Below are 57,671 nucleotides of genomic sequence, written 5' to 3'. Positions count from 1 at the left end.
CGACCTTCGGAACCCGCCGGTCGATCATCAACCGGCGGCCGCAGGCCGTCGGCGCGTTCATGCGCGCGATGGCGGAAGCGGCCAAGATCCTCCATACCGACCGGGAATTCACCTATCGGGTGCTGGCGAGACAGCTGCGGGTCGACGACAGAAAAATTCTCGACGCCGCTTACAACGCCGAGATCCGGGCCCTCGAACCGAGAATGGAGATCAGGGTCGAAGCGCTCCAGGCGACTCTCGACGAGATCTCGCAGATCGATGCGCGGGCGAAGAACGTCAAGCCGGAGGAGCTGTTCGATCGCCGCTATCTGGACGAGATGGAAGCCAGCGGGTTTTTCGACCGGCTGTGGGGAAAAGACGGGCGCAAGGACGCGAGGGAGTTCATTGGCAAGTAGACGTGGGCCGGCCGGTCCGCCGAAGCGTCGGTCAAGCTCCCGTCCGGACGGAATCGAGAGTCGAGCGGCGGGCGAATGAGCATTCTGCGACTCGATCTGGAAGGTCTCCGACAGTTCCCGTCTCGCTGCGGCGACGGCGGCTACAGCTTGCGCGCGCTGGGCAAGAGCGCCGGCGGGTGGGATCGGGTCGTCAAGGGCTCGCATGCGACCAACTGCGGGTACCAGCGATCGTGCAATTTCAATCTCTACGTCAAGGACGGCATTGTGCTGCGGGAGGAGCAGGTCGGGAACTATCCGCCGCCGAACGACTCGCGCGTTCCGGATCCCAATCCCCGCGGCTGCGCGCAAGGAGCATGCTACGCGCAGAGGATGGCCGACCCGACCCGTGTCAAATATCCCTTGAAGCGCGCCGGCGAGCGCGGCGCAGGGCGGTGGCAGCGCCTGAGCTGGGATCAGGCGCTGACGGAGATCGCCGATACCTTGATCGACATTCTGGTCTCCGAGGGCCCGCAGGCGATCATGCACGGGGGCGGAACGCGAGTTCACGGGCAGGAGACCCAGGGCGCCGGGGCCGGCGCTTTCTTCGAGGCGCTGGGCGCGCCGCTTCCGAGCGTGAACACGGAGATCGGCGACGACCATCAGGGAGTCGCCGTTACGCTGGGGAAAGTCGTTCTTGGCGACTCGGCCGATCACTGGTTTTACGCCGACCTGATCCTGATCTGGGGCGGGAACCCCGCCTGCACCAACGTCGCCAACTTCCACTACATCGCCGAGGCGCGCTACAACGGCACCCGCGTGGTGGTCATCTCGCCCGACTACAACGCCTCGGCGCGACACGGGGACCTCTGGGTGCCCGTGAACATCGGCACGGATGCGGCCCTCGCTCTCGGCCTGGCGCAGGTCATCATCGGAGAGAAGCTCTACCGGGAGGAGTTCGTACGCGAGCAGACCGATCTGCCGTTTCTGGTGCGCATGGATAACGGCAGGCTCCTGCGGGAGAAGGACTTGAAGGTCGGCGGGCGCGAGGACGCGTTTTACGTCCGCGATCTCGGCACGGGCGAGATCGTCCAGGCGCCGCGCAAGAGCCTCGCGCTCGGCGGCCTGGTGCCGGCGCTGGACGGCGAATGCGAGCTTCGAGCGCTTTGCGGCCGGATCCGGGTCCGGCCCGTTTTCGCGCTGCTGCGGGAAAGGCTCGACGCGCGTTTTTCCCCCGAGAAGGCGTCCGCCGTTACCGGCGTCGCCGCGCCGCTGATCCGGGCGCTGGCGAGAGACATCGCGTCGGCCGGAGGGGTCGTGAACGTGGCCACCACGAACTGGGGAAAGTTCCACCACGGCGATCTCATCGAGCGCGCCATCCTTCTGGTCTTTGCGCTCTGCGGTCACATGGGACGCAGAGGCGCAAGCTTCAGCGCTCTTCCGATTCTCGCCCCCGAAACCTCGGTGGGAGCGCTGGAGCGCGGCGGAGAGCAGATCCTGGTTTCCGCGGCCGGGGCGGATCCGCGTTACGCCGGCTGGAAAGAAGACGGCTGTACGGCCGAGATGATCCTCTCCGAGTATGCGAGGGAAAGCGTGGCCTGCGGCGCGGTTCCGCTCGCGGGGCTGGATCATTTCCTTCGCGGCGGCCTGTTGGATCTGGACGGGCGGCAAGCTCCGGCCTGCCGGCCGCTTCAGAGCTACCTCGACGAGGCTCTGCTGAACGCCTGGCAGCCCGCCGCCAAGGGGCCGCCGGCGCGCCCCAGGGCGCTGTTTCAGGTTGGAGGCAACGTCTTCCGCCGCGCCCGGGCCACACGGCGGTTGCTCCGGGAGCTGCTGGGGTCGCTCCGGCTGATCGTGACCATGGACTGGCGCATGAGCACCACGGCCCTTTACTCGGACTACGTTCTGCCGGCGTGCGGCTGGTACGAGCGCGTCTCCATGTCGCTCTTCGGCTGCACGCAGTCCCCGTTCCTGCAGCTTGCTGACGAGGCGGTCGAACCGCTTTACGAGTCGGCGAGCGACTGGAGAATCTTCGTGCGGCTGGCCAGGAAGCTGGAGGAGCGGGCGGCAGAACGAGGGATATCGGCTTACCGTGACGGTGCGGGAAGGGAGAGGTGTTTCGAAGGATTGGGAGAACGCGTGACGTGCGGGCTTTACGGCGAGGAGGACGAGGAGCAGTTGGCGCGCGACGCCTTCCTGAACTCCGCGAACCGCGAGGAGCTGGCGTGGGAAGAGTTCAGGGAGCGGGGGATCGCGGCTTACACGGCTCTCGGTACGGCGCTGCGGTCAATGGGGAACGCCTGTGACCTTCGACAGGGAGAGCCGCTCGTGCCCCTGACGAAGCACACGGAAAAGAAAGAGCCTTACCCCACGCTCACGCGCCGGATCCAGTTCTACATCGATCATGACTGGTACCTGGAGCTCGACGAGCACCTGCCGACGCACAAGGACTGTCCCAAGGCGGGCGGGGATTATCCGCTCCAGCTGACGGGAGGGCACACCCGCTGGAGCATGCACAGCGACTGGATCGACGATGCGATCCTTCTCCGGTTGCAGCGGGGCGAGCCGGTGGCGTTCGTCAATCCGCGGGACGCCGCAAGACGCGGCATGGGCGACGGAGATCCGATGGAGGTGTACAACGACCTCGCGGACTTCCGCGTTCGCGCGGCGGTTTCCCCGGCGGTGCGTCCCGGCCAGATGGTCATCTATCACGGATGGGAAAACTACCAGTTCGAGGGCTGGCGCCACTTCAAGAGCGTCATGGCCTCTCCGATGAATCCCATCGAGCTGGCCGGCGGTTACGGGCATATCCGGCCCGATCCCTTTGCGTGCTCGCCCGGGATCAGCGACCGAGACACCCGGGTCGACATGAAAAGAGCGGAAGGCCGCCGCGCCGGGAAACGTTGCGCCGTCGACGGGAGGCTCGCTTGCTAGCCCGGCGTCCGTTTTCGCGAAAGCGCGCTCGGCTTTCGCGAACGAGAGGAAAAGCCGGTTGCCATCGCCGCGGGCCGCCGGGGCGGCGGGCTGATCAGGGGAAGGCCGTTCCGTTTCAAGGCACAGTCAACTTTCGGAAAGGAGAGCTCGATGGTTACCGATCCAGTCTGCAAAAAGGAAGTCGACGAGAAGGCCGCTCCCGGAGGAAAGGCGCGGTTCTGGGGCAAGGTCTTTTTCTTCTGCGACAAGAAATGTCGGGCCGAATTCCAGCGCGATCCGCAAAAGTTCGTGCCGAAAACCGAAGAGGGGGAAAAAGAGCCGGGCTACGATCCGAGGATGTTCATCGGGGACATGTAGCCGGAGGGCTGCACCGGCGTCGGGGCGCGCGGTTCGGGCGGGGAGAGCGCGAGGAGCGCGGAAGCAGGAATCGAGGACCTTTCACGCTCTTCGCGCGCCTGGTGGCGGGCTCCATTTTCTCGTCGGGCCGCTGCACGGGGGCGACAGGGCTGAAGAACCAGGGGATCGAGCGGATTCAGAAAGGAGTGCGACCGTGGCCCAATACGGATTTTTCTTTGATCAGAGCCGCTGCACGGGATGCCGCGCGTGCAGCATCGCGTGCAAAGGCTGGTACGACATCCCTCCGGGGCCGCTGAAATACATGCGGGTCTATCAATGGGAGCAAGGCGCTTTTCCCGACGTCCGCCTCGGGCTGCTCGCCGTCAACTGCTATCACTGCGAGAAGCCCGCCTGCGTCGAGGCCTGCCCGCACGAGGCGATCTTCAAGGAGGAGAAGTACGGCGCCGTGCTGATCGACGAGGAACGTTGCGAAGGGGAGCGTCGATGCTGGGATGCGTGTCCGTACGGCTCGATCGTCTATGCCAGCGATCGAGAAGGCGAGAAAGCGCACAAATGCACGATGTGCATCGATCGGCTGGAACAGGGGGAACTGCCGATTTGCGTGCACTCCTGCTCGCTGCGGGCCCTCGATTTCGGCCCCATCGAGGAGCTGAGAAAGAAATACGGCGATCTCGACACGCTCGACGGGCTTCCCGACGGGAAAATCACGCGGGCGGCGGTCGTGTTCAAGCCGCGCGACCCCAAGAAGCCGTTGCTGCCTTACGACGCCGACAGGGCGCTCGACCTCTGGCGGCAGCGCGGCCCGTACGCGCCGGCCGATCTGCCGCCCACGTTCGACGACAGGGATGCGGTGACCCGCCCCGCGTCGGGCATCCGGGGAAGGGAGCGGCTGGTGCTCAAGGCGAGAAGCGCGGAGGAGCTCATGGTTGCGACCCGTGACGACGAGTAGCGCTCGGTGCTCCCCGGGGCGGGGAACGGCGGCCCGAAGCCGCCGGGATCGCAGTAAACGTTCCCGCCGGCTTGCGCGCGGCGGAAGAGGGGAGACCTGACGGAGATTCAAGGAGGCGAGCATGGAAGTCGGCAAAGCGCGAGATACCATCGTCGGGAGGCTGAAGGCGCTGCACGCCGGGGAGGAGACGGTCTATTCCGGCTGTGTCATCAACTGCGGCGCGGGCCAGTGCGTGCTGAAGATCAGGCGCAAGGACGGCAGGATCACCGCGATCGAACCCGACGATCATTATTTCCCGGGAGTGGCGCGCGAAGACAACGTCGCCACCGAAACGGACTACATCAAGAACCGGTTGCAGCTGCGCGGCTGTCCGATGGCGTGGGTGTTTCACAAGCTCGCCTATGCCCCCGACCGGATTCTCTACCCGCTCAGGCGGGTGGAGGGCAGCAAGCGGATGGAGGGGCGCTACGAACGGATCTCGTGGGACGAGGCCCTCGACCTGGTGGCCCGAAAGATGGAAGAGATCGTCGACAAGTACGGTCCTTATTCGATCACTACCGCGTACCAGCCCAGCCCCAATCTCGAGCGGATTTTCGGCCTGTGGGGAGCGGGCGTGGAGGGATGGGGCTGGTGCTCGATGGATCCGGGCCGGCTGGCCATGCATCTGATGGGCGGGGTTCCGGGATGGTCGTACAACGAGACCTCCAACGATCTCGCCGACGTGCTCCTCAACAGCAAGTTGATCGTGCTCTGGGGCTTCGAGCCGACGATCAATCACTTCGGTCCCGGCCATCAGGTGGCCTATTTCCTCAAGCTGGCGCGGGAGCGCGGCACGCCGGTGGTCTGCATCGAGCCGCGCTACACGGTTGCCGCAGAGGTGCTCGCCGATCAGTGGATTCCGATCAAGCCGGGCACGGACGCGGCGATGATGCTGGCCGTCGCCTACATTCTCTTCACCGAGGAGTTGTACGACCAGGAATACGTGGAAAAGTACGTCGACCCGAAGGGGGTTGAGGAGTGGAGGAGGTACGTGCTGGGGGAAGCCGACGGCGCGCCGAAGACGCCCGAATGGGCGGAAAAGATCTGCGCCGTCCCGGCGGAGACGATTCGCGCCTTCACCTACCTCTATGCGCGACACAAGCCGACGTGGCTGTGGCTGGGTTGGGGGCCGCCGCGAAAAAGCCGGGGCGAGAACACCGTGCGGGCTGCGGCCGCGCTGCAGGCGATCATGGGAAACTGGGGCGTCGCGGGCGGATCGGTGCCCTTCAAGATCGGCACGAGGATGAAGCCGGCGCGAATGCTTCCTTACGGGGAAATTCCCAAAGTCCGGGTGCCCAAGATGTATCGCAGCCACAAGTGGGCGCAGATGGTCCTGCTCAAGGAAAAGGTCGACAGCGGCGAGCTGAGCGAGCAGGAATACAAGGCGATGATCGGCTGGCGCGCGCCCGAAGGGCTGCCGCTTCCGAACCCGAAGATGCTGATGGGCGGCGGGACGTGGTTGCACAACACGACGACGCTCAACAACGCGGCCGATTCGACCAACGACCACATCAAGGCGGCCGAAAAAATGGAGTTCATCGTCTGGATGCACAGCCATATGAGCCCGGCCCTGTGGATCGCCGACGTGATCCTGCCGGTCGCGGATCAATCGCTCGAGGACCGCAAGATCTGGGGCGGAGGGAGCCCGGGTTACGGCGGCTTCGTGGACATCACCTACGTGCCGGGCGTCATCGATCCTCCGGGGGAAGCGAAGCCCGCGCACTGGATCTATACCGAGCTGGCGCGTCGTCTGGGCATCGGCGAGCTGTACAACACCTACTGCGGCGAGGACGGCGACTGGTGGGAAGGCTGGGACCGCTACCTCAAGTTCGAGTACGACCGGATGGTGGAAGAGCTGCAGGCGCAGGGGTTGAAGACTCCGCAATGGGAAGAGTTCAAGCAGAACGCCCTGATCAACGTCCAGGAGCTGAACGAAAAGCCGCATCACGCCTACACCGACTTCATCGACCGCGGCAAACCGCTGCAGACCCAGACGGGCAAGATCGAGATCTACGCCTACGCCATCGCGGACGAATCGAGGCGAGGGAGGCTCCAGGTCGACGATTTCGGCCGGCTGATCGACAACCTGCCCAACGACTGGCGCGACCTGCCGCCGATCCCGGCCTATCAACCCATGTTTCGCGGCATGGACCACGCCGACGTCCGGCGCTTTCCACTGTTTCTGCTGAGCGCCTATTCCCGATACCGCAATCACACGACGTTCTGGAACGTGCCGTTGCTGCGCGGCGACTGCTACCGGCACGCGGTCTGGATGAATCCGGCGGACGCGAAGGCGCGCGGCGTCAGGGACGGAGAGCTGGTGCGGGTCTTCAACGACAAGGGCGTGGCGGTGGTGCCCGCGTACGTCACGTCGCGCGTGATGCCGGGGATGATCGTCATCCACCACGGCGGCCAGTACACGCCGGACGCCGACGGGGTCGACTGGGGCTGCACGCCCAACATCTTTTTCACCGATCCCGAGAGCCCGGTGACGGCGCCGCTGGTGAGCAATCTCGTGCAGGTGGAAAAGTTCACCGGCGCGGTCGGAGGAGCGGGGCGAACCGTGCACCGGTGAAAGGGACAGGCGCCGGTTGAAAAAGGGGCGGGCGCTGGACGATAGCAGGTTTTGGCCGCCGGCTCCGGAGCGCACCATCGAGCGTTGGAGCGCCGCTCAATCGGCTTTGAACCGTTCGAACTCTCGCTGATCCCGCCCTGAGCCATGAAACGGATTCTCCGTTTGAAGGTCAACGGTGAGGTCAAGGAGGTCGCCGCCGAGACCTCCAAGACGCTGCTCGAGGTGCTGCGCGAGGATCTCGGGCTTACCGGCACCAAGCACGGCTGCGAGCTCGGGGAGTGCGGCACCTGCGCGGTGCTGATCGACGGGACACCGGTGCTTTCGTGCCTGATCCTGGGCGTCGAGGCGGAGGGCGGCGAGATCACGACCGTCGAGGGGCTGGCCCGCAACGGCGTGCCGCACCCTCTGCAGCGGCGCTTCGCCGACCTGGGCGCGGCGCAGTGCGGCTACTGCATACCGGGGATCCTGCTCGTCGCCAAGGCGTTGCTGGACAGGAATCCTCATCCGAGCCGCGACGAGATCCGCGAGGCGCTCGCCGGCAATCTCTGCCGCTGCACCGGATATACGAAGATTCTCGATGCGGTCGAGCTGGCGGCTCGAGACGGGGAGGGCCGATGAGCGAGCGCCGTTTTTCCGTCATCGGCAAGCCGCTGCGCAAGGTCGACGCGCTCGCCAAGTGCATGGGCGAGACCCGCTACGCCGACGATCTCGATTTTCCGCGAATGATCTACGCGAAAATCCTCCATAGCCCTCACGCCCACGCGCGGATCCGGGAGGTGAGAACCGAGAGGGCGGCGGCCATGGAAGGGGTCTACGCGGTGATCACGGGCGCCGACCTGCCGGAGAAGTTCGGCATCATGCCTTCGACGCAGGATGAAGAGGCGCTGGCCACGGAGAAGGCCCGCTACGTCGGCGACCCGGTCGCCGCGGTCGCGGCCGCGAGCGAGGCGCTCGCGGAAAAGGCGCTGGGGCTGATCGAGGTCGACTACGAGGTGCTCGAGCCGATCCTGACGATCGAAGAGGCGCTCGCGTCGACCGATCCGGGCGAGAAGATTCATTCGTGGAACAGGCGGGCGAACATCCACAAGGCGGCCTCCTTCGAATTCGGTGATATCGCGGAGGGGTTCCGCCGGGCGGACCTGGTCTTCGAGGACACCTTTTTCTATCAGGGCAACACGCACCTGCCGATGGAGCAGTACTGCGCGGTGGCCACCTGTACGCCGGAGGGAAAGCTCACGGTCTGGTCGTCGACGCAGACCCCGCACTATCTCCATCGCGCGCTCTCCAAGGTGCTCGGACTGCCGATGAGCCGGATTCGCGTCATCGCCGCACCGGTGGGAGGCGGCTTCGGCGGCAAGAGCGACCCCTTCTCGCACGAAATGTGCGTCGCCAGGCTCTCGATGATGACCGGGAGGCCGGTCAAGATCACGCTCACCCGCGAGGAGTCCTTTTACGTCCACCGCGGCAGGCATCCGGTCAAGATGTGGATCAGGACCGGAGTAAAGAACGACGGCACGCTTCAGGCGATGCACTTCCGGTCCTTCCTCGACGGCGGAGGGTACAGCAGCTACGGCCTGGCGACGGTCTACTATACGGGCGCGCTGCAGACGACGACCTACCGGCTGCCCGCTTACAAGTTCGAGGGGGTGCGCGTCTTCACGAACAAGCCTCCCTGCGGCCCGAAGCGCGGCCACGGCACGCCCCAGCCCCGCTTCGCCCTCGAGATCCATCTCGACAAGATCGCCGAGAAGCTCGGTATCGATCCGATCGAGCTGCGCCTCAGGCAGCTGATCGAGCCCGGCAGCGTGACCGTGAACGGGCTCAGGATCGGCACGAGCGGCTTGAGAGAATGCATCGAGAAGGTCGCCGAGCGGGCCGAATGGAAAAGGAAGTTTCGGAAGCTTCCCTACGGGCGCGGGATCGGATTTGCGGCGAGCGGCTACATAAGCGGCGCGGGGCTGCCGATCTACTGGAACGAGATGCCGCACTCCGGCGTGCAGATCCGGCTGGACCGGGGCGGGGGCATCACGGTCTTTTGCGGCTCGACCGACATCGGCCAGGGATCGGACTCGATCCTCGCCTACGCCGTGGCCGAAGAGTTCGGCGTCGATCCCGCGCACATTCGCGTCGTGACCGCGGATACCGACCTGACCCCGGTCGATCTCGGCAGCTATTCGAGCCGCGTCACGGTGATGACCGGTAACGCGGCGATTCAGGCCTGCGGCAAGTTGAAAAAACTCCTGCTCGAAGCCGCAAGCGAAGCTCTCGAGGTGCCGGCGGACGATCTCGAGATGGTCGAGGGACAGGTGCGAAGCCGGAGCTATCCCAAGAGGTCGCTCGGCTTCGCCGAGTGCGTCGAAAAGGCGGAGGCGAGGTTCGGGACTCTGGGGGCGACCGGGAGCTACCGGCCGCCCGGACATCCCGGGGATTACAAGGGCGCCGGCGTCGGTCCGAGCCCGGCTTACAGTTACTCCGCGGCCGTCGTCGAGCTTTCCTGCGACCCCGAGACGGCGCAGATCAAGGTGGAGAAGGTCTGGATCGGTCATGACTGCGGCAGGGCGTTCAATCCCTTGCTCGTCGAGGGGCAGGCGGAGGGGAGCGTCTACATGGCGCTGGGCGAGGCGTTGATGGAGGAGCAGGTCTTTCGCAAGACCGGGCTGCACAAGTTCCCCTCGATGCTGGACTACAAGAGCCTCACGACGCTTGAGATGCCGGAGATCGAGACGATCCTGGTCGAGACCGACGACCCTGAAGGTCCGTTCGGCGCCAAGGAGGCGGGCCAGGGGTTTCTCCTCCCGGTGGTGCCGGCGGTGGCGAATGCGCTCTACGATGCGATCGCCGTCCGGATCGACGAGATCCCGATCACCCCGGACAAGGTCCTGCGCGCGCTCGAGGGGAGACTGAAACCCGTTTCCGTCCCCGCGTTCGAATTCCCGCCGCCGATCAAATGGCGGCCGGGAGAAGGCGTCGCTGTGGCGCAAAAGAGCTGAGCATGCTCAGACTGCCCGATTTCGAGTACATAAGGCCCGCGTCGCTGAAAGAGGCCGCGCGCGTCCTGTCTGATCTGGGGCCCGAGGCGATGGCGGTGGCGGGCGGCACGGATGTCTATCCGAAGATGAAGCGCGGCCAGTTCACGCCGCGTCATCTGGTCTCGCTGCGCACGCTGGGAGAGATCCGAGGCATCCGCGCCGACGGCAGAGAGGGGCTTTGGATCGGCGCCGGCGAGACGCTGGCGAACGTCGCAGAAAGCCGGACGATCGCGGAGCTTTTCCCCGCGCTTTCCTGCGCCGCCGGCTCCGTTTCGACGCCGCCGCTCCGAAACACCGGCACGATCGGCGGCAACGTCTTCGTCGATACCCGCTGCAACTACTACGACCAGACGTTTTTCTGGCGCCAGGCCGCCGGCTTTTGCATGAAAAAAGACGGCAGCGCATGCCTGGTCGCGCCCAGAAGCCCGCTCTGTCTCGCGGTCTTCTCCTCGGATACCGCCCCGGTGCTGTGCAGCCTGGGCGCCGAGGCGGTCCTGACCTCGCCCCGCGGGACGCGCTGCGTCCCGCTGAGCCGGCTCTATCGCAACGACGGCATGCGCTTTCTGACCAAAGGGCCGGACGAGCTGCTCGAGGCGATCGTGATCCCGCGCGCCGCCTTCGGCCTGAAGAACGTCTACCTCAAGCTTCGCCGCCGGGGCTCGTTCGATTTTCCGATCCTGGGCGTTGCCGCGGCGCTCGATCTCGATCGCCAGTCCGTCTGCCGGTCCGCCAGCGTGGTGCTTACCGGCGTCGCATCGGCGCCGCAGGCGGTCGAGGCCGCGCCGCGCCTGCTCGTGGGCCGGAAGCTCGAACGCGAAGCGATCGACGCGGTCGCCGAAGAGGCGGCGAAGGTTTCCCATCCGGTCGACAATGCGGACCTCGACTACTGGTATCGCAAGCGCATGACGAAGGTCTTCGTGAGGAGGGCGCTGGCGCGGCTTGGGGGGACCGAAGCGAACGCGTGAGGGTCGCTCCCGCCCGCTCTCCCGACCGTCCGCCGCGCGTCGTCAGGACAGGTGCTTGCGGAGCTCCTCGATGTGCGCCGGCGTCGTCCCGCAGCAGCCCCCGATGACGCGCGCGCCCATGTCGCGCCAGCGCCGCGCGCACTCGAGGTATCCGGCGGGCGGGTACTCGTCGGTGAACAACCATTCGGGCGGGTCGAAGCGGCCGATGTGCGCGAAGGCGCCGGTCGGCCCCGAGCGGCACGCCGTCAGCTCGCGGAGACCCGCGGTGATGTCGTCCGGCGGGGCGCAGTTGAGAAGAATCACGTCCGGCTCCAGCGGTTCCAGCGCGGCGACCGCTTGAGCGAGCGTCTCTCCGCTGAAGAGCCGTCCCTTCTCGTCGCAAACGAAGCTGACCCAGGCGGGAAGACCCGCGGCGCGCACGACCCGGAGGGCGACCTCCGCCTCGGCAACGCCGTTCAGGGTTTCCAGCAAAATCAGATCCACGCCGCTCTCGGCCATCGTCCGGATGATTTCCTCGTATTCGCCGCGCGCCTGCTCGGCGGGCGGGGCGAGATCGGGTCTGAAACACCACTCCAGCGTCGTGACGGACCCGGCGACGGCAACGGTTCGATCCGCCCCCCGCCGCCGGCGAGCCTCGACGGCGAGCGCCACCGCCGCCCGCAAGAGCTTGTCGGCGCGGCTCTCCAGGTCGCGGGCGCCGATATGGCGCATGTGCCCCGTGTCCTTGAAATGGTTCAAAAAGCTCCGGCGCGACAGCTGAAAGGTGTTCGTGGTGATGACGTCCGCCCCGGCTCCGATGTAGTCCTCGTGGATCGAGCGGATCACCTCCGGCAGGCGCGTGACCTGATGGTCCGCCCAGGAGACGTTTCGCCGCAGGATTTCCGTTCCGACACCGCCGTCCAGGATGACGACCCTTTGCCCGGCGATCTTCTGCCGGATGGCATCGTACGGGCTCATTGCAGCAATTCCTTGACGGCCTTGATGTGCGCCGGCGTCGTCCCGCAGCATCCGCCCAGAATCGCGGCTCCGGACTCGCGCCACCGTCGGGCATGCGCGGCGTATTTCTCCGGCGGCCACTCCTCGGTGTCGCAGAACTGGGGATGGAAGTCGAATTTCCAGCTCGGCGGATCGTAACGACCGATGTGGGCGTAGGCGCCGAACGGGAGTTTGCACCTCTTGCTCAGCTCCTCCAGGCCCGCCGAGATGTCCGGCGGAGGAGCGCAGTTCAGCAGAACGGCGTCGCAAGGCGCCGACTCCGCAGCGCGAACGGCGTCGGCGATCGGCTCGCCGCTGAGCAGCGTTCGGCCGCCCGGGGCGAGGGTGAAGCTCGCCCACACGGGGAGCCCGGTCGCCTTGGCGGCCCGCAGGGCGGCGGCGGCTTCGCCGGCGTTGTTCATGGTTTCGAGCAGGATGAAGTCGACGCCGGCATCGGCGAGCAGGCGCACGGTTTCGGCGTGCTCGCGCAGGGCTTCGTCGGAGGGCGGAGCCAGGTCCGGGCGAAAGCAGTGGTTGAGGGGCGCAATCGAGCCGGCGATCGCCACGGTTCTGTTTCCTCCGGCTTTTTCCCTGGCCTCGCGGGCCAAGAGCACGGCTTTCGCCGTAAGCGCCGCCGCCTGCGACTCCAGCCCCGGAGCGCCGATCCGGCGCATGTGATCGAGGTTCCTGAACAGGTTGAGGTAAGTGCGCCGGGTCAGCTGAAAGGTATCGGTGGTGACGATGTCGGCGCCCGCCTCGATGTAATCGGTGTGAACAGCCCGGACCGTGTCGGCGTCGGTGCGCAGGCCGTGCTGGCGCCAGCGCACGCCGCGGCGGACGATCTCGCTGCCGACGCCGCCGTCGAGGACAAGGAGCTCGCGTCGCCGCAGTCGCTCGTGAAGGATATCGTAGGGTTTCGCCATCGCGTCCCGCCCCGAAGAGCTCGAGCCGCCCGCACTTTCCCGGCAGGGGGCCGACCGGCAAGGACTGCAAGATAACATGCGCCCGAGCGGTGGTTCAATTGCGTCTGGAGTCGACCCTCGAGGCTCTCGGCTCCAGGCTCAGGACGCCGGAGCCGACGCCGCGCGCGGCGGGGACCCAAGCAACCCGTGCACCGCTTCTCCCGTCATGGGGAGGCGGGTGACGCGGATGCCGATGGCGTTGCTCACGGCATTGGCGATGGCCGCAGCCACCGGGTCCAAAGAGCCCTCGGCGAAGCCCTTCGCGCCGAAGGGTCCGGTGGGCTCGGGATCCTCGAGGAGCTCGGCCGGCACGTCCTCGGGCATGTCGAGGGCGGTGGGAATGAGATAGGTCGCAAAGGAATCGGTGGCGACGCCGCCGTCGACTTTCACGTCCTCCATCAGCGCGTAGCCGATGCCCATCGCGACGCCCCCGTGCACCTGGCCCGCGGCGGTCAGGGGATTGATCGTGCGGCCCGGATCGCTGAACGTCACGTAGCGGAGCACTCGAACCTGTCCGGTTCCCTGGTCGATCTCGACGAGGGCGAGATGGACGCTGAAGCTGTAGGTCCCCGCCGGGCTCCCCTGGCCCGTCTCCGGATCCAGAGGGGACGTCGCCGGCACGAACTCGGCCGCTTCGGTCAAGATGTGAAAAGTGTGCCTGGCGAAGAGCTCGGCCAGAGGCAGACCGCGCTCGCGGAAAGCCACGACCCCGTCGATCAATCTCAGCTCTTCCATTGAGCAGCCGAAATCCCTGGCGGCCAGCTCCAGGACCCGTGAGCGGACCCTGGCGGCGGCCAGGCGAACGGCGTTGCCGGAGACGTAGGTCACGCGACTGGCCGAGGTCGACTCGCAATCGGGGGCGACCGCCGTGTCGTTGGTGATCACCTCGACGCGCTCCGCGCTCGTGCCGAGCTCCTCGGCGGCAACCTGCGCGAACATGATGTCGGAGCCCTGCCCGATATCGACGCTGCCGCAGGCGACGGTGACGCTGCCGTCGCGGTGCAAGCTCACCACCGCGGTGCTGCGTGAGGGAGTGCGGATGCTGCCGATGCTGCGCGTGCTGCAGCCGATGCCGAGGCCGCGCCGCTTGCCTTCGGGCGCCTCGCGCACAAGCGCACCGAGCGACCGTGCGGCGAGCCGCGCTCTGCCCAGCATCTCCTTGAAAGGCACGCTGGCTGGCAAGACCTGCCCGGTGCTCGTCGGCCGCGTGGTATCCAGGGCGTTGCGCATTCTGAGATCGATCGGATCCATCCCGATCCGGGCTGCCAGCTCATCCATCAAGGACTCCAGGGCGAAGGCCGCCTGAGGCACGCCGTATCCGCGGAAGGCGCCGCAGGGGACCGTATGGGTATAGACCGCGTAGCCGTCCGCTTTGATGTTGGGGATGAAATACGGACCCGCGACGTGCGTGACGGATTTGGTGATCACGGCCCGTCCTTCGAGGAGATAGGCGCCGGTGTCGCCCACGAAGGTCGCCTCGATCGCCAGCAGATTGCCCTCGTGGTCGGCCGCAAGCTTCATGTCGATGACATAGGGGTGGCGCTTGTAGCTGGCGATCAACGACTCGTCCCTGCGATAGCGCACTTTGACCGGCCGGCCGCTGTTGCACGCGAGCAGCGCCGCATAGCACTGCGCGTGCGGGCTGAGCTTTCCTCCGAAGCCGCCGCCGGTGGCCATCTGCCGCACGCGCACGCGGCTTTGCGGCAGCCCCAGCACGCGCGAGACCTCCTCCCGGTCGCGGTGAGCGTACTGGGTGGAGGACCAGACGGTCATTCCCCCCTGCGGGTCCGGCGCGGCGACGGCGATTTCCGGCTCGAGATAGGCGTGCTCGACGCGCTGGGTGAAAAACCTTCTTTCGACGACCACGGCCGCCCGGCCGAACGCCCGGGCGACGTCGCCGCGGCGGACTTTGAACCGGGAGCCGACGTTGCCGCCCGGATGCACCAGCGGAGCGCCGGGTTTCAGCGCTTCGAGGGGGTCCAGGACCGGCGTCAGGGGCTCGTAATCCACCGAGATCCGCTCCAGCGCCGCTTCGGCGGCGGCCTCCGTTTCGGCCGCCACGAGCGCGACCGCGTCACCGACGTAGCGCACGACGTCGCCGCACAGAATCGGCTGGTCCTTGACGATCGGTCCGACGGAATTTGCTCCGGGAACGTCTCGAGCGGTCAGGACCGCGACTACGCCGGGAAGGGCGCGAGCCGCGGAGACGTCGATCGAACGGATGCGGGCGTGAGCGTGAGGGCTGCGAAGCACTTTCCCGTGGATCATTCCCGGCAGGGCGAAATCGTCGGTGTATTTCGCCGCGCCCTGCACTTTGGCCCGCGCATCCTGCCGGGGAAGGGGTCTGCCGATGTTTCTTGGCCCCGAGCTCATCGCTTGTGTTTCCGGCGCAGGACTTCCGCGGCGGCGCCGACAGCCCGGATCGCGCTCAGATAACCCGCGCACCGGCACAGGTTCCCCGCGATGGCGGAACGGATGGTATCGACGGCGGGATCGGGATCTTCGTCCAGCAGCGACTTTGCCGCCATGATCATTCCGGGGGTGCAAAACCCGCACTGGACCACGCCGTTGTCGATGAAGGACTGCTGCAACGGGTGAAGTTCGTCGTCGGCAGCGATTCCTTCGATGGTGGTCACGGATCTGCCGTCGCACTCGATGCCCAGGACCAGGCAGGAATTGACCGCGTTGCCGTCGACGAGCACCGTGCACGCGCCGCAGTGGCCGGTTTCACAACCGCTTTTGGTGCCGGTGAGTTGGAGGCGATACCTCAAGAGTTCGAGAAGCGTCTCGTTGGGCGGGACCAGGAGATCGTAAACCCGGCCGTTGATCGTGATGGAAACGTCCTGCGCTCTGCTCATGTCGCGCCCTCCGGGCGGATTTGGCCTGCCAGATCGGCGAGCGCCCGGCCGACGAGGACGCCGACCATCGCGCGCCGGTAGGAGGCGGAGCCGCGAAGATCGTCGATCGGCCGGGCGTCTTCGGCCGCAGCGACTCGAGACGCGCTTTCGATGGCGGACCGGTCGATGGGGCGACCCGCCAGGGCCTGCTCGGCGCGGCGCGCACGAACGGGCGTGGGCGCAACAGCCCCCAGGGCGATACGTACCTCCTGCCATCTTTCCTGGGCGGCGTCGGGAACGGCAACAACCGCGACGCTGACGATGGCGATGTCCTCCGGTGCGCCGCGCGGCCCGAGCTTCAAGAACACGCCGCGGCTTCGCGGCGGCATTTCCGGAATGACGATCTCGGTCAATAACTCGCGATCCGCCACGGTCCTTTTCGGCCCGACGAAGAATTTCTCCAGGGGCAGCTCGCGCCCGCCGTCTCGCCCGACGAGCTTCACGCGCGCGTCGAGCGCGAGCAGGGGCGGCGCACCGTCGGCGGCGGGCGACGCGTTGCAGAGGTTGCCTCCGAGCGTGGCGCGGTTGCCGATTTGCATCGAACCGAGCGTTCCCGACGCCTGGGCCAGAACGGGCCAGCCCTCGCGCAACAGGACCGAGCGGGCGAGCGCACGGGCCGTGACCGCTGCGCCCACGGAAAGCCCGGCGTCCTGAAGTCGAAGGGCGTTGAGCTCGGGTATCCACTTGACGTCCATGAGGGCCCGGGGAAGCGCTTTTTTCTGCTTCAGGGCGACCAGCAGATCGGTTCCTCCGGCGTAGGGAAGGACTTCGCCGTCGAATCTCGCGAGAACGGCCAGCGCCTCTTCCAGAGAGGAGGGCCTGTAATACTCGAAGGGCGGCAGGACTCCGATCATCAAAGCTCCAGGATCGTCCTGGTTTCGACTCCGCCCGTCACGGGACGTCCCGCGCTCTTTCGATGCGCACCGGCGCGCAGGCGTCCAGATGTCCCGAGAACGTGTCGATCCAGGACATCTCGTGAGGGACCAGAGAATTGTAGTGGACCCCCTTGCCGCGCGCGGCAGGCTCGCCCCGGCTCCAGCGGCCGAAGCAGGCGGCGATCCCCAGGACCTCGGGATGGATCCCCTGCGTCAGCCTGACCGTACCGGTCGCTCGTTTCCCGTCGCAGCTCTCCACGACCACCCGATCGCCGTCGGCGATACCCTTTCTCCGGGCTGTGTCGGCGTTCATGATCAGGCGATAGCCCCACGGGTGGTGCGTGGTGATCTCGTCCAGCCACGGGTTTCGCTCGGTCGTCGAAAAAGCATGGAAGCCGAATTTGAAATTCACCGCCATCAGGTCGTAACCGCGATCGCGCTGCGCAGCGGCGGGGCAGGGCTTCCAGAACGGCAGCGCCTGGTAGCCGGAAAGGTCCCAGTCGAGCCCGGCCTCCCTGATCAGCGCCTCGATTTTCGGCCGCACCTCCAGGAAGTGCTCGAAATAGACGGGAAGGCGCGGGAGCCGGTGCACCGCCCGCGGGTAACGCTCGCCCAGGCTTCGCGGCCAGGCGACAAGGCCGTGCTCCCTGAGCCAGTCGAGCCCGCGATCGTCGCCGAACGCGGATTTGGCGCTGCGATCGAGGATTTCTTCCCAGTGGTAGATCCGGTTCTCCTCGAGCCTGTGCTCCTCCCTCAGGCGTAGTTTGGCGTTCAGGGCGGCGTTGATCTTTTTCCCCAGCCGCAGCCGCTCCCCGAACTCGAGAAACAGCTGAGCGATGTGCTTCACTGCCGGGGCGGGTGCGGTTCCCGGCTGGCGCAGGGTGAAGTACCAGTGGTCTCCGGTGACCCAGCCGCGCAGGCTGTTGACGGGAAAATCGAGCCGCTCGAAGGTGTGCTGCACCGGCAGCACGATATCCGCCAGCTCTACCGTCTCATCGATCGTATGAGCCAGCGAGACCATGAACGGGACCCGGCCGAGAGCCGCGGCGAGCTTTTCGGGGTTTGCGGCCACCATCACGGCGTTCGACGAGCAATGGACGATCATCTCGGGCCTGTAAGGAAGCAGGCTGGCGTAGTCCGAGAGGCCGAAGGCAAGCAGCGGGCGCGGGCTTCGCCCCACGGGAAACAGCTCGCCGAGATCCACGGTCTCGGGAGCCTTCGGGGCCCTTGCCGGATACGGCCGGCGGTTCCCCAGCTCGGGACCCGAGGTTACCAGCCCCTCCGGACCTTCGCCGACGCGGAACCTGCCGTGCGGCCCGACCACGTTCGTGCTGAGATTGCCGCCGGGCACGTCGACGGCGCCGACGACGACGTTGAGCAGCTGAACGGCGGTGCTGGTCCAGACGCCGTGCATGTGCGCCGCCAGGCCGCGACAATCCGGGAAGGCGCACACGGGCCGGAGCGGCAAGCGCCGTCCCTCGATCACGATGGTGCTCCCGATACCGGCGGACGCGGCGAATTCGCCGGCCAACCGGCGAATCGTTGCGGCGGGCACATCCGTTACGGGGGCGACCGCTTCGGGGGAGTACTGGCGCAAGTGGTCGCGCAGAAGCTGAAACGCCGGCCGGCATGAGTTGCCGCCGATCTCGTAATTTCCCAGCAGCGCGGGATCCTCCGCGGCGTCGTAAGGGCCGGCCGCCCCTTGCGCACGGTCCCAGACCATGGGCTTGCCGCTCGCGTCCCGCTCGTACCGCCCGTCCTCGCCGACCAGATAGCAGGCATTCGTCTGCGCGCGGAGGAATTCGGCGTCGTACACGTTCAGCTCGTTGAGAAGAACGTTCAGCATGGCGAGCGCCATGGCTCGATCGGTGCCGGGCCGGATGGGAATCCACTCGTCGGCCTTGGATGCCGTGGGCGTGCAGACGGGATCGCAAACGACGAGCTTCATCCCGCGCCGCCGTGCCTCGGCCATGGCGCCGGCCGCTTTGATCGTGTCGTGTCCGACCATGGCTCCCTTTTGAGAGCCGAACAGCATCAGATAGCGACAGTGCTCGAAGTCCGGCTCGGTGTGCATCGACCCCGTGTTCAAATAGTTGGCCCAGGTCTTGGCGCCGAACGGAGTCCCGGTGCCCGCGTTGGGAGTGCCGAAGGCCTCGGCAAAGGCGCCGATCACCGCGTTTACCGACTCGGGATCGCCGGTCCCGGAAAGAATGACGAGCTTTCGCGGGTCGTCTTCCAGAACCCGTCGCAACCGATGCACTACGATGTCCAGCGCTTCCGCAGGCTCCACCGGCTCCCACCCGGGGTCGACGCCGATGCCTTTTACCGGATTGGTTCGCTTGAGGGGAACCAGGACGCGGTGAGGATCGTAAAGACCCATCACCGCGGCAATGCCCTTGGCGCAAATCCGTCCGTAGTTGTGGGGATTCCCGGCGTTGCCCTCGACTCCCACGACCACGCCGTTTCGGACTTTGAGGACGATGCCGCAGGTATTGACACAGCTCTGACAGACGCTCGGAATCCGGCGGGCAGGCGGGCCGGCCCGTGCCTCTCCGGTTTTTTCCGTGGCGGAACGAGGGCGGGGCAAAAAAGACTGCAGCGTCCGGGCCAGGCTCATCTGCGCGTCTCGCCGGGGAAGATGAGATCGATGGAATCGTTCGGGCGCAGAGCAGGATGCATGCCATTTCGGCAAGGCAGCGTTTTAGCACACCGTTCGGCAAAGGCTATTTCCAGAGTCTGAGAAAAAAAGCGTGCTGTTTCCCTTCGCCGGGAAAATACAGAGGTACGTGCAGAAAGAGCGGTTCGACGAAAGAGACCACAACGGGGAAATTATCGGCCCGGATTTCGCGCCGCGTGAGGTCCAACGCGCGAGCCAGCGCGCGATCGAGCTACGCGACTTTGGCGTCGGCGAGCGTGCACACAGATTGCGTAAGTTTGCGCTTGAACATCAGGGTCAGAAAAGCGTTTCCGGCCGGGACGGTCGCTGGTCTCCAGTGATCAGGTCCGGTGCGATCTCGCCGGGACCGTAGCAGCAGGAGATGGCGATGGCATCGAAATTGCGGCCGAAGTAAGGTTTGCTGTCTTCTTAACCCGAGACGTAATCCGCTTGAAGGCAAAGAAGGAAGGGGGAGAAGATGAAAGCTCGGTGGGCTGCACGGAAGCTCGGACTGTGCACCTTCGGTCTTGTCATCGGACTCGTTGGCCTTGGTTTCGCGTCGGTAAGCTTCCTGGATGCCGCGGCGCCGACGGTCCGAGTGGGATACCCGCAGCCGAGCGGCGCGCAGCTTCCGGTCTGGGTCATTCCCGAGGCGCGAACCGACCGGCGCTACGGCATCGAGGTCCAGGTGATCTATGTGTCGGGAGGGGCGCGGCTGACGCAAACTCTGGTATCGGGGGACATCGACATGGCGATGACCGGAGGAGCGGTGGTGAACGGCATCCTGAGCGGCGCCGATCTGGTGTATGTCGCGATGGGAGTGCCGACCTACGGCTTTTCGGTTTACGCCAGGCCGGAGATCAGGGACCTGTCCGACTTGCGCGGCAAGATCATCGGCGTCATGACCAAGGGGGCTTCCTCGGACCATGCCGCCACGGCGCTGATTCGACAACAGCGAATGCGCCCGGGAGAAGACGTGAAGTTCCTTTACCTGGGCGGGGTGCGGGAGATTCTGGCCGCTCTGGACAAGGGCATCGTTCCGGCGGGCGTCATCTCCTCGCCCACGACTCTGCTCGCGCGTCGTTTGGGCTACAGGGAGCTGGTGAATATCGCCAGCCTCAAGCTTCCCTACGTTCACAACGCGATCGTCGCGCGCCGCGCTCTCCTCCGGCAACATCCCGAGGTCGTCAGGTCTTTTCTGAAAGCCTATATCGCGGCAATCAAGATTGCGCGGGACGATCCGCAAACGGCGAAAAAAGCGCTCGCCCGGTTCCTGGCGACGGACGACGGGGCTGTCCTCGAGGAAGCCTACGAGTCTTACCGCTTCCTTTTTCCCAGGATCCCTTACATGACGGAAGAGACGATTCGCTCCGTCCTCTCGGTCACCGACCATCCGAGGGCGCCGAAAGCCGATCCCAAAGAATTTTTCGACAACCGGTTTTTGAAGGAGCTGGAGGACAGCGGCTTCGTCAGGGAGATTTACGGGAACTGAAGCGCGCACAGGAGCGAGAGATGCCCGTCACCATCGTCAACCCGGCGCAACTGGTCCGGCCGAAGGGCTACAATCACGGGTTCAAGGTTCCGGGAGGAACCAACATGCTGTTTCTCGGCGGGCAGGTTGCCTGGGACAAGGAAGGCCGGCTCGTCGGCGAAGGCGATGTCGTCCGGCAGTTCGACAAGGCGCTGGAGAATCTCCTGCAGGTCGTCCGGGAGGCCGGGGGGCAGCCCGAAGACATCGTCAAGCTCAACCTCTACGTTACCGACAAACAGTCCTATCTGGGCTCATTGCAGGAGCTCGGCCGGGTCTACCGGAAGCACATGGGCAGACATTTTCCGGCGATGACGCTCGTCGAGGTCAAGGGCCTTTACGAAGCGGGCGCGATGGTGGAGATCGAGGGCGTGGCGGTCGTCCCGGGCGAGGGTTGAGCGGCTTCGAGTCCGCGGCGACCGGGAACGAAATCGGGATTCATTGCCGGGGCTGGCCGCGCGAGCTGCTCTCGCACACGTACCTGTCGGACATCGTCGGCGCTTCCGGCGATCAGGCGTGACTCTACGGCGTGATCGGCAGCGCGGTTGCCGCAGCCCGGAGGAATTTCCCATGCCATCGGAAGAGCAAGTTCCCGTTCGGGCCATCATGGTCAGAGACGTCGTCACCCTCGAATGCGACGACGTCCTCGACGTCGCGGACGATATCATGACGCTCGGCCGGATACGTCATCTGCCGGTACTCGAGCAGGGGCGGGTGGTGGGGGTCTTGAGCCAGCGCGACCTGTTCCATTCGGCTCTCGTCAAGGTTCTGGGGTTCAAGCATCGGGAGCAAAAGGATCTGATGAAAACCGTTCGGGTAAAGGAAGTGATGAGCAAACCCGTCATCACGATATCGCCCGACGCGTCGATCAAGGAGGCGGCCCGTTTGCTGATGGAAAAAAAGATCGGCTGTCTCCCGGTGGTGGAAGAGGGGAAGTTCGTCGGGATGGTGACCGAGACGGACATCATGCGCTACCTCGCCGAGCACTGAACCGCCCTCGACACGACGGCCAGGATTTTCTCACCGGTAGGAATCGTCGGTTGATTTTTCTCGATTCCTTGAAAGATCGCAGATGACTTTCCGGGCGGACAACGGCCGAGGCTGAAAAATCCGGGAAAATATTGGCGCTCCGGCATCGGGTGGAGCTCGCGCGTGGTACGAAGTTTGCGCGGCCGTAGGGCCGAAAACTTCGAGGACGGCGATGCAAAAGCTTTCGCGCCAGGAATTTCTCGTGCGCCTCGCCTGGGGAAGCGTGGTCGCCCAGGCGGCGCTGATGGGGTTCGGCTCTTTCCGGTTTCTCATCCCGGATCGGGTGTTCGGTCCTCCCACGATGTTCAAGATCGGCAAGCCGGAGGACTTTCCGCCCGGAACCCAGACATTTCTCCGCGAGAGCCGGGTTTTCGTCGTGTCGAGCGAAAAGGGAATCAACGCGATGTCGGCCGTGTGCACCCATCTCGGCTGCACGGTCGGAAGAGTCGAATGGGGATACCAGTGCCCCTGCCACGGCAGCAAGTTCGATTCCTACGGGCGCGTGCTGGCGGGTCCTGCGCCCACGCCCCTGCCCTGGCTCAGAATCTTGCAGGGTCCCGACGGGCAGCTGGTGGTGGACACCTGGCGCCCCGTGCCGAGAGGCACGTTCTTCAGAGCCTGAAGGGCTGCGCGGGAAATGGCCGGGAGGAAGCGCGCGCCTGCTGCTTTGGTCGTGGTGCTGCTCATCGCTTCGGGGCCGGCGTGCGACTCCCCGCCGGCCGGCCCGCCGCCTTTTCCTTCCGCGGCTGAAGCCGGGCCGGCAGCCGCCCCGGATTCCGGAGCGCCCGATCGAGCGCGCGCCCCCGACAACGTAACGGAACAAGGGGAGTTTTCTCTCGCGAGGCGGTTTCCGCGCCAGGGCGTGTTGCTGGCGCTGGAACGGTGGGACGCGACCACGATGGTCGTTCGGGATCTCGCAACAAGGGAGAGCGTCCAGTTTGCGCGGAAGGCGACCGGCGATACGGTCGCTTCGCTCGCCTCGGGTCGGCTCGCCTATCTCGTTCGCGAGACCGTGAACCCGTCCGGGAACTACATCGAGGTTCTCGATCTCGGGCAGCGACATCGTTCGATCAGGATCGTGCCGGCCAGGGATCTCGCCGTCCTGGGATTTGCGCTCAGCCCCACCGGGGAGCATCTCGGTTACGCCGAAATCGATCTCCGCCGCAGCCGCAGCGAGCGCGTTTTTTGGCGCATTGCGGTCGTCGATCTGCTGCGGCGCGATTTTCAGGTCTCCCTCGTTCCGGAAAAGACGCATCTTTCGGGCGGCGTGGTCCCCGTACCGTTCGCCTGGTCCCGCGCGACCAGGGACCTTTATCTCCAGGGGCTGCAACCCTTTCGCGGCATGGCGACCCAGGGCATCTGGTCGATGTCTCCGAACGGCTCCTCGCTCCGGGAAATTCTGCCGGAGCCGTCCTACACCGGCCTGCCGCGCCTTTCTCCCGACGGCGCCAGCCTGGGTTATCTGAGCAGCCATCCGGAGTCACTGCCGAGGAGCGGCGCGCTTGCGGGGGGCGCGCCGCCCGGCAATGTGCTCTCCGTGATGGACTTGAGGACCGGGCAGTCCACCATCGTCGCGAAGGAGACACAGGCCGTGTTCGGCGCGCAGACCTGGTCCGCGGCCGGAACGGAAATCGTCGTCAGCCGCCGACGGTGGCTCGACGGACGCTTTCGCGACGCGGACTTGCTCAGGGTGGAGCGAGGCTCGGCAGCCGAGCTGCACCCGCTCAGGCCGCCGCCGGACAGAGTCGCCGGGATCGAGGAATGCTTCGGGAGCCTTTTGTGGGTGGAGGAGCGCCCCGGGGAATCAAGGCTCGTGGGGTCCGTGTCCGGCGCGGCGCCGGCCACGTTGCTCGCCCTTCGTGAAGAGAGAATTCGGATCGTCGGCTGCTGGGGAGCCTAGGTTGGCGGGAAGACTCGGACGGATTTCCTGCGCCGTCGTCAGCGCGTGGCGCGACGCGTGCGGGCGTGTGTATCGATCGGTATTTCGCGGGGACTATCCGCAGACGCTCAAGCAGCAGCTGGCCGTCGTGGTCAACAACTTGATCCTGCACGTCCATCCGTCCAGGGTGTTCCAACGCAGCATCCGGCCGGCGACCACCCTCGGTCTGGGGCTCATCTGTCTCTACCTCTTCATCATCGAGTGGATAACCGGCATTTTCCTGATGTTCTATTACGAGCCGTCGACCGGCGCCGCCTACGGACGAATTCTCGATCTGAATTATACGGTCGCCTTCGGCAGGGTCATGCGCAATCTTCACCGCTGGGCGGCGGAAGCCATGGTGGTCGCGGTCGCGGTGCACATGTGCCGGGTTTTCTACACCGGCGCCTACAAGCCGCCGAGGGAGTTCAACTGGGTGCTCGGCGTGATCCTGCTGGTCATGACGCTGGCGCTCAGCTTCACGGGCTATCTGCTTCCCTGGGATCAGCTCTCCTTCTGGGCGATCACGGTCGGCACCAACATCGTCGGCTACGCGCCGTGGCTCGGCCCCAAACTTCGATTTCTCCTGCTCGGCGGCGACTCCGTCGGGAGCGAAGCGTTGCTCCGGTTCTACACTTTGCACGTCATCGCCATTCCCGCCGTGACCGCGCTCTTGGTGAATTATCACGTCTGGCGCGTGATCAAGGACGGCGGTCTCGCCCATCCTTTCGAAAAAAACCCCGAAGCTCATCGCACGGAGCCCGTCCTTCCCACGTTCCCGACGGTGGTATACCTCGAGCTTCTGGTTTTCGCCGTGCTCATGGCCGGGCTGCTGGCGGCCTCGATCGTGTTCGATGCGCCTCTCGAAGAAGAAGCCAATCCGCTGCTGCCCAGCAACCCGTCGAAGGCTCCGTGGTACTTTCTCGGCCTGCAGGAGCTCGTGAGCTATTCCGCGTTCTGGGGCGGCATCATGGTGCCTACGCTTCTGCTGGTTTTCCTGGTTGCGCTGCCGTACGTCGACCGCGGCCCGGCAGGGGTCGGAGTCTGGTTCTCCCGGGAGCGCATCTTCATGATCGTGGTCTGGACGGCGATCCTGATCGCGATCGTCGTCTTGACGGCGATCGGAGTGTTTTTCCGCGGGCCGAACTGGAATTTCTACTGGCCCTGGGAGAACTGGCCGGGCCCGAACTGAGCGAGGGCGCGATGGAAAGATGGCTCGGACTGGCCAATCTGTGCCTGGCGCTGGTTCTCGGCTGGGTCTTCTGGGACAGTAGCGGGCGGGAATGGACGGGCTATCAAGAATCGTACTACCGGTTGGCCGCGGCGCTCACGACGAACGAGGCGGTCAAGGAATGGGCGGCGGGTCAACGGCTCGAGATCAAGCAGCTGCAGCCAAAAGAGCTGGGCTCGGTGGAGCGCTGCACGTCCTGCCACCTGGGGCTGGACGACGCGGCGATCGGCTCTCTGGCTCAGCCGCTGGGAGCGCACCCTGCTCTGCTGAAGAGTCATCCGCCGCAGCGCTTCGGCTGCGTGGTTTGTCACGGAGGAGAAGGCAGAGCCGTCACCACGCTCGATGCGCACGGTCAGGGAACGATCCGCGCGAGATCTTTGTTGAAGCGAGAGTACATGCAGGCGGCGTGCTACGGCTGCCACGGCGAGGACAGCCTTGCGCCGGCGGAGATCGCTGGCGTCATCCGCGGCAGGCGACTCGTCAATCGCTACTTCTGCCTGGGATGCCATCGCATCGACGGAGAAGGAGGGGACGAAGGGCCCGATTTGAGCGCCGTCGGCAGCCACCGCGACTGGCTTTGGCTGTACGCGCACCTCGCGAGACCGCAGGGAGTAGTCGCGGGGTCGACGATGCCGGTTTATGCGATGACCCGGGAAGAGATACGCGACATCACGATCTATCTGATGACGCTCCGGGATACCCGGGACCGACTGAGAACCGCGGCGCTCCAGGTCAGAAGCGCGTCCCTTTCCGGTAAGCCGCCGCTGCCGGCGCGGGTCGAGGAGCGATCGAAGGTCGCCGCGGGCGACGCGGTCGAGCGCTTCCGGTATTCGGGTCGCGCGCTTTTCCGGGGCGCGGGTTGCAGCCTGTGCCACACGGTCGGCAGCAGCGGAGGGGAGGTAGGTCCCGCGTTGACCTATATAGGTCGGAAGCGAAGCCCCGAAGAACTGGAGCAGTTGCTGCGGGATCCCGATCGGGTGCTGCCCGGGGGCAAGATGCCCCGCCTGTATCTCAACGACGAGCAGGTCAAGGCCCTGGTGGCCTACTTGAAGACCCTCGGCTGAGCCGGCGGCAAACCGGGTTCGAGAGCGCAGGGGAGGAAGGCGCTTGCGATGACCCTTCTCGGCAGAAGGCCAAAGAAGCTGGCGCTGCTGGTCGTTCTCTGCGGGGCCGGCCTGGCGGGATGCGTGCCCGCGCCGGAACCTTTCCCGAAAGAGAACGTCGCCGCCGCGGCGGCGAGGGGCCGACAGCTCTTCAAGCGGGAATCCTGCGTTTCCTGCCACGTGACCACGCTTGCTCCGCATGTGCCGGATGCGGCCGTCGGATTCGTGCCCGATTTGCGCAAGACGCCCAGGCGAACTCGCGACTGGTACCTGGCCTATCTCATTCGCCCCCGCGCCCTGCTTCCCTGGAGCCCGATGCCCTCTTACGGCTATCTTTCGGGGCAGGAGCTGGCGGCTTTGATCGCCTTTCTTCAAAGCCTGCCGAGAGCGCCCGCGGCAGGCGCGCCGGCGCCGGCCGCAAGCGTTCCCGAGGCTCCGAAGAGTCTCTCCGCTTACAGGGCGGGGCGCGCGGTTTACCGGACCTACTGCGCGGGCTGCCACGGGGAGTCGGGCAACGGTGCGGGACCCGTGGGCCACCTCCTTTCTCCAGAGCCGCGCGATTTTACCGACGCGATCTGGATGAACAAGCAAACGGAGTCCTATCTCTTCTCGGTTATCACGAACGGAAAGCCGGAAACGGCGATGCCGGGGTTTGCGGATCTGCTCGGTCCCGCCGATCGAGCTCTGGCGCTCCGTTACCTCGGCTACTTTGCCAATCCGGTGGCCAGAGAGCGGATGGAGCTCGGCTTTCTCCCGGCGGCTCCGCCAAGCCAGCTCAGTCAGTGACCTTGGACTGGAGGTAGAAAAGCCCGTTCGGGTCCATGGTCGCGACGATCCTCGTGCGCAGCCACCCGTCGCGCACGTGTTTCTCGGCATCCTCCGCCGTCTCGTACCCGACCGCGACCATCGGCGATTTGACTCCGACCTCGGCGTATTCCACGGTCTCCCACGGAACCCGCAGCGGCTTTCCACTGGACGGGTTCAAGGGCCAGACATCGACGTTGGTCAGAGGCATGCCCACGGCGGCGTCGAGGTACCACGTGGGATGCGACGAGAGAACCGGACCGGCCTGCTGGGAGCCGTAACTGAGAAGCGCGGGCTTCTCCAGCAGGTTTCGAAGCCTGGCTCGCCCCATAACCGTAAACGGCTCATTGACCGACACGAACAGTCCGCGAAGCGCCGTCCTGATCGCCTGCACCACGGGCTTGTTTTCGGGGTGATAGAGCTTTCTTGCCTCGAGCCGGGGAACGATCGCGTATACCGGACGGTGCCTGACGATCGCTTCGGCGGTAACCTCCGGATCCTGCAGCCCGGCGAGCAGGCAGCTTCCCCCGCGAAACAGGATCGGCAGAAGAGCGTACAGCCCTTCCCAGCGGTGCAACGGCTGGAGCCCGAGCATCACGTCCTCGGCGCGCAACTGGACGAAGGCGCTCCACGAGACGGCTCCCGCGAGCAGGGAGGCGTGGCTGTGGTAAACCAGGCGGCCGTCATCCATCGCCACGGCGACGGCAGGCGCCTGGAAATCCTGTCGCCCGCGGGGAGGGGAGATCTTCGATTCCTTCTCCAGAAGCCGGTCGAGCAGGATGACGCGCGGTTCCGAAGCCTCCGTCTGCAGTTTCCGCTCGATGTCCGCCTCGCCCGCGACAACGGCGTCGGCGCCGAACCGCCGGCACTGATCCGCCAGCGCCGGCGCCGGCAGGGAAGGATCCGCGACGAAAACGACCCAGCGGGCCTTCAGCGCGCCGAAGAGGAGCTCGGCGGCGCACATGGGCCGGCGCGTCACCACAGCGACTCGGGCAGCCCGGCCGTCGGAGAGCGCGAGCAGGGCTCTACCGATCCGATCCGCTTCGGCGCCCAGCCGCCCGTAGGTCACGGCGGCATCGCCCGTCAGCAGCGCCGGATGGTCCGCTCGTCGCCGTGCGGGTCGCGCGATCAAGCCCTCGTCCAGCGACATGCCCGGAATTGCGAGGTAGCGATAGACGTTTTCCGGCCAGTACCCCGCCGTCAGGCCGACAGCTCCCTTAGACATCTGAGCCTCTCCAGTCCTTTTCCTCGATCACTGCGATCCCCTTCCACCGCTCCGGCAATCGCTCGGTCCATTCTGCGCTGGCTTCGATTCCGAGACTTTCCTCGATGCGCGCCCGCAGGCGCCTCCCCAGCCTTTCGGAATCTCCGTTCGGGGTTTTCTGGATCACCAGGCGAAGCGATCTCGAGCTCCTGTCGCCGCGAAGGAGCGCGAACGGGACGCCGATCAGCTCCGGCACGTCGTCCAGGCACAAGCGTACGTCGTAGGGAAAGATCCGCGCTCCGGCGACGTGCACCGCGTTGGCCCAGCGGTCGTAGACCTCCAGCCGCGGCCAGGTTCTCCCGCACGGACAGGGTTCGGGAAGAATTTCGCCGACATCGCCCGAATCGTAGCGGATGTAAAGGGAGCCGTGAGGAATCAGCGACGTGACGACCACGGTGCCGCGCGCGCCGGGAGGCACGGGGGCGCCGTTTTCGGGATCCACGACCTCCACGTAACAACAGTCGAGAAAGAGATGGTGCCCGCAGTGAAAAGAGCATTCCATCGCGGTCAGCGCCTCGGGATTGCCGAGCCCTTCGAAGACATCGGCTACGCCCAGCTCCTCTCTCAGCCGATCCCTGCCGCGCGGCGTCATGGGGGCACCGACCAGGACCAGGTGGCGGACGCCGTTGAAGGCCTCCCGCGGCTCGATTTCGCGCCGGCGGCACTCCGCCAGGAGGGCGTAGAGCATCGGAAGGAACATGGAAACGAACTGCGGCCTGAGATCTCTCAAGGCGTCGAGAAAATTTCCCGCGTATCGAGGCAGGAAAGTTCCCCACGGGATCACGCAGGTTGCGCCGAGACGCTCCAGAGCGCGGCTCTCCTGGACCGCCAGGCCGTGCCACGCGGGTGCGGCCATGAGCGCGCGCATTCCCGGACGCAGTCCTCCCCACCAGCAATAGCGGGCCAGCGAGTCGCCGCGAGCGGAGCGCCATTTCCCGGAAAGACAAAGGAAAGCCGAGCCGAGAGTGCCGGACGTCATGCACAGGGCGGCGGGATCGGCGGGGTCCCGGAGCTCCATGCCGGCGCAGAAGCTTCCTCGTTCCTCCATCTCGCGAAGGACATCCCTCTTGGTGAACAGAGGCAGCCGCGTAAAATCTTCGAGGCTCCTTATTTGATCCGGGCGCACGCCCGCCGCGTCGAACCGCCGGCGGTAGAAAGGAAGATGCCGGTAGGCCCGATCCACGACCTGCTTCAGCTTTCGATACTGAAACCGGCGCAGACGCTCCCGGGGCCAGGTATCCATGTCGTCGAAGCGGTCTTGTGGTCGATCGGCCGGGGTCATGCCGCGATCCTCTGGTCGCGAGGGCGGAGCGGGCAGCCGGAGGAGACCACCGTTCCTCTCGCCCGGCTGAGATAGCGCAGGGTCGGCAGGCTTCTCGCGAACCAGTTGGTGACCAGGAGCGGGTCCTTTCTGAAATTGCCGCTCGGTTCACCGCCGTTCTCCAGGAAATAAAGGTCGTGGGGCGAATGGAGCAGGCGGCAATGCGGGCACTCGACGGCCAGAAACATCGCGATGTCGATGCGAAGCAGGCGGTACACCGGCACCCCGAAGATATCCTCGTATCCGGCTTGATCTTCCCGCGACAGGATTTCCTCGTTCTGCGCCACGACCAGCGCGCTCGAGCAATCCGCGTACGAGAGGCGCTTCCGGCTGATCTCGGTCGCCAACGGATGGAGGCACTCGGGCCGGACGAACATGACGCGAGGGCGGACGAACCGGAGAATCTCGACGGCTCGCGGAGCCATGTTGGCGGTTCCGTCGTTGCAGATCGGCAGGCAGCCCAGGATTTCCGCGGCGCCGCGTCCGAGGTAGGGCGTGAAGAGGGAAGAGGCGAGATAAGAGAGGGGGCTCGTGCCGTAATCGAAGACGGCGATCCGGTCGCCCTTCGTCACGCCGAGCAGAGACCAGCACCGGGCGAGAGCCCCGGCATAGGTCCTCAGAACCGAGGGCTCGAAGCCGACGTAAAGCGGCGGGTCGACGTCGTACTCGGTTTGCAGCACGACCGCCGGCGCGTCCCTGCCGCACCACCGCAGAGAATAGGGATCGCCGGAGGCGGCGCGTTCGGCCACAAGCTCCTCGAGGCGGGTCGCGGGGACGTCCCGGGAAAAAGCTTCCTCGTCCCGGATTTCCCGGGCGCGGAGGTCGCGAAGCTTTCGCCGGAAAAACGGCGAGGCCGAGGCGGACTTCAACAGCCGCCGGAGCCGTTTTGTCGGAGATGCGCCGGGATGCATAGCGGGTCGGACGGTTCCATGAGTCCTTTCAAAATGAGTACCGATCACTTACTTTCTTCGCGCCACGACCACTCCGTCTCTGGTCGGATTGATAAAAGCGTCGAAACCGGCGTCGTCGAATATAAGCGAGTTGTGTTCCTTGATCGTCTCGGTCCAGCCGGGCTCGATGTCATGCTCGACGCTTTCGGCAACCACGCGCCCGTACCAGAGGACGTTGTCCGCGATGTAATAGCCTCCCGGTCGAATCCTCTCGCGCGCGAGCTCCCAGATCTCGACGTAGTCCCCCTTGTCGGCATCGTTGTAGACGATGTCGAAGTCGCCGGAGGTCTCTTTGAACACATCCTGGGCCCAGGCGGCGTGGAATTGAAACCGGCAACTCCGGGGGAGCCGCGACAGGTATTGCCGGGCCACGGAAATGTTGGACTTGCTGCCGTCGGTCAAAATCAACTCTCCGCCGTCCATTCCCAGGGAAAACCAGTAAGCGGAGTAGCCGAAACCCGAGCCGAACTCGAAAATCGTCCTCGCGCCGATCGACTTCGCCAGGACGTGCAGGAAATTCCCCACCACCCGGCCGACGATGGGAAAGCCGTGCTTTTTCGCCAGGCCTTCCATCTCCAGCAGGACTTCCTCGTCGTACTTTTTGAGGAGGCCGTCCATGTAAGCTTCGATCTTTTCGTGGACCGGCTGCAATGTTTCGGAATCGGTCATCTGTCCACTCCCTCGGTCGCTAAGCCCCGGTCCCTTTACCGGCCGCGCAAATTCCATTTCCTGGGAAATGGGTGCGGCCGTTTTCCCATGTTTCGGAGAAAACCGGCGATTCCCGTGCCTTTTTCGACGCTTCGAGTTCGTAGCAAAGTCCCGACCACAAAAGGTTAACCGGGCGGGCACGAGGCGCGAGGGGCGGAGAATGAATTTTGCTAGTCGGTCTCGCATGGTTCTCGGCCTGAGGGTCGTTCACGTCCTGGCCGCCGCCTTGCTCGTGGGGGCGGCGCTGTTCGATTATTTCCTGTTGCGACCGGCGGTGCGCCTGATTCCTCCGGCCCATGGAACGGCGCTGCAGCGGCGGACGGCAACCGTTTTCATCTCCGGCGCGTGGATCGCGCTCGCCTTGCTCCTTTTGACCGGGCTCCATCGCCTCTATCTGAGAGAAGACCTCGGGATCCTGGCTTCGACCGACCTTTTCGTTCACGGGCACGGCCGAGCGATGCTGATCATGATCATCGCCTGGCTCGCGAGTCTCGCCAGCCTGTCGGCGATGATCTTCATCTTGCGACCGCTCTGGATCGAAAAGCTGTCGGCGCGCCTGGGACTGCCGGCCGGCGGGGGAGACAAAAAGACGATTCCGGCGGGAAGCGCTCGATGGGTCGATCGCCTGCGGCTCCTGAACATGATCGCCTCCGCTCTCGCTCTCCTGGCGGGCAGCTCCGTTGCCGCCGGCGGGTTGTTCTGATGCGGCCGAGACGCCAGGACGGCCGTTCGAGCCTCGCCGGGCTCGCCGCGCGGCATCGTCGGAAGCCGTTGTCGGGCGGGAGCGGACGATGTTGTTGACGCTCAACCTGATCCACGATCTTGCGGCCGCCTTCTGGGTAGGCTCGGTCATCTTCAACTACTTTCTGCTGCGGCCGGCTCTGACGCTGATCCCCGCGCCTCACGCCGTCGTGATCTCCCAGCGCGTGGGAACCGTTTTTCTCTACAGCGGATGGACCGCATTGTCGCTTCTCGGGCTGAGCGGCGTTTCGCGTCTCTATCTCACGGGGGACCTCGGCATTCTCCTCTCTTCCGGGCTGTGGGCCTACGGCCACGGCCGCTCGCTCGCCCTCATGATCCTTGCGTGGCTGGTTACGGTCGTCAACGTCGCCGTTATCAGCTTCGTGCTCCGGCCGAGGCTCATCCAGAAATTGCCCGTCGATTCCGATCCGTCGCTGGCGGACGTCGAAAAGAGACGCACCGCGCAGATCAAGGCGTACGCGTGGCTGGAGCGGCTCAACCTGATCAACGTGGCGGTCGCCTTGCTGGCCGCGGCCGCGGGCGCGTCGATCGTCGAGGGCGGCCTGTTCTGACCTCAGTGGCCGCCGTAGCGCCGCCAGTTCCGTTCCACGCGTTTCAGAACGTCCTGCCGCGGAAGGCATTCCTCGACCGGGGACAGCCGGCCCGCCCGCGTGGCGTCGATGATCATCTTGGAGGTGCGGTTCGTGCCGCCGAGTCGCTCCTCGTCGGGGAGCGAAGGGTCGACGCAGACCCCCGGCATACCGCCGACGATCTCCACGTCCCGGTCGGGGCGCACCCCGTAAGCCAGGGCCCGCGAGACCTGATCGGGGTCGCGCGGATCGATCTCCTCGCCCACGATCACCAGGGTCTTGATCCTCCGCCCCGCCTGCGTGGACAGAATCGCCCTCGCGAGGCTTCTGGCGCCATCCGCGCAGGAGCGTCGGACCGAAACGACGGCATTGAAAACGCCGGAGGGGTCGAGATGAAGATCGCGGATTCCCGGGAGCGGGCATTGCCGGATCACCTCGACCGCCGTCAGCTGAGCGTTCAGCAAGGAGTTTTCCTGCGGTGGGCGGCCCACGTAGCTGCCCACAACGACGGGATCCTTCCGGTGGGTGACGCAGCCGATCCTGAGGACGGGGCGAAGCGCGGGCCCGCTGCTGTAATAGCCGGTGAATTCACCGAAAGGGCCCTCGGCCTTTTCGTCTCCGGGCGCAATCGTTCCTTCCAGGACGACCTCGGCGGCGGCGGGAACCTCGAGCGGAATCGTCCGGCACGGGACCATTTCAACGGGAGCACCCTGCAGCGCTCCCGCCATGGCGATTTCGTCGACGCCGCACGGGAAGTCCGTGGCGGCGGCGATGAGGACGGCGGGGGCGACCCCCAGGGCCACGGCGACCGGCAGGGCCTCGCCCCGGGCGAACGACTTCGCGAGATGAGCGGCGAGGTGACGGTAGGGCGGAGCCAGAATGCCGGCGCCGGCACCGTCTTCGTGAAGCATCATGCGGTAGATGCCGCAGTTGCGCTGGTTCGTCTCGGGATCCCTGGAGATGACGCACGGCATCGTGAGATAGCGCCCTCCGTCCTTCTCGTTCCACAGAGGAATCGGGAGCTCTGAAAGCTTCGAGGAGCCGCCCGCCGCCTCCTGGCAGGGAGCCCTTTCCACGAGCACCGGATCGATGGGGCGGGAGGTTCTTTCCAGCCAGAACCGGTGCCATTCCCCGCCCGAGGGCAGGCCGAGAGCCGAGAAAAACCGTTTCGGCGACGCCAGGAGGTTGACCACCAGGGGAGCGGAGGAGCCTCGAACCCGCTCGAACCACAGCGCCTGGTTTCTGTGTATCCCGCGCCGGAGCTCCATGAAGCAAACCGCGCCGATTTCGTGCTCGGGATCCACGGGCTCGGCGATTCGCCGCAGCTCTCCTTCCTCTTCGAGTTTTCGAAGGAACCTTCTCAACTCCACCGGCGGCGTCCCTCCCCGCACCCGCGGGTGCGGCGGTCATCTCTGGCAACCCGGCGACCGGGCATGGTTCAGGAAAGAAGCTCTTTGAGGTCGATCCGCTCCCACACCTCCCGGGGCAGGCGATGGCGCGGCGCGTACGCCGACAGCAGAGGCTTGGCCGTCGCATCGACGCCCCATTTGGCGGTAAAGCCGTCTTCACGGGCCGACGGATCCAGGTCCGAGCCGCGCGTGTTCGCGATGACGGTGATATCGCGGTCGGGCTGGCAACGGGTAGCGATGGCCCAGTTGACCTGGCGGTCGTCGAAGATGTCGACATCGTGGTCGACCACGACGACTCGCTTCATATAAAGATCGGCGCCGAACGCCGCCAGAATCGCGTTGTTCGCCTGCCCCGGAACCGCCTGCTCGATCGACACATAACACGTGAAAGGCGCGGGGACGCGCACCGCCCTGACGCCCGGCACCACGGCGCGAAGCGCGCGGATCAGGTTCGCCTCGATCGGGATCGTCGACAGCATCAGGTGATCCAGATGGCCGACGCAGATGTCCTGGAAAAGCGCGTCCCTGCGTCGTGTGATGGCGCGTACCTTCACCACCTGGCGCTGCCGCTCGCCCAGGCTGTATCCCGTGAACTCCCCGAAGGGCCCTTCGGCCGTTCGTTCGCCCGGCAGGATCTCGGCCTCCAGGACGATCTCCGCGTGCGCCGGGACCAGAAGGTCCGAAGTCTCGCAGTGGACGAGCTCCAGGGGCTCGCCCATCAACCCGCCCATGACCGCGCGCTCGTCCTCCTGGATCGGCCCCACTGCCAGGCAGCCGAGGGCGATCGCGGGGTGGACGCCGATCGCGAACGCCACGGGAAGCGGCTCGTTACGCGCTTCCGCGGCGCGGTACAATTCCCAGAGGTGCTTTCCGGGAGTGAGATGGATCGAGGTCGTGTCGCGACCCTTGATCATCAGCCGGTTGTAGGCACAGTTCCAGACCTCGCCGTTCGGCGTTCTGGCGAAGGAGATCGCGGCGGTGATGTAGGGAGCCGCGTCGCCCTCGTGGTGGACGATCATCGGCAGCTCGCGAAGGTCGATCCGGTCGCCGGTGAGGATCGTTTCCTTGACCGGCGCTTCGGTGACGATTCTGGGCGGGATCGGGTTGGCCTGGGCTCGCACGTAGGCCTGCTGCATCTCCTCGGGGGAGACTTTCATCGCCATCGCGAGCCGTGCGCGGCTGGCGTGAAGGTTCGTCAGCACCGGGAACCTGGTGCCCTTTACTTTCTCGAACAGCAGGACCGGCCGGCGCTTCGCCTCCCGCTCGAGCTTCACGGCGATGGCGGTGATCTCGTAGGCCGGGTCGACTTCCCGGGAAACGGTGAGAATCTCCCCGGGCCGGGCGGTTTTGATCTGCTCCAAGTAGCTGCGCAAATCCTGGGACATGAACGCGAGCCTCGATCGGCTGGCCTCGCCGATGCTATTCCACGATTTTCGGGCTTTCGCTGTCCAGGAACCGCCGGCCGCAGTAGGGACATAGAAGCGGGATCCTCTTGTGCCGCAGGTCTTGCCAGTGGCAGTAGAATTCTCCCCCGCATTGCGGGCAGGACACCCAAAAGATTCTGGCCATGCTCTTCCTCCCTCGTTCTGCGGGCCGGCCGCCCGGCCGTCAGCGGCTCCGTCGCAGCCGTTCTCTGTCGTCCGGATCGATCCATCGTTCCGGCCGGATTCTCGCCATCGCCTCTTTCGGAACCTCGACCCGGGCGGCGTAGGGTTTCTGTACCGGCCGCGTGGCGTCCACGATCATCTTGGCCGTCATGATCTCGTCGGCCTGGGACGGGTCGAGAAGGTTGCCCTTGACGTTCCTGATGATGTCCACATCCTGGTCCGCTTGAACGCGCGTGGCGATCGCCCACATGACCTGTTCTTCGTCGTAGACGTCGACGTCGGCGTCGACCACGACGACGTGCTTGACGAAGTCGCAACCTCCCAGGGCCGCCAGAGCGGCCTGCTTGGTCTCGCCGTCGATCTTCTTGTCGATCGAGATGTAACAGTGAAAACGGCCGCAGCCGGAGATGGGAAAGTGGACGGCCTTGGTCGTCGGCACGACGCCGCGGATCAGATTGAACAGGCTTCCCTCCTTCGGGATTCCTCCGAGAACCCACGTGTCGCGGTGGCCGACGAAGACGTGCTGGAAGAAGGCGTGGCGCCGGTGGGTGATGGCGGTGATCTCGACGACGTTGCGCAGGCGCTGGGGGCCGTAGTAGCCGGTGAATTCGCCGAACGGGCCTTCGACTTCCCGGGCGCCGGGAAGGACGTGTCCTTCGATCACGATCTCCGCATCGGCGGGCACCAGAAAGTCGTCCCCCCAGGTCTCGGACGGCGCCAGACGAAGCGGCGCTCCCATGATCGCGCCGACGCGGGCGTAATCGTCGACGCCGTACGGGGAAACGTTCAACGCGCCGAGATAGAAAGCCGGATGGTGGCTGACCACGATCGCCACCGGCGTGGGGCGCCCCCGCTCTTCGTTTTTCCGGTGGATCTGCCAGTTGTGGCGGGGCGACATGTGGAGGCCGAGGCGCTTCGGTCCCTTGACCATCGTGCGCAGGAAGGCGACGTTGTAGAAGCCGCCGTCGGGATCCCTCATCACCGGCGTCATGTCGATGTACGGTGCGGGATCCATGGCATGGTGGCGCACGACGGGGAAATCCTCGAGCGTGGCGTCGTCGCCCCGCCTGATCACCTCCTTGACCGGCGCTTGCTCCGCCGGCACGGTGATCGGGTCGAGAAGACGCTCCTCCCGGCGGGCATATTCCAGGCTGAGCGGCAGGCGGGAGTCGTCGGGGTCCAATCCCAGAGCGAGAGCGCAGCGCCGGCGGCTGGCAAAAACGTTGCTCAAGAGCGGGAAGGGCGAAGGCGCGCCTTTGAGGCTCAGCGGCCGGTCGAAGATCACGGCTGGAAACGCCTTCTCGTTCTCCAGGTGCTGCAGCAATGCCGTGACCTCGAACGCCGCCGGAGAAATGGGCCGCTCCACGCGCAGCAGGTCTTGCGGAAGCCGCTCCTCGAGATCGTGCAGGAAAGCGCTGAGATCCATGGTCACGGGCTTGTGCCGGCGCCTTCGACCGATCCTCCGGATTGCGCGCCGGCGGCGATCTTCAGCAACTCGGAGTAGAGGACCTTTCCCGTGGGACCTCGAGGAAGCTCCTTGACGATCACGACGCGCCGCGGGCACTTGTAAGCCGCCAGCTGCTTTCGGCAGCGGGCGATCAGCTCTTCGGTCGGCGCTTCGGCCCCCGGCTTGAAAGCGACGACGGCAACGACCTCCTCGCCCACGTCAGGGTCGGGGACTCCCACCGCCGCGGCCTCGGCGACGGCCGCGTGGGAGCAGAGCACGCCTTCGATCTCCTGGGGAAAGACCGAGTACCCGCCCCTCAGGATCCGGTCGCGCTTTCGCCCGACCAGCCGGACGTACCCGCCGGGAAGGACGGCGCCCACGTCGCCGGAGCGAAACCACCCGTCGTTCAAGACCGCGCGCGTCTCCTCCGGGTCGTCCAGGTAGCCCTCCATCGCCGTCGGGGACTTGATCAGCAGCTCTCCGACCTCGCCTTCCGGCAACGCCATTCCGTGTTCGTCCACGACTCGCATCTCGACCCCGGGCATAAGCTTGCCGGTGGCCCCCGGCACTTCGTTCTCGTCGTCGGCGCAGTACGAGATGGTGCGAGGGACTTCCGTGGCGCCGTAGCCGCAGACGATCCTGATCCGGATCCGGCCGCGCCACTCCGCGCACAGCTCCGAGGCGCACGGGGCCGCCCCCGAAACTGCAAGGCGCAGGCTCGACAGGTCCTCCGGCGAGACATCGCTCGAGTTGAGCATGCGGCGAAACATGGTGGCCACGCCGGGGAAGATCGTCACCCCGTGTCTCTTGATCGCGCGCGCGGTCGCTTCGGGGGAGAAGCGCTCCAGGGGAACGACGGTGGCGCCGCAAAGCAGCGGCGCGAGCAACCCGGCGTAGAGGCCGTAGTTGTGGGAGCAGGGAAGAACGCCGAGGACGACGTCGGCGGGCGTAAGCCCCATCACGACTTCGGCCCAGATCCTGTTGGCGGCGAGCAGCGCGCTATGGCTGAAGACCGCTCCTTTGGGCGCCCCGGTGCTTCCCGAGGTATAGATGACGAGGGCAGGAAAAGAGCCTTCGGCCGCCGGCGCTTGCGGACCGTCCTCGACCGGCACGTCATCGACGACCTGTTTCGGCCGCAGGTCGGCCAGCAGCGCGTCGAGCTCTACCCCGGTGAGCGCCGGGCTCAGCGGAGCGGCCGTGGCGCCGCGTTTGAAGATGCCCAGCAGGGCGACGGCGAAGCTCCAGCCGTTCGGCAGCAAGATGGCCACACGGTCTCCCGGCCCCACGGATTGCCTGGCAAGATTCAACGCGAATCCTGAAGCGCGGCGGTCCAGCTCCGACCACGTGAGGCTCCCCGTCTCCCACACCAGCGCCGGCTTCTCGCCAAAGCGACGCGCGTTCGTCTCGAGGAAATGGACGAAGTTTTCCGGCATGGTTTCCACCTCCCGGCGCCGGAGCCCTGCGATCCTCAAGCGGAAGCCGGACGGTTGGTCGACGCAGCGGCGCTCGACGCGACTTCCGTGGCGACTCGGCCGATGCGATGGCCGGAGTCGGCCGCTGAGCCTTACCGCGTTCCGCGTGGCTTTCTACTGCGCCGTGTGCATTTCGCATGCCACCGATTGCGTGGGAAATAACTGCCGGGTAGCGTGGCGAGTTCTATTTTCTGGGAAAAGCCTGCGTTTAATTCCCAGAATCCGGACGGCTCCTGAGAGGTCCGCTTTGCGTACAGCCTGAACAGGAGATCTGCGGGGAGCGCGGGGCAACCCCTTTGCAGCAAAGCCGATGGGTTGGTGCCTCGGAGCGATCATCGGCCGGGCTGCCTGGATGAGAGCCGGTGCCCGGCAGCGACCGCTGGAGCCTTGCGGCACCAGGGCCTTGAGGTTTCACGTTTTTGCGTCTTTGCTGCTCCGGGGCTGCCCCGTTTCGCCGGCACATCGATCGTTGAGGCGCGGGGCAACCCCTTTGCAGCAAAGCCGATGGGTTGGTGCCTCGGAGCGATCACCGGCCGGGCTGCCTCGATGAGAGCCGGTGCCCGATGGGGACGGTCTGAGCCTCGAGGCTGCAGGGCTTTGAGGTTTCACGTTTCTGCGTCTTTGCTGCTTCGGGGTTGCCCCGTTTCGTGCGCGGGAGGCGCGGGGGCGCTCACTCCGCAGCAAGGAGAACAGGTCGCGCGTCCGAGCGAGTAGGATCGGAATCTTTCAGGGAAGGAGCGGCGCCCGGCGACGACGCCGGGCGCGGCGGGCAAGGCGCACTCAGCATGCGCCCCGCGATCACGGGTAGCCTTTCTGGAGCCACCACTCGGCGATCTCGATGCGACGAGCGAACCACACCTTGGGAAAGCCCTTGGCGTACTTGATGAACTCGTCGATGATCTTGGTGCGGAACGGCACGCCCGAGACGAACGGGTGGAGGTTGAAAGCGAAATACTTCGGATAGCCCTGTTCGCCCTCCCAGTAGAGGTAGTCGAACTGGTCCTTCATGATCTGCAGAAGGTCTCTCGGCGTCCGCCCGGTCCCGTAGGTGGAGTAGTCGTTGCAGCCGGGAACGTTGTAAGGAATCACGACCACCTTGCGCCCGCGCGACTCCAGAACGTAGGGGTTGTCGCTGTTGAGGGGATCGGCCCACCAGACGAAGCCCGCCTCGGCGACCAGCTCCAGCGTGTGGGGAGTGGAAGCGTGACCGGGCGAGAGATAGCCCGTGGGCTTCTGACCCAGCACCTTCTCGAACGCCGCCACCGTTTTCTGGATCGACTCCCGCTCCTGCTCGCGAGTGTACATGAACGAGTACTCGTGCTCGTAACTCTCGGAGGAAAACTCGTGCCCCTGAGCCTTGAATTCGCGGCAGGCGTCCGGAAATTGCTCGACCTTCAGCCCGTTCATCAAGAAGGTCGCCTTGAGCTGGTGGCGATCGAACATCTCCATGATTCTCCAGATGCCGACCCGGTCGCCGTACTCTCGTTCCGTCACCAGCGCCATGTTCTGCTTGAAAACCGCGTTGGGCGGCGGCAGGGTGGCTCCGCCGTGCCGCTGCAGGGACTGGTGGGTGGCGAAGTTCGCCGGCCAAACCTCCCACGGTATGATGAAGGTCACGCAGATTTTGGCCTTGTCCGGCCATTCGATCGCGATCGGTTTGCCCATGTTCGCACTCCTCGTGATTTTCTGGCCGCCATGCATCCGCATGGCGTTTGAATCTCAAAACCCCGGTGATCTTTACCTGCTGCCTCGGCCAAAAGCAAGCGGCGGTCGGCGCGCGAGCGCCCTGCGGCGGGCTACGGACCGCCGCCGCGGGCTTCATCGGCCGCGGGCTGCGCCTGCCGCGCAATCCATGTGACGACATCGAGCAAATGCCGCGGAGCCTGGCCCATGCGTTTCCTCATGCCCCTCGCCGAGCGGCCGACGTGTTCGGCGAGGAACCGGTTCCGTGCGGCGGCGGTCGTTGCGGCGGCTTCGGCGTCGCCGCGGCGGAGAGCATAAGCTTCCTTGAGGAAGAGATAACTCACGAAATTCGCCTGAACGGCGATGTGGTCTGCGGCTTCTTCGCGGCGCGGAGTGAACGAAAAGGCGCGGTAGCAGGACTCGAGGGCCGCAAGGAGATGCCCCGGGTCCTCGAAGCCGCAATAACTCGCTTCTCGCGGAGACGCGGTTCCTCCCGGACCGAAGAGCCTGTGGTAGGAGGCTTCGCTCCAGCTGCCGGCCCTTCGGGCGCACAGGACCAGGGCGGCATCGTGGACCTCGGAGCTGAGTCGGTCGATCTCGGCCGTGCGCTCGGGCCGGGGGCGCTCCAAAAGAACAGCCGCCAGGCGCCAGGCCGCGGCTCGTGCCGCGAGGGTTTGGGCCATGATCTCGCCGCCGGCCGTCATTTTGCCGCTTCGAACGCCAGCGGAATCCAGACGCTGCGCATTTTTCTCGCGCCGACTTCCTGGCGCGATCCTTCCCAGACCGCGAACGCAACCTGGGTCCGACCGCCGGGTTGCGCCCCGGACGGCAGCGGCCGGGCCAGCAACACGAACCAGCGTCCGCCCCCGTATTTGCCGTGGCCCCTGGAAACGGTCCTGGGCGCGACCTGCAGCGTGCCCGGGCCCTGCGCCACCAGGTCTTGCACGGGAGCCGTTCGCGGGGCCGCCACGGGATTGTCCACGTTACGCGCGGGCGCGTAACGTTTCGCCGCGGCCTGCTGCTCCGGCGATCCCGGCGTGAGCGGCGGCGCCTCGAACGGATAGTGATCCAGCGCGGCTCGCGGATAAATCGCGCCGATCTCGTCTTTTCGGCCGTCCGCGATCGCCTGAGAAACGGCCGACCAGTAAGTGATCTCGACCGGCCGGCCTTCTTCTCCCATTTGCGGCGCCGGGACGTCGGGGGTCGTTGCTGCGGGGAGTTGAACGGCGACGGCGTCGCTGAACCGGCCAGGGCCCGGAACCTCGTCCCGCGTCGGGTCGGGCCAGCTCAATCGAAAGACGATCTCGCGTCCGTCCGTAACCGCCTGGACCTCGACGAACGGCGTAGAAGCCTGCATGAGCCGCGGCTCCACCATATCTTGAAGGACCAGCCTGGCCGTGTGCAGAGGGACCCGCTCCCAGATTCTGTCGTCGGCGGTGGACGGCAGCTTGCTTTCGAACACCGCTTTGACTTCGGCTTCCGAGACGGGCGGTCGTCTTTCGGCGCAGGCGGCGAGGGCGAGAGGGACGACGGCCGAGAGCGCCAGCAGAAAGGTCGCTTTTGCGGCGCCGCGCCGGACGGGGCGAAGCATGTCGAAGGTGAAACTTCCCGGCTTTCGCGGAGCCGCGGAAGACCGCGCCTCGGCCGCTGCCCGATGTTTTCGGCTGCCCATGGTCTTCTCCTACGACACGTTTGCCCGCATCACGCCGCGTGCGGCATCGAACGCCCGCCGGATGTGGACCGGCTCGCGCAGCGGGATCCGGACGATTTCCGAGCCCGTCTCGTCGTAGCCCAGCACCTGCTCGCCGGCCCGCTTCCACTTCGCGATCATTCGCTCCGTTGAGCCGAAAAGGGTCAGCAGGCCGGCAAGGTCTTTGTCCCGGGGGGCGCTCTTGTAGACCTCCAGCGCCGCGTCGACGCCCGGCCCGAACATCTGCCTGAGGTATTCGCGCGGCACGTGGACCGGCGGGATGTAGTAAACGTTGGGCTCGAGACCGAACTGGGGAAAGAGCGGCAGGGCGACCTTTTTGACGTGCACGAGGAAGTCGATCGGGCTTTCCGCGCGTGCCGCCTCCGGTTTGGAAATCCAGCCGGCGAGGCGGATCTTGCCGATGCAGTTGACGAAGCACTGAGGCTGAAGCCCCGATTCGATTTTCGGAAAGCAGGCGATGCATTTTTCGGACGTCCGGGTCATCGGGTTGTAAAACGTCTTCTTGTAGGGACAGGCCTTGACGCATTCCTGGTACCCGCGACAGCGCTGCTGATCGATCAGGACGATGCCGTCTTCGGGGCGCTTGTAGACGGCGCCGCGTGGACAGGAGGAGAGACACGCCGGGTAGGTGCAGTGATTGCACATGCGCGCCAGGTAGAAGAACCAGGACTGGTGCTCGCCCGTGAAATGCGCTCCCTTCCCCACGCCGTTGAGGCAGTCGTCTTCGCCGACGTTGGGATTGGAATAGTCCATCTCATCGGGCCGCCATCCCAGGACCCGCTCCCCCGCTTCGGCCGCCTCGAAGATCGTTCTCCCGGTATAGCGGCCGCCGGTCCAGCTCTGGACGCCGAGTTTCTCCAGGAGATTGACGTCCCAGGCGATCGGATAGAAACCGTAGGGCTTGGTCTCCACGTTGTTCCAGAGCATGTACTCCTGGCCCTTGCCGCTCGTCCACGTGGTCTTGCAGGCGAGGGTGCAGGTCTGGCAGGCGATGCATTTGTTGGTATCGAAGACCGCCGCGAACTGCCGCTTGGGCCGCTTCTCCGGATACCAGTAAGACATTTCACGTCCGATTTGCCAGTTGTAGACGCGCGCCATTATTCTTTACCGCCTTTCTTCGGGTTGACGGTCACGACGAATTTGCCGGCGAGATATTCTTTCATCGCCTTGCGCTCGTACCTGGGCCGGAGCCCCAGCGCGGCGGGACGCCACAGTCCCTTGGCGTCGAGGCCGCCCGGCTCCGCTCGGGTGATCTTGACGATCGCCTCGCGCGGCGCGCCCGTCGGGCAGTGCACGTCCGGCAGAAAGCCCTGGTTGACCGTGTGGCCGAAGAGGTCCTTGCGCACGAGCGAGTCGGTCATCCAGGTGGGTTTCAGCCAGCCTCGCGTCGCCGACTGGTGCGAGCCGGAACGAAACATCGCCTGATAGGGGCTGCGCGGGCTTTTCGCCAGGCCGTCCGGCCGGGACTCCTGTCCTTCGACCGACCCCGGCGTCGCGCCGTACATGTTGAACCACATGCGCGCGATGCCCCGGGGCGTTCCCGGATAGTAGCGCGCGCGGCAGAGGAGGCGGGCGAATTTGTAGTCCTTCTTGTTCTTCTCCCAGCCGCGGAACGGCCGGTCGGACGGGTCCGAATCGATCCATACGTAATCGCCGTCCTCGACGCCGAGCGCCTTGGCGTCGTCGGGATTGATATCCACGTAGCCCTCCGCGACGAAGGGCTGCCGCCTGTCGTGGCGGTAGACGTCGCCGAACGGCCCGAACAGCATCGCCACCATGTCGGTGTCGATCGGCATCGTGTGCGCTCCGTGGCGGTATTTCGGCGTGTGAAAAACGAAGCGGTAGCCGTCCTTCGCGAGCGGATGGGTGGTTTTCCGGGCCTCGGCCCAGCTCTTCACCACGTTGCGCGCCTGTCGGACTTCGTTGGAAAGATCGTCCCGCTTGACACCGTACTCTTCCGGTCCCTTGGGCTTGAGGAAGGGATGCGGCGGCGCGACGATGACGTTGGGCTCGTAGAACGTGGAATCGATCGGCTCCCGATAGACGGGCAGGTTTTCTCCGGCGGCGATGAACTCGTCTTCCTCCCGGTAGAATTCCAGTCGGCCGCTTTTCGTGTACCATGGCCGGGAATCGTGGACCTGCTCGTACCCGACGGCCTTGGGATTGGTCCGGCTCATCATCAAGGCGGGCACGCCCTGCTTCGCTTTCTCCTCCAGCTCCGTGATCCTGTAGCCCTTGGTGCTCGAGGAGTGGTCGAGGATCCGCTGCAAATAGACTTCCACCTTGTTTTCGTCGACGAACTTCCACATGTCGGCGAAACGCCGGTCTCCCGTGCGCCTGGCCAGGGCCTTGCCCACCAGCGCGAGACACTCGATGTCGCCGCGCGTCTCGAACGGGCGCGGAAGCGGCGTGCGCGGAAAAACGGTGAGGAACGGATTGGTGACCGACGCGCACATGTCGGGATGCTTCAGCTCGGCCCAGCTGTCCACCGCGAAAATCACGTCCGCCCATTCGCACGAGGTCGACCACCACCATTCCTGGACGGCGATCATCTCGATCTTGGGCAGCACGTTGACGACGGTGTTGTAATGCCATTTGACGTTGCCCAGGATCGAGTTGGCGTTGGCAAACCAGAGCGACTTCGTCGGGGTCGGCATGTGGGTCTTCCCCGTGATCATGGTCCTGCCCATCTTGAGCGGGTGATCCTCGTGGTTGTAGTAATGCGCCGACTCCGGCCTCCAGTACTGCCTGGGCCGCGCGGGTCTGGCGCCGTCGAGCTCGATATCGAAGGGGTTCTCGTTGATGTACTGGGGCACGCCGTTGAACATCGCCACGCGATAGTTGCCCGCGTAAGAGCCGATGTTGCCGCCGATCTTTCCGATGTTGCCGGTCAGCGCGGCGAGAAGAAACTGCGTGCGGTCCTTGTTGTCGTTGTTGAAGAATTGATTCGGCCCCATGCCGACCGCAAAGAGCGTGGTTCCCGGAGCCGCGGCGATCTCCCGCGCCAGGGCCTCGATCGTTCGAGCCGGCGCCCACGTGATCTCTTCGGTGGTCTTCGGGTCGAAGTGCCTGACGTATTCGGCGATCACGTCGAAGATCGGGCGGCAGGCGACCTTCTTCCCGTCCTTCAGGGCCACTTCGACCGTGCCCTCGAGGAGCGGGTCGGTCACCGGCGAAAAGGCTCCCACCTGATCCCGCGTAATCGCTTCGGGCCGGGATGCCTTGCGGTTCCACCAGACAAAATCTCCCCAGGAATTTCTGAGGTCCGCGGGGATCAGCATGTTCGTCTGGGCGCCGGGCGGCGGCGCCTTGTCCGCTTTTCCCAGCACCGTGGTCTGGTTCCTCAGAATCGCCGGTTCGGCGCCGAACACTTCCTCGGCGCGCAGCAGCTTCAGGTTGTCCGCCCGAACCAGGAGCGGGAGATCGGTAAACCGGCGGACGTAGTCGGCGTCGTAGAGTCTCTCGCGGATGATCACGTGGCAGAGCCCCAGCGCCAGCGCGGGAGTCGTGCCCGGTCGGACGACGACGGCATCGTCGGCCTTGATGCTCGTCGAGGAGTACTCGCAGGCGATGACCACCACCCTGGTCCCTTTGAGCCGGGCTTCCGTGAGCCAGTGGGTGTCCGGCATCTTGGTCGTAACCCAGTTCATCCCCCACACCACCACCATCCGGGCGTGCTCGACCGCATGGAGATCGAACTCCACGGTCTGCTGGCCGGTCACCATCGGATGGCCCGGCGGCAGATCGGTGTGCCAGGAATAATTGTCCCAGCCCCGTCCTCCCAGAGCATCTTCAGGTCTCACGCCCCGCAGCCTGTGGTCCAGCAGCGCGACAGAGTTGGCCAGCCGGTACAGGCCGAAAACCCGCGTCACGCCGAGGAGCGGCATGCCGCCCCGAAACTTGAGCACCTGGGTGCCGGCCCCTCTGGTCGCGCGAACGGTTTCCTCGTCGTATCCCTGTTGCAGGAGCCGCTTTTGTCCGGTTTCGCCGCTGTACGTCGTGGCGATGTTGATCAGGGCGGCTGCGACCAGGTCCGCCGCCTGTTCGTGGGTCACCCGCAGCCATTCGTCGCGCGCGCGATTGAAGTACTCCCTGGGAGGCGTGCCGTCTTTTCCGCGCGGGAATCCTTTTTCGACCCAGGCCTTGAAGCCTTTGCGGACCATCGGATAGCGGAGCCGGCGGTCGCCGTAGAAGCGACGCGTGAGCGCCAGTCCTTTCTGGCAGACGCGCGGGTCCCAGCGGTGGCTTGCCCTGTTTCCGTAGAGGTCGGTCGCCTCGCCGTACTTCATCGTCGGACCGATGCGCGTGATCACGCCGTCGCGGGTGAAGGCCTTCAGGATGCAGTTGTGCGTGTCGTTGGGGGCGCAGAGGAACGCGAACGTCGAATCGTATTTCCAGAGGTCTCGGTAGGCTTCTTCCCAGTTGCGATCGGGGTAGGCGGCCAGAGGGTTCTCGACGGCCTGCAGGCCCCAGGCCTCGCTCGCCGAGAGCGCGAACGCCGAGAATCCAGCGGCGCCGAGCCATTCCAGAAACTCGCGGCGGCTGATGTCCGTCATTTTTTTCCCTCCCATGTGCGAATGAACGCGACGATCGAGGCGATTTCGGGATCGGTGAGCGCTCCGCGGACCGCCGAACCGGCCGCGAAGCCGGTCATCGAGGTCCCGCGCCGCCCGGTCTGGATCGTTCTCAGGAGATACGTGTCCGTGGCGAGATCGAGGAAAACGCGGTTGTTCAGAGCGGGCCCTTCCTTGCCTTCGCCGCGCTCGCCGTGGCAGCTGGCGCAGGCCGAAGCGTACAGCCGCTGTCCTTGCGCCGCATCGCCTCGAATCCAGCGGCGCGGCCTGCCGTCGCCTTCGTACGCCACGTCGCCGAGACCGCGGACGTACGCCACCAGGCGGCCGATTTCCTCTTCTCGCAGCCCTCCCTCTTGCTCTCCCCAGGCGGGCATTCGCCTCCCCGGACGCCCCCGTTTGATCTGCTCCCGCAGGAAATCGTCGGAGGCCACCCGGAGAAAGTCCGCGTTGGCGATCGCGGGAAAGGCGGCGAAGCCGGGATAACGCATCCCTTCGCCCCTGGGACCATGGCAGGCGGCGCAGAACGTGCCGTAGAGCGTCGCTCCGTCCGTCGCGAATTCTCTCGACCCGAAGCGCTCGGCTCGAATCCTGTCCTTCGGCCACAGCGCTTCCGGATAGCTCCGCCGCCTGAGCGACAGCATGTAGAAGGTGAGTTGCTGGATCTGCGCTTCGGTCAGGCCCAGCTCGGGCATCATCGAGCCGCGCACCACCGAGGCGGGCGCACGAAAGTGCTGCTTCAGCCAGTTCGCCAGCGTGCGCTCTCCCGGCACCTGGCTGAAGTTCAACTGCCCCGGATCCTTGTTGCCCACCGCCGTCAGGTCCGGACCGTCGTCGCCGCCGACGCCGCGGATCTTGTGGCAGCCGCGACAGCCCAGCGAATGAAAAAGCGCCTTCGCCTCGAGCAGGCCGGGAGCGCCGACGCGAGAGCGGAGATATTCGTCGAGCTCGAGCCGCTCCGTCTCCGAAAGCTCTCCGAACGCGGTAACCCAGGGACCTCCGGCCGCTTTCTTTCTGTGCTGGAGGTGGCGCTCGTACCAGTCCGGCTGGTAGCCGGTGGCGCCGGCCCGCGATAGATCCGGCCCTTCCTGGCCCCCGGCTCTGCCGGGACGCAGGGTGCCGCCGCGTCCGTCCACCTTGTGGCAGGCGAGGCAGTCGGCTTGCTCGAAGCGGGCCTTTCCCCTCTCGAGCAGCGCAAGGTTCGGTACGCTCAAGTGAGTGTGGCAGGTCCCGCAGCCCGCGTACGAGTATTCTTTCGGAAGCATCGGCTCCGGCCAGTGAGGGACCCGGCCGTGCGCGTCGGCGGTGTCGGTCGCCCGCGACTGGCCGCCGTGGCACACCACGCAGCCGAAAGAGCCGGGATCGTGGACGACGTTCGGGTGGCGCCCGAAAAGGCGGTCCCCTTGGAGGCCGCTCTCGCCCGGAGCCATGCCGACGTGGCAGCTCACGCAGCGGTCGGTCGCCCCCGTGTCGCGGCTTACGATCTGGCGGAGCTGAACGGCGAACGCGGCGGCCTCGGCCGCCGGGAGGCGCCGGCGGATCTCCTGCTGGATCACCCGCCAGTCGCGAAAGAAATTCTCCTCAACCGCAGCCCACGCGAGCACCGCCAGCGTCCCCAGGCTGGACCAGAGAAGGAGATGTTTGTTGGCTTTCATCGAGCTCCTAGTGAGTTCGAAAGCATGTAGACGGCGTAGCCGCCGCTGGCCGGTGCCCTTCGCCTGCGGCCGGCAGGCGGTTGACAGGCAGGCCGCGGAACAATTTGAACGAAGCGAAGCGATTGCACGGTTTGAACGGCTTGGATCATTTCTTTCAGTGTCCCGGCCACTGGGCCGGCGACCAGTAAAATTCCCAGTTCGGTCCGCGGAAGTAGGTGCCGATCGCGGTGAGCACGACGAAACCGCAGACGAAGCAGGTGAACAGGGCGAGAGCGCCGGCGCGCGTGGAGTCGTATGTCTTCAAACACCGCAGGGAGTAAAGAGCGTACAAGACCGTGAGCAGCGTTCCCGGGTTGACCAGGGTGATGACCAGCTGGGGTGCGGCGGGCCACCATTGACGAATCCACCCGAAGCGAATCACGAACGCCTCGACGGCGATGACCGCGGCGAGGCCGAAGACGAGCGAACGGACGACCAGCGGTTTGCCGCCCGGCCCACCGAACCACACGCCGGTTCCTTCGGTTTCGCGATCCAGGTAGGGAATCAGGCCCAGACCGACGAGCACGATCATCGGGATGCCGATGCCCCCCATGAACGCGGAGTGGGAAACCAGTTCCTGGAGACCCAAAAAATACCATGGCGCCTTGGCGGGATTTTCGGGAACGGCGGGATTCGCCACTTCCTTGAGCGGGGCGTCGAGGAAAATCGCCAGAACGACGGAAAGCGCCACCGTCAACATGAACACGGCGGCCTCCGCGATCATGAGATGCGGCATGGAGGGAACCGTCTGCTCCGGCCCGTTGCCGACCGCCGCCGTTCTCCCCTTGACCAGCGCGGCGAGGCTGTAGGTCTTTTGCGGCGCTTCCGTGAAGACCGGATAGACGTCCGTCCCTGGAGGTCCGAGCCGTTTTTCCGCGTCGGCGGGCCGGGCGAGACCTCCGTCTTTGCGAATGCGCCAGAAATGAACGCTCATGAGCGCCACGAGCAGCAGCGGGAGGATCATGACGTGAAAGAGGTAGAAGCGGATGAGCGCTTCTTCCCCGACGTCTTCGGAGCCCAGAAGAAGCAGTTTTTGCAGTCCGCCGATATCCAGCCATCGGGTGATTCCGAGCGCGTCGGTCACCTCCCGGGGAGACTGGGCGATGTTGGCGCCGATGGTGATCGCCCAATACGCGAGCTGGTCCCAGGGAAGGAGATAACCGGTAAAGGAGAGACCGAGGGTTGCCACCAGCAGTCCCATCCCGATCACCCAGTTGAATTCGCGCGGCGCCCGGTAAGCCGCGGTGTAGAAGACCCGCGCCATGTGCAGCAGCACGAGCACCACCATCATGTTGCCCGACCAGCGGTGGATGTTGCGAATGAAGCGCCCCGTCGGCACCACGAAATGGATGTCCTTGATCGAGAGGTAGGCAACGTCCGGGTACGGCTTGTAATAGAACATGAGCAGCACGCCGGTGATCAGCAGGACGAAGAAGCAGGAGAGCGCGGCAATGCCGAGCCCCCAGGTGGTCGACCAGCGCAGGCTCCACCGGTGGGTTCGAACCGGATGCAGGTGCAAAAAGACGTTGCCGAAAACGAACGCGGAACGCGTCCGATCCGACCGGGGCTTCCCGCTGCGAAACATCGTCTCGCCGAAGCGACGGGGAACCGCTTTCAGGTTTCCGATGAAGCGGGCCGACGCCGGAACATCCGGTGGATTTTCTCTCTGCGCGGGGCGGCTCATACGGTCACGGTGGTGCCGGGCGGCACGGTCTTGCCCTCGTCCACCAGGAACTGGTTCGGGCCCACGGATTTGATCTCCAGCCAGGGCAGCGGCTTCGGCGCGGGCCCTTTCAATACGGTTCCGTCTTTCGCGAACTTCGAGCCGTGACACGGGCAATCGAAGCCGGACTCGGTGGCGTTCACGATGCAGCCCAGGTGCGTGCAAATCCTGGAAACCGCGTATACGCCGTTGCCCTCCTTGTAGATCGCGACGGAACGACCCGCCGGGACGTAGGGCTGACCGGGGGCGAGCGACGCGGGCAGCGCGACGGGGAACCTCTTCGATGGGGAAGGAAGGACGGCGGCCTTCGGCAGGCGGATCGCGCCGAGAAACCCGAAGAGCAGGGCGGCCGCTGCGGACCACCAGGCCGTCAGACCGAGAAAATCTCTGCGCGCCATGGGCTCGGGCTCGAGCCGCGACCGTCCGGTTTCCCCGGTATCGGGATCGTTTTTCATGCCGTTCTCCACTCGGTTCGGAAAATGACGCGCTCCATCGCAATGGCATCGGCAGGGCAGCGCTCGACGCAAAGCGCGCAGCGGATGCAGCGATCCTCGTCCTTCAGGATGGCGGAGGCGTCGTCCCGGTCGGCGCCGTCCCCGAGCCGTGATCGAATGAGGTCGGTCAGCTCCGGGGTAGAATGGAGGGACGAGACCGGGACCAGCGTCAGGCAAAGCGTCGGACAGACGTCGGCGCAGCCGCCGCACAGAATGCAGCGAGCGGAATCGAAGACCGGCGTCACGCCGCAATCCAGGCAGCGGGAGGCCTCGCGCACGGCGTCCCGTTCCTCCAGGCGTTTTTCCACCAGCGCCCTGGGATCCCGGACGCGCTCCTCGATAGCCAGCGCGGGCAGCTCGACGCGGCGGATTCGCTCGTAGCCGCGCTCGCGCCGATAGCGGTCGAGCCGGATGAAGCTCGTCAGGGTTTCGGGGTGGAGCGCCCGTCCGGTCAGATACTGGTAGACCGAGCGGGCCGCCCGCTTGCCGGAAGCGACGGCGTCGATCAGCAACCGGGTGCCGTGGGCGAGATCCCCCGCGACGAAGACCCCTGCGGCCGAAGTCATCAGCGTGGCCGGATCCACCTTCGGCCAGCCGGGACGGATCTGCTCGACATCGGCGCCGCCGTCGTCGAGGAACGAAAGGTCCGGCGCCTGACCGGCGGCAATCAAAACCGTGTCGCACTCCAGAGTCCGGCGGTCGTGCTCCGCGAACTGCGGCGCGAAGCGTCGTTGATCGTCGTAGACGCGCAGGCAACGCTTGATCTCGAGACCGCGGACGCGTCCGAGGGAATCCCGCTGAATTTCCACCGGCCCCCAGCCGGAGAGGCGCTCGATTCCCTCCTCGGCTCCCTCCCGGATTTCCACGGTGTCCGCCGGCATCTCCTCGAGCGTTTCCAGCGAGACCAGACGAACGCGCCGGGTTCCGGCCAGGCGCGCGGCGGTGCGCGCCGCGTCGTAAGCGGCCTGGCGTACCACGGTGCGCGCGACGTCGTAGGCGACGTTGCCGCCGCCGATCACTGCGACGTCCGAGCCGAGCGGCAAGCGCTCGCCGAGCGCGACCGCGCGAAGGAAATCGACGCCGCCGTAAACCCCCGGGCCCTGCTCGCCCGCAAGGCCCAGGCTTCGCGAACGCTTTGCGCCCACGGCGATGATCACGGCGGCGAAATCCGCGCGCAGGGCGCGCAGCGAGATGTCCCGGCCGACCCTGGCGTTGCAGCGGATCTCCACGCCGAGCGCCTGGATGACGGCGATCTCGCGGCGGATGAGCTCGCGGGGTAGGCGGTACTCGGGCACCCCCAGAGCGAGCATGCCCGCCGGTACGGGCTCCGCCTCGAAAATCACCGGCTGGAAACCGAGCAGGGCGAGATCGTGCGCGGCGCTCAGTCCCGCCGGCCCCGACCCGACGATGGCGACCCGCTCCCCGTTTGCCGGAACGAACGCTCCGCGCGCGGCCGCCCGGAGCAGAGAAGCCATCTCTTCGGAGTCGGCGGCGACGCCGGGCTCGTACGAGCGCAGCGCCTGCAGGATCTCATCGGCGCCGCGAGCCTCCGCGCCGTGGGACTCGCAGACGAATCTCTTGAGCGCCCGGATGGCAATCGGCCGGTCCAGCGCCACGAACGACCCGTCGTCGTCGGTGCGGGGAATTTTGCCCCGCCGGCACGAGAGCTCGCAGGGGGCGCCGCAGATTCTGCCGCAGATGGAAGCGAGAGGGTTGGGTCCCCGGGCGATCAGATAAGCCCGTTCGAAGTCCCCGTCGGCGATCGCCCGCACGTAGCCGCGCGCGTCGGTGTGCACCGGACAGGCGACCTGACATGAAATCAGCTGCCTGTGGTGAGCGGCGGAGGGAAGCTCAACCCGATAGCCGTTCTGTAGCACCTGTTCCACGGCAACGTTTCCGCTAGCATATCTCGACCGGGATTCGCGTGCGCCAGTGAACCTCCTCGGCGATCCACTGCAGCGTCGGCAGGCTGACCTTCTCGATCCTGGGATCGACGGGCGGGCGATCCAGCGTGTAGATTTGCACCAGCGCGGGACGGATTTCCTCGATCCGCTCGGACCACAGCTCCACCGAATCGGGGTCGGCGTTGGTCACCCGGCCTTGAACGAAAAGAGAGGCGAGGTGCACTCTTTTCAGCTCCCTCAGGCCGGCGACCAGCTCTCCCACGTAAATCGGCCCCGCGGGTTGATTGAGCTCCCGGATCAGCTCCTCGCTGCCGGCATCGAACTTCATCACGTTGAGATCGAGCAGGTCCAGGGTGTCGCGCACGCGGGGATCGGCGACGGTGGAGGAGTTGGAGAAGATGGCGGTGGCGGCGCGGGGGAGGTAACGATCGCGGAGTTCCTTGACCGCCTCCACGATCTCGCGCAAATGCGGGTGAAGCGTCGGCTCGCCGTTGCCGCAAATGACGATCGAGTCGGCGCGCCTGCGGTTGTGCGACAACCGCTGCAGCGCGTTCTCGAGCGCGCCGAGGACCTTGTCGGGCGGCGGCGTGTCCTTGAGCCGATCGCCCGGCGGAGCCGTCGCCCGGCAGGTCCAGCTGTAGGGGCAGCACAGACAGTTGAACGAGCAGAGCTTGTACCGCGACGGCATGAGGTTGACCCCGAGGGAGAAACCGAGCCGTCGGGAGCGCACGGGGCCGTACACGATCCTCGATCGGATGGGCCGTTTCTGTAAAGCGACCGCCAACACGTTTCACCTCAGAGAGCCCGGACGCCTCAACGGTTCGCCCTCCTGTAGCCGAGAGCATCCTGGGCGATGATGAGCTTGTGGATGTTCGCCGACCCCTCCACGATCTGATACGCCTTGGCGTCGCGCAGGTAGCGCTCGACCGGGAATTCCGTGGAGTAGCCGTAGGCGCCGAGAATTCTTACCGCCGCGTCCGCGTTGAAGGCCGCGGCCTCGGCCGCCGCGTACTTGGCGACGGAGACCTCGAGGTTGTTCGGCCGCCCGCGGTCGGCGAGCCAGGCGGCCCGATAGACGAGCAAGCGGGCGGATTCCTCCTGGACCGTCATCTGGGCGATCAGGTCCTGGTTCATCTGGAACTCGCCGATGCGCCGGCCGAACTGCTTTCTCTGGTTCGAGTAGTCCAGCACGGCCTCGCGGGCGGCCCGAGCCAGGCCCAGCGCGCCCGCCGCGCAGCTCAAGCGCGTGTGGTTGAGGTGGCGCATGCAGATCCGGAAACCGTCCCCTTCGGCGCCGACGCGGTTTTCCCCGGCGATCTCGAAATCCTCGAAGGTCAGCTCGCCGGTGGGCGAGGCGTGGGTACCCATCTTGCCGAGCTCGCGCCGGCTGACCCCCGGGCGATTGAGGTCGACGTAGAAAGCGGACATGCCGCGGTGCCCGAGCGCCCGGTCGGTGTACGCGAAAACGATGCCCGAGTCGGCCACGGTGGCGTTCGAGATCCAGGTCTTGGTCCCGTTCAACACGTAGCCGCGCCCGTTGCGCGCCGCCGTCGCCCTCATGCCCGCGACGTCGGACCCGGCATCGGGCTCCGTGATCGCAAAACAGCCCAGGGAGCCCCCCGAGACCAGCGCCGGAATGTAAGCCCGTTTTTGCTCCTCGGTGCCGAACTCGAGAAGGGTCACCGCCGGTCCCGCCTGCATGTTGAGATAGACGCGGATGGCGCTGTGGGCGCGCGCGATCTCCTCCGAGATGACGGCGTGGCCGAGGAATCCCAGGCCGTTTCCCCCGTATTCTTCGGGGATGAGGCAGCCGAAAAACCCCAGCTCGCCCATTTTGGCGATCAGGTCGCGGCGAAAGACGTGGTTTCGATCGTCCTGAGCGGCGGTCGGGGCGATCTCCTTGTCGGCGAACTCGCGCGCCAGATCCCTGACGGCGGCGATCTCTTCCGGCAGCTCGAAATCCATGGAGCCCCGCGTCAGGTCGTGATCTCCTTGACGAAGTGGACCATCTTGCCCTGCACGAAGCCGAGGCGGCTGAAGAACTCCTTGATGTCCGATTGCTGGTTGTCGATCAGGGTGAAGATGGTCTTGACGCCGTGGTCTTCGGCCGACGCGGCGAAACGCTCCACCAGAGCCCGGGCGACGCCGCGATGGCGGTAGACGGGGTCGACGCCGATGATCTCGATCCAGGCGACCGTTCCCGGAAGCCCGAACTCCAGCTCGCCGGCGCGCCCCAGGAGAAAGCCGACGACGCGGTTGTCCAGCTCGGCGACCAGGGAGGCCCAGTGCGGGCGGATCGCCTCGGAGATCTCGATTCTTTTCTCCCAGTAGTCCCGGCGGGCGACACCGGTCACGCGTTCCTCGATATCGACGATGGTCGCGAGGTCGCTCTTGTCCAGGTTCCTCACGTAGACGTCTTTTGCCATAAGCGGTTTACCTCCGGGGCGTTCACTTCTGATTGAATTTCGGCGGGCGCTTTTCGACGAACGCCCGGTAGCCTTCCTGAAAGTCGGCGGTCTCCATACATCGCGCCTGGGCCATCGCTTCCATCTCCAGCGCGGTTTTGAGATCCGTGTGGGCCTCGAAGTTGAGCAGCTCCTTGGTGACGCCGAGCGCGTAGAGCGGACCTTCCTTGAGCCGCCGCGCCAGCGCATAGGCCTCTTCCATCAAGCGCTCCCCGGGAACGACCCGGTTGGCCAAGCCGATGCGATAGGCCTCCTGCGCGTCGATGGTATCGCCCAGGTAGACCAGCTCCGTCGCCCTGCCCAGGCCCACGATCCGGGGCAGGAGATACAGGGCTCCCATGTCGGCTCCGGCGAGCCCCACCTTGACGAAAAGGAACGAAGCCTTGGCGCTCTCCGAAAAGATGCGGAGGTCGGAAGCGAGCATCAACATCGCGCCCGCGCCGGCCGCGATGCCGTTCACCGCGGCGACGATCGGCTTCTTGAGGTTGCGCATGTTCTCCACGACGTTGCAGGTCATGCGGGTGAACCGGTAGAGCTCCTCGCCCTTCATCCTGAGCAGCGGGCCGATGATGTCGTGGACGCTCCCGCCGGAGCAGAATCCCTTGCCGGTGCCGGTGAGGACGAGCACCTTGACCGCGTCGTCGCGCGCCAGGTCGGCCGTCATCTTCTCGAGCTCGGCATAGGTCTCGAACGTCAGCGCGTTGAGCCTTTCCGGATCGTTCAGGCGCGCGGTGGCGATGCCGTCGTCGACCTCGAAAACGAAGCTGCGATAACTCATCTCGTTCTCCCCGGGCTCCGCGATCGTCTTCCCGTGCCCCGGCTAGGCCAGCCGGAACAACTGAACGGCGTTGTCGCGGAGGAGTTTTTTCTTCGCCTCCTCCCTCAATCCCAAAGCTTCGATCTGCTCGAGGCTTTCCTTCCACGGCAGGCCGTTGGTCCCCCACAGGGAGCGGTCCTGCCCCATGCGGCTGTTGATGTAGTGGATGATTTCGGGCTTGAGGTACTTCGGCATCCAGGCGTCGATGCCGAAGTAGACGTTGTCCCACTTGTAGCAAACCGAGATCAGCTCCTCGACCCAGGGCCACCCGGTGTGGGCGCCGACGATTTTCAGGTCGGGAAAATCGCTGGCGATGCGATCCAGGTAGATCGGCCGCGCGTGCTCGCTCGGCATCGCCTCGAGCACGTGGCCGACCTGCATGGAGACCGGAACGTCGAGCTCGGCGCACTTGGCGTAAAGCGGATACATCTTGGCGTCGTGCAGGGGGATGTCGAAGCCGTAGATGTGAACGTAGACGCCCTTGAAGCCGTGCTCCTTCACCGCGCGCTCGATCTCCGCCAGCGATTCCTTGATGCGAAACGGGTTGTAGCCGGCCAGCCCGACGAAGCGGTCGGGATAGCGCTCGAGGTACTGCGCGACCTCCTCCAGCTTCGTGTCCATGTACATCCACTTGTTGCGGTACGACCACATCTTGCACTGGGTGATGAAGACCTTGTCGACGCCGGCTTCGTCCATCTTGGCGACCATCGCGTCGATGCTGTCGTACTGGGGCAGCCCTCCGATGGCCCTCTCCATCCGGCAGATGAGCTCTCCCTTCTTGGCCTCGTTCCACCTGGCGATGAACTCGGGCGTCGCCACGTAGTACATGAAGTCGATCGCTTTCACGCCATCGCGCATCTCCGTCTCCTTTCCGGTCGCACCCTCGCGGGAGAGCGAAGGGCGCTCACACCATCGTCAACCCTCCGCTCACGCTCAGGGTCTGTCCGGTGATGAAGTCGGCGGACGACGAGGCCAGGAAGCGGACGGCGTCGGCGATCTCTTCCGGCTTGGCCGCGCGGCGGAACGGCGTCGCCTTGATCACCGCTTCCACGATTCTTTCGGTTTGCGGCGACTGGGCCCGGATCGCCTGCAGCAGCGGCGTGTCGGTCATTCCGGGGCAGACCACGTTCACGTTGATCTTGTAGCGCGCCACCTCGCGCGCCAGCGTCTTCGAGAAGGCGATCACGGCCCCCTTGGTCCCGGAATAGACCGCCTCCCAGGACGAGCCTACCCGGCCGGCGTCCGAGGCGATGTTGACGACCTTGCCGGCGCCGCGGGCGATCATGTGCGGCAGCACCGCGCGGCAGGTGTGAAGCACCGACTTGAAATTGATGGCGATGATCTTGTCCCAGGTTTCCTCGTTGCTTTCCACGAAAGGCTCGAGCCGGTCCCATCCGGCGCAGTTGACCAGAATGTCGATCTGGCCGAACTCCTTCAGCACGGTTTCGACCATGCGCTCCACTTCGGCCCGCTTCGTCAGGTCGACCGGGCAGGCGATCGCCGGGGCAAAACCGCAGTCCGTCGCTTCGTCCCGCACCCGGTTGGCGTTGTCCGCCGCGATGTCGGCGACCGCCACGCGCGCTCCGTCGAGCGCCAGTGCAAGAACGGTTGCGCGGCCGATGCCGCTCGCGCCCCCGGTTACGATCGCTGTCTTGTTTCTCAGGCTCATGCTTGACTCCTTTGGGGTTGGTTTCGTCGGATTTTATCCGCTGTCGAAAAATTTCCGCTAGGCGGTCCGGGCGACGCTCGCTGCCTCCATGCCTTCTTCCCGTCTTTTTTTTAGGCGGTTGATGCCGAGCAGGGCGGCGCCGAGGGCGCCGACCATATGGGGTTGCGGGGGGAGGTTGATTTTGCGTTTGAGGGTATCCTCGAGGGCTTTGACCATGCCGGGCTGCAGGGCGAC

Annotated in this window: 49 protein-coding genes (1 of these 49 running past the window's edge); 19 read left to right on the top strand and 30 right to left on the bottom strand. The window is 65.6% G+C overall.

The features are described 5' to 3' along the window. The 8 genes from VNN77_15265 to VNN77_15230 all read left to right on the top strand — a co-directional run. Positions 1-395, top strand: the 3' portion of a protein-coding gene (locus tag VNN77_15265) for an ABC transporter substrate-binding protein (protein HXG52755.1). Its footprint begins 646 nt before the window's first position; 395 of the gene's 1,041 nt are visible here — the last part of the coding sequence; its start codon lies off the left edge, out of view; the stop codon is at positions 393-395. A 75-nt stretch (positions 396-470) separates the two neighbouring features. Beyond that, positions 471-3,305, top strand: coding sequence for a molybdopterin-dependent oxidoreductase (locus VNN77_15260; protein HXG52754.1), 2,835 nt, complete (start codon positions 471-473; stop codon positions 3,303-3,305). 150 nt (positions 3,306-3,455) lie between these two features. Then, a complete protein-coding gene (locus VNN77_15255) occupies positions 3,456-3,662 on the top strand; it encodes a YHS domain-containing protein (GenBank protein ID HXG52753.1) in 207 nt (68 codons plus the stop codon). A 193-nt stretch (positions 3,663-3,855) separates the two neighbouring features. Beyond that, positions 3,856-4,611 carry a 4Fe-4S dicluster domain-containing protein gene (locus VNN77_15250; protein HXG52752.1) on the top strand — a complete coding sequence of 252 codons (756 nt, stop codon included), beginning with the start codon at positions 3,856-3,858 and terminating at the stop codon, positions 4,609-4,611. A gap of 121 nt (positions 4,612-4,732) precedes the next feature. Then, the gene (locus VNN77_15245) at positions 4,733-7,225 is read left to right on the top strand and encodes a molybdopterin-dependent oxidoreductase (protein ID HXG52751.1); all 2,493 of its coding nucleotides are present in this window, start codon (positions 4,733-4,735) and stop codon (positions 7,223-7,225) included. A 144-nt stretch (positions 7,226-7,369) separates the two neighbouring features. Further along, on the top strand, positions 7,370-7,843 hold the full coding sequence (locus VNN77_15240) for a (2Fe-2S)-binding protein (protein HXG52750.1): 474 nt from the start codon (positions 7,370-7,372) through the stop codon (positions 7,841-7,843). Further along, the gene (locus VNN77_15235) at positions 7,840-10,215 is read left to right on the top strand and encodes a molybdopterin cofactor-binding domain-containing protein (protein ID HXG52749.1); all 2,376 of its coding nucleotides are present in this window, start codon (positions 7,840-7,842) and stop codon (positions 10,213-10,215) included. Before VNN77_15240 ends, VNN77_15235 begins: the two co-directional genes overlap by 4 nt. Before the next feature lie 2 nt (positions 10,216-10,217). Beyond that, on the top strand, positions 10,218-11,219 hold the full coding sequence (locus VNN77_15230; protein ID HXG52748.1) for an FAD binding domain-containing protein: 1,002 nt from the start codon (positions 10,218-10,220) through the stop codon (positions 11,217-11,219). A 42-nt stretch (positions 11,220-11,261) separates the two neighbouring features. On the opposite strand, the gene VNN77_15225 is transcribed toward VNN77_15230, so the two are convergent. The 6 genes from VNN77_15225 to VNN77_15200 form a co-directional block, all read right to left on the bottom strand. Continuing rightward, positions 11,262-12,176 (bottom strand): homocysteine S-methyltransferase family protein, encoded by a 915-nt coding sequence (locus VNN77_15225; protein ID HXG52747.1) that lies wholly within the window; start codon positions 12,174-12,176, stop codon positions 11,262-11,264. Beyond that, entirely contained in the window at positions 12,173-13,117 is a 945-nt protein-coding gene (locus VNN77_15220) for a homocysteine S-methyltransferase family protein (protein HXG52746.1), read from the bottom strand. The genes VNN77_15225 and VNN77_15220 overlap by 4 nt, the downstream gene beginning before the upstream one ends. Positions 13,118-13,255: 138 nt before the next feature. Beyond that, entirely contained in the window at positions 13,256-15,529 is a 2,274-nt protein-coding gene (locus tag VNN77_15215) for a xanthine dehydrogenase family protein molybdopterin-binding subunit (GenBank protein ID HXG52745.1), read from the bottom strand. After that, positions 15,526-16,014, bottom strand: a complete 489-nt coding sequence (locus tag VNN77_15210) for a (2Fe-2S)-binding protein (protein ID HXG52744.1) — start codon at positions 16,012-16,014, stop codon at positions 15,526-15,528. The genes VNN77_15215 and VNN77_15210 overlap by 4 nt, the downstream gene beginning before the upstream one ends. Then, positions 16,011-16,907 (bottom strand): xanthine dehydrogenase family protein subunit M, encoded by an 897-nt coding sequence (locus VNN77_15205; GenBank protein HXG52743.1) that lies wholly within the window; start codon positions 16,905-16,907, stop codon positions 16,011-16,013. The genes VNN77_15210 and VNN77_15205 overlap by 4 nt, the downstream gene beginning before the upstream one ends. 37 nt (positions 16,908-16,944) lie before the next feature. Continuing rightward, positions 16,945-19,545, bottom strand: a complete 2,601-nt coding sequence (locus VNN77_15200) for a molybdopterin-dependent oxidoreductase (protein ID HXG52742.1) — start codon at positions 19,543-19,545, stop codon at positions 16,945-16,947. A gap of 517 nt (positions 19,546-20,062) precedes the next feature. Here VNN77_15200 and VNN77_15195 point away from each other — a divergent pair. The 9 genes from VNN77_15195 (at position 20,063) to VNN77_15155 (ending at position 27,179) form a co-directional block, all read left to right on the top strand. After that, positions 20,063-21,076 carry an ABC transporter substrate-binding protein gene (locus tag VNN77_15195; protein HXG52741.1) on the top strand — a complete coding sequence of 338 codons (1,014 nt, stop codon included), beginning with the start codon at positions 20,063-20,065 and terminating at the stop codon, positions 21,074-21,076. A 20-nt stretch (positions 21,077-21,096) separates the two neighbouring features. Continuing rightward, positions 21,097-21,510: a RidA family protein gene (locus VNN77_15190; protein HXG52740.1), complete on the top strand. Its 414-nt coding sequence runs from the start codon at positions 21,097-21,099 to the stop codon at positions 21,508-21,510. Beyond that, positions 21,507-21,632 (top strand): hypothetical protein, encoded by a 126-nt coding sequence (locus VNN77_15185; protein HXG52739.1) that lies wholly within the window; start codon positions 21,507-21,509, stop codon positions 21,630-21,632. Before VNN77_15190 ends, VNN77_15185 begins: the two co-directional genes overlap by 4 nt. Before the next feature lie 50 nt (positions 21,633-21,682). Next, positions 21,683-22,102 (top strand): CBS domain-containing protein, encoded by a 420-nt coding sequence (locus tag VNN77_15180; GenBank protein HXG52738.1) that lies wholly within the window; start codon positions 21,683-21,685, stop codon positions 22,100-22,102. Positions 22,103-22,313: 211 nt separating this feature from the next. Further along, positions 22,314-22,763 (top strand): ubiquinol-cytochrome c reductase iron-sulfur subunit, encoded by a 450-nt coding sequence (locus VNN77_15175; GenBank protein ID HXG52737.1) that lies wholly within the window; start codon positions 22,314-22,316, stop codon positions 22,761-22,763. Positions 22,764-22,778: 15 nt separating this feature from the next. Next, complete coding sequence (locus VNN77_15170; protein ID HXG52736.1) at positions 22,779-24,041, top strand: hypothetical protein; 1,263 nt, start codon at positions 22,779-22,781, stop codon at positions 24,039-24,041. A gap of 1 nt (position 24,042) precedes the next feature. Next, on the top strand, positions 24,043-25,251 hold the full coding sequence (locus VNN77_15165; GenBank protein ID HXG52735.1) for a cytochrome bc complex cytochrome b subunit: 1,209 nt from the start codon (positions 24,043-24,045) through the stop codon (positions 25,249-25,251). 11 nt (positions 25,252-25,262) lie between these two features. Further along, a complete protein-coding gene (locus VNN77_15160) occupies positions 25,263-26,354 on the top strand; it encodes a c-type cytochrome (protein HXG52734.1) in 1,092 nt (363 codons plus the stop codon). 48 nt (positions 26,355-26,402) lie between these two features. Beyond that, positions 26,403-27,179, top strand: coding sequence for a c-type cytochrome (locus tag VNN77_15155; GenBank protein HXG52733.1), 777 nt, complete (start codon positions 26,403-26,405; stop codon positions 27,177-27,179). Here VNN77_15155 and VNN77_15150 read toward each other — a convergent pair. From VNN77_15150 to VNN77_15135, 4 genes are all read right to left on the bottom strand, one after another. After that, entirely contained in the window at positions 27,169-28,422 is a 1,254-nt protein-coding gene (locus VNN77_15150; protein ID HXG52732.1) for an AMP-binding protein, read from the bottom strand. The genes VNN77_15155 and VNN77_15150 overlap by 11 nt on opposite strands. Then, the gene (locus VNN77_15145) at positions 28,415-29,743 is read right to left on the bottom strand and encodes an AMP-binding protein (GenBank protein HXG52731.1); all 1,329 of its coding nucleotides are present in this window, start codon (positions 29,741-29,743) and stop codon (positions 28,415-28,417) included. Before VNN77_15145 ends, VNN77_15150 begins: the two co-directional genes overlap by 8 nt. Further along, positions 29,740-30,531: a hypothetical protein gene (locus VNN77_15140; GenBank protein ID HXG52730.1), complete on the bottom strand. Its 792-nt coding sequence runs from the start codon at positions 30,529-30,531 to the stop codon at positions 29,740-29,742. The genes VNN77_15145 and VNN77_15140 overlap by 4 nt, the downstream gene beginning before the upstream one ends. A gap of 210 nt (positions 30,532-30,741) precedes the next feature. Continuing rightward, positions 30,742-31,401 carry an O-methyltransferase gene (locus VNN77_15135; GenBank protein ID HXG52729.1) on the bottom strand — a complete coding sequence of 220 codons (660 nt, stop codon included), beginning with the start codon at positions 31,399-31,401 and terminating at the stop codon, positions 30,742-30,744. A 199-nt stretch (positions 31,402-31,600) separates the two neighbouring features. Here VNN77_15135 and VNN77_15130 point away from each other — a divergent pair, with 199 nt between their 5' ends. Next, complete coding sequence (locus tag VNN77_15130) at positions 31,601-32,143, top strand: hypothetical protein (protein ID HXG52728.1); 543 nt, start codon at positions 31,601-31,603, stop codon at positions 32,141-32,143. Between the two features lie 88 nt (positions 32,144-32,231). Continuing rightward, positions 32,232-32,753 carry a hypothetical protein gene (locus VNN77_15125; protein ID HXG52727.1) on the top strand — a complete coding sequence of 174 codons (522 nt, stop codon included), beginning with the start codon at positions 32,232-32,234 and terminating at the stop codon, positions 32,751-32,753. Between the two features lie 2 nt (positions 32,754-32,755). On the opposite strand, the gene VNN77_15120 is transcribed toward VNN77_15125, so the two are convergent. The 20 genes from VNN77_15120 to VNN77_15025 form a co-directional block, all read right to left on the bottom strand. Continuing rightward, positions 32,756-34,141: a UbiD family decarboxylase gene (locus VNN77_15120; GenBank protein ID HXG52726.1), complete on the bottom strand. Its 1,386-nt coding sequence runs from the start codon at positions 34,139-34,141 to the stop codon at positions 32,756-32,758. 68 nt (positions 34,142-34,209) lie between these two features. Continuing rightward, entirely contained in the window at positions 34,210-35,565 is a 1,356-nt protein-coding gene (locus VNN77_15115; GenBank protein ID HXG52725.1) for a UbiD family decarboxylase, read from the bottom strand. Between the two features lie 34 nt (positions 35,566-35,599). Then, the gene (locus VNN77_15110; GenBank protein HXG52724.1) at positions 35,600-35,749 is read right to left on the bottom strand and encodes a hypothetical protein; all 150 of its coding nucleotides are present in this window, start codon (positions 35,747-35,749) and stop codon (positions 35,600-35,602) included. 39 nt (positions 35,750-35,788) lie between these two features. Then, positions 35,789-37,213: a UbiD family decarboxylase gene (locus VNN77_15105; protein ID HXG52723.1), complete on the bottom strand. Its 1,425-nt coding sequence runs from the start codon at positions 37,211-37,213 to the stop codon at positions 35,789-35,791. 2 nt (positions 37,214-37,215) lie between these two features. Next, positions 37,216-38,667, bottom strand: coding sequence for an AMP-binding protein (locus VNN77_15100; protein HXG52722.1), 1,452 nt, complete (start codon positions 38,665-38,667; stop codon positions 37,216-37,218). Positions 38,668-39,504: 837 nt separating this feature from the next. After that, entirely contained in the window at positions 39,505-40,371 is an 867-nt protein-coding gene (locus VNN77_15095) for a polysaccharide deacetylase family protein (GenBank protein ID HXG52721.1), read from the bottom strand. Between the two features lie 131 nt (positions 40,372-40,502). Then, positions 40,503-41,093 carry a molecular chaperone TorD family protein gene (locus VNN77_15090; GenBank protein ID HXG52720.1) on the bottom strand — a complete coding sequence of 197 codons (591 nt, stop codon included), beginning with the start codon at positions 41,091-41,093 and terminating at the stop codon, positions 40,503-40,505. After that, positions 41,090-42,061 (bottom strand): ethylbenzene dehydrogenase-related protein, encoded by a 972-nt coding sequence (locus VNN77_15085; GenBank protein HXG52719.1) that lies wholly within the window; start codon positions 42,059-42,061, stop codon positions 41,090-41,092. Before VNN77_15085 ends, VNN77_15090 begins: the two co-directional genes overlap by 4 nt. Before the next feature lie 9 nt (positions 42,062-42,070). Further along, positions 42,071-43,198, bottom strand: a complete 1,128-nt coding sequence (locus VNN77_15080) for a 4Fe-4S dicluster domain-containing protein (protein ID HXG52718.1) — start codon at positions 43,196-43,198, stop codon at positions 42,071-42,073. Continuing rightward, positions 43,198-46,656, bottom strand: a complete 3,459-nt coding sequence (locus tag VNN77_15075; GenBank protein HXG52717.1) for a molybdopterin-dependent oxidoreductase — start codon at positions 46,654-46,656, stop codon at positions 43,198-43,200. Before VNN77_15075 ends, VNN77_15080 begins: the two co-directional genes overlap by 1 nt. Then, a complete protein-coding gene (locus tag VNN77_15070) occupies positions 46,653-48,326 on the bottom strand; it encodes a c-type cytochrome (protein ID HXG52716.1) in 1,674 nt (557 codons plus the stop codon). The genes VNN77_15075 and VNN77_15070 overlap by 4 nt, the downstream gene beginning before the upstream one ends. Before the next feature lie 154 nt (positions 48,327-48,480). Further along, positions 48,481-49,950, bottom strand: a complete 1,470-nt coding sequence (locus tag VNN77_15065) for a cytochrome b N-terminal domain-containing protein (GenBank protein ID HXG52715.1) — start codon at positions 49,948-49,950, stop codon at positions 48,481-48,483. Between the two features lie 95 nt (positions 49,951-50,045). Further along, on the bottom strand, positions 50,046-50,543 hold the full coding sequence (locus VNN77_15060) for a Rieske 2Fe-2S domain-containing protein (GenBank protein HXG52714.1): 498 nt from the start codon (positions 50,541-50,543) through the stop codon (positions 50,046-50,048). Then, positions 50,540-52,468: an FAD-dependent oxidoreductase gene (locus VNN77_15055; GenBank protein HXG52713.1), complete on the bottom strand. Its 1,929-nt coding sequence runs from the start codon at positions 52,466-52,468 to the stop codon at positions 50,540-50,542. Before VNN77_15055 ends, VNN77_15060 begins: the two co-directional genes overlap by 4 nt. A gap of 13 nt (positions 52,469-52,481) precedes the next feature. Further along, a complete protein-coding gene (locus VNN77_15050) occupies positions 52,482-53,270 on the bottom strand; it encodes a radical SAM protein (protein HXG52712.1) in 789 nt (262 codons plus the stop codon). Between the two features lie 29 nt (positions 53,271-53,299). Further along, entirely contained in the window at positions 53,300-54,451 is a 1,152-nt protein-coding gene (gene acd, locus VNN77_15045) for a glutaryl-CoA dehydrogenase Acd (protein HXG52711.1), read from the bottom strand. Between the two features lie 11 nt (positions 54,452-54,462). Continuing rightward, on the bottom strand, positions 54,463-54,912 hold the full coding sequence (locus VNN77_15040) for a GNAT family N-acetyltransferase (protein HXG52710.1): 450 nt from the start codon (positions 54,910-54,912) through the stop codon (positions 54,463-54,465). 22 nt (positions 54,913-54,934) lie between these two features. Then, a complete protein-coding gene (locus tag VNN77_15035) occupies positions 54,935-55,729 on the bottom strand; it encodes an enoyl-CoA hydratase family protein (GenBank protein HXG52709.1) in 795 nt (264 codons plus the stop codon). A gap of 42 nt (positions 55,730-55,771) precedes the next feature. Beyond that, positions 55,772-56,626, bottom strand: coding sequence for an amidohydrolase family protein (locus VNN77_15030; GenBank protein ID HXG52708.1), 855 nt, complete (start codon positions 56,624-56,626; stop codon positions 55,772-55,774). A 46-nt stretch (positions 56,627-56,672) separates the two neighbouring features. After that, the gene (locus VNN77_15025) at positions 56,673-57,437 is read right to left on the bottom strand and encodes an SDR family NAD(P)-dependent oxidoreductase (GenBank protein HXG52707.1); all 765 of its coding nucleotides are present in this window, start codon (positions 57,435-57,437) and stop codon (positions 56,673-56,675) included. Positions 57,438-57,671: the final 234 nt, after the last annotated feature.

Source organism: Candidatus Zixiibacteriota bacterium, from assembly GCA_035574315.1.
GTDB lineage: Bacteria > Desulfobacterota > Binatia > UBA9968 > UBA9968 > DATLYW01.
The sequence above is the reverse complement of the archived record's forward strand: the minus strand, read 5'-3'. Positions and strand labels throughout refer to the sequence as shown.

Coding starts and splice junctions, on each gene's coding strand:
- VNN77_15160 (HXG52734.1), top strand. CDS start 25,263: ATGGAAAGATGGCTCGGACTGGCCAATCTGTGCCTGGCGCTGGTTCTC.
- VNN77_15100 (HXG52722.1), bottom strand. CDS start 38,667: ATGCCGGAAAACTTCGTCCATTTCCTCGAGACGAACGCGCGTCGCTTT.
- VNN77_15060 (HXG52714.1), bottom strand. CDS start 50,543: ATGAAAAACGATCCCGATACCGGGGAAACCGGACGGTCGCGGCTCGAG.
- VNN77_15225 (HXG52747.1), bottom strand. CDS start 12,176: ATGAGCCCGTACGATGCCATCCGGCAGAAGATCGCCGGGCAAAGGGTC.
- VNN77_15080 (HXG52718.1), bottom strand. CDS start 43,198: ATGGCGCGCGTCTACAACTGGCAAATCGGACGTGAAATGTCTTACTGG.
- VNN77_15260 (HXG52754.1), top strand. CDS start 471: ATGAGCATTCTGCGACTCGATCTGGAAGGTCTCCGACAGTTCCCGTCT.
- VNN77_15075 (HXG52717.1), bottom strand. CDS start 46,656: ATGACGGACATCAGCCGCCGCGAGTTTCTGGAATGGCTCGGCGCCGCT.
- VNN77_15170 (HXG52736.1), top strand. CDS start 22,779: ATGGCCGGGAGGAAGCGCGCGCCTGCTGCTTTGGTCGTGGTGCTGCTC.
- VNN77_15145 (HXG52731.1), bottom strand. CDS start 29,743: ATGACCCCGGCCGATCGACCACAAGACCGCTTCGACGACATGGATACC.
- VNN77_15150 (HXG52732.1), bottom strand. CDS start 28,422: ATGTCTAAGGGAGCTGTCGGCCTGACGGCGGGGTACTGGCCGGAAAAC.
- VNN77_15235 (HXG52749.1), top strand. CDS start 7,840: ATGAGCGAGCGCCGTTTTTCCGTCATCGGCAAGCCGCTGCGCAAGGTC.
- VNN77_15085 (HXG52719.1), bottom strand. CDS start 42,061: ATGGGCAGCCGAAAACATCGGGCAGCGGCCGAGGCGCGGTCTTCCGCG.
- VNN77_15155 (HXG52733.1), top strand. CDS start 26,403: ATGACCCTTCTCGGCAGAAGGCCAAAGAAGCTGGCGCTGCTGGTCGTT.
- VNN77_15065 (HXG52715.1), bottom strand. CDS start 49,950: ATGTTTCGCAGCGGGAAGCCCCGGTCGGATCGGACGCGTTCCGCGTTC.
- VNN77_15135 (HXG52729.1), bottom strand. CDS start 31,401: ATGACCGATTCCGAAACATTGCAGCCGGTCCACGAAAAGATCGAAGCT.
- VNN77_15200 (HXG52742.1), bottom strand. CDS start 19,545: ATGAGCCTGGCCCGGACGCTGCAGTCTTTTTTGCCCCGCCCTCGTTCC.
- VNN77_15240 (HXG52750.1), top strand. CDS start 7,370: ATGAAACGGATTCTCCGTTTGAAGGTCAACGGTGAGGTCAAGGAGGTC.
- VNN77_15030 (HXG52708.1), bottom strand. CDS start 56,626: ATGCGCGATGGCGTGAAAGCGATCGACTTCATGTACTACGTGGCGACG.
- VNN77_15095 (HXG52721.1), bottom strand. CDS start 40,371: ATGGGCAAACCGATCGCGATCGAATGGCCGGACAAGGCCAAAATCTGC.
- VNN77_15215 (HXG52745.1), bottom strand. CDS start 15,529: ATGAGCTCGGGGCCAAGAAACATCGGCAGACCCCTTCCCCGGCAGGAT.
- VNN77_15220 (HXG52746.1), bottom strand. CDS start 13,117: ATGGCGAAACCCTACGATATCCTTCACGAGCGACTGCGGCGACGCGAG.
- VNN77_15025 (HXG52707.1), bottom strand. CDS start 57,437: ATGAGCCTGAGAAACAAGACAGCGATCGTAACCGGGGGCGCGAGCGGC.
- VNN77_15105 (HXG52723.1), bottom strand. CDS start 37,213: ATGGATCTCAGCGCTTTCCTGCACGATCTCGAGGAGCGGCTTCCGCAA.
- VNN77_15125 (HXG52727.1), top strand. CDS start 32,232: ATGTTGTTGACGCTCAACCTGATCCACGATCTTGCGGCCGCCTTCTGG.
- VNN77_15040 (HXG52710.1), bottom strand. CDS start 54,912: ATGGCAAAAGACGTCTACGTGAGGAACCTGGACAAGAGCGACCTCGCG.
- VNN77_15180 (HXG52738.1), top strand. CDS start 21,683: ATGCCATCGGAAGAGCAAGTTCCCGTTCGGGCCATCATGGTCAGAGAC.
- VNN77_15210 (HXG52744.1), bottom strand. CDS start 16,014: ATGAGCAGAGCGCAGGACGTTTCCATCACGATCAACGGCCGGGTTTAC.
- VNN77_15205 (HXG52743.1), bottom strand. CDS start 16,907: ATGATCGGAGTCCTGCCGCCCTTCGAGTATTACAGGCCCTCCTCTCTG.
- VNN77_15245 (HXG52751.1), top strand. CDS start 4,733: ATGGAAGTCGGCAAAGCGCGAGATACCATCGTCGGGAGGCTGAAGGCG.
- VNN77_15115 (HXG52725.1), bottom strand. CDS start 35,565: ATGTCCCAGGATTTGCGCAGCTACTTGGAGCAGATCAAAACCGCCCGG.
- VNN77_15090 (HXG52720.1), bottom strand. CDS start 41,093: ATGACGGCCGGCGGCGAGATCATGGCCCAAACCCTCGCGGCACGAGCC.
- VNN77_15035 (HXG52709.1), bottom strand. CDS start 55,729: ATGAGTTATCGCAGCTTCGTTTTCGAGGTCGACGACGGCATCGCCACC.
- VNN77_15130 (HXG52728.1), top strand. CDS start 31,601: ATGAATTTTGCTAGTCGGTCTCGCATGGTTCTCGGCCTGAGGGTCGTT.
- VNN77_15195 (HXG52741.1), top strand. CDS start 20,063: ATGAAAGCTCGGTGGGCTGCACGGAAGCTCGGACTGTGCACCTTCGGT.
- VNN77_15110 (HXG52724.1), bottom strand. CDS start 35,749: ATGGCCAGAATCTTTTGGGTGTCCTGCCCGCAATGCGGGGGAGAATTC.
- VNN77_15175 (HXG52737.1), top strand. CDS start 22,314: ATGCAAAAGCTTTCGCGCCAGGAATTTCTCGTGCGCCTCGCCTGGGGA.
- acd (HXG52711.1), bottom strand. CDS start 54,451: ATGGATTTCGAGCTGCCGGAAGAGATCGCCGCCGTCAGGGATCTGGCG.
- VNN77_15190 (HXG52740.1), top strand. CDS start 21,097: ATGCCCGTCACCATCGTCAACCCGGCGCAACTGGTCCGGCCGAAGGGC.
- VNN77_15070 (HXG52716.1), bottom strand. CDS start 48,326: ATGAAAGCCAACAAACATCTCCTTCTCTGGTCCAGCCTGGGGACGCTG.
- VNN77_15230 (HXG52748.1), top strand. CDS start 10,218: ATGCTCAGACTGCCCGATTTCGAGTACATAAGGCCCGCGTCGCTGAAA.
- VNN77_15255 (HXG52753.1), top strand. CDS start 3,456: ATGGTTACCGATCCAGTCTGCAAAAAGGAAGTCGACGAGAAGGCCGCT.